General features: G+C 69.3%; 63 protein-coding genes and 1 pseudogene (1 of these 64 cut by a window edge). 46 read left to right on the forward strand and 18 right to left on the reverse strand.

Features of this window, described 5'->3' with window-relative positions:
* Window positions 1-62: 62 nt before the first annotated feature.
* Both ACO0E0_RS14555 and ACO0E0_RS14560 read right to left on the reverse strand, forming a co-directional pair.
* Entirely contained in the window at window positions 63-425 is a 363-nt protein-coding gene (locus ACO0E0_RS14555) for a hypothetical protein (protein WP_422872166.1), read from the reverse strand.
* Window positions 422-1,417 carry an SDR family oxidoreductase gene (locus ACO0E0_RS14560; protein ID WP_422872167.1) on the reverse strand — a complete coding sequence of 332 codons (996 nt, stop codon included), beginning with the start codon at window positions 1,415-1,417 and terminating at the stop codon, window positions 422-424. Before ACO0E0_RS14560 ends, ACO0E0_RS14555 begins: the two co-directional genes overlap by 4 nt.
* 101 nt (window positions 1,418-1,518) lie before the next feature.
* Between ACO0E0_RS14560 and ACO0E0_RS14565 the strand changes: the two genes are divergently transcribed.
* The 3 genes from ACO0E0_RS14565 to ACO0E0_RS14575 all read left to right on the forward strand — a co-directional run bounded on the left by ACO0E0_RS14565 (window position 1,519) and on the right by ACO0E0_RS14575 (window position 5,159).
* A complete protein-coding gene (locus ACO0E0_RS14565) occupies window positions 1,519-2,772 on the forward strand; it encodes a phosphatidylserine decarboxylase family protein (RefSeq protein WP_422872168.1) in 1,254 nt (417 codons plus the stop codon).
* A gap of 206 nt (window positions 2,773-2,978) precedes the next feature.
* Window positions 2,979-3,620: a response regulator transcription factor gene (locus ACO0E0_RS14570; RefSeq protein WP_422872169.1), complete on the forward strand. Its 642-nt coding sequence runs from the start codon at window positions 2,979-2,981 to the stop codon at window positions 3,618-3,620.
* A gap of 21 nt (window positions 3,621-3,641) precedes the next feature.
* Window positions 3,642-5,159 (forward strand): FAD-binding oxidoreductase, encoded by a 1,518-nt coding sequence (locus ACO0E0_RS14575; RefSeq protein WP_422872170.1) that lies wholly within the window; start codon window positions 3,642-3,644, stop codon window positions 5,157-5,159.
* A 35-nt stretch (window positions 5,160-5,194) separates the two neighbouring features.
* Here ACO0E0_RS14575 and ACO0E0_RS14580 read toward each other — a convergent pair whose 3' ends face one another.
* Window positions 5,195-6,268: a threonine aldolase family protein gene (locus ACO0E0_RS14580; protein WP_422872171.1), complete on the reverse strand. Its 1,074-nt coding sequence runs from the start codon at window positions 6,266-6,268 to the stop codon at window positions 5,195-5,197.
* A complete protein-coding gene (locus ACO0E0_RS14585; RefSeq protein ID WP_422872172.1) occupies window positions 6,265-7,755 on the reverse strand; it encodes a DUF6421 family protein in 1,491 nt (496 codons plus the stop codon). Before ACO0E0_RS14585 ends, ACO0E0_RS14580 begins: the two co-directional genes overlap by 4 nt.
* A 240-nt stretch (window positions 7,756-7,995) precedes the next feature.
* On the opposite strand from ACO0E0_RS14585, the gene tdh reads away from it, so the two are divergent.
* Window positions 7,996-9,048 carry an L-threonine 3-dehydrogenase gene (gene tdh / locus ACO0E0_RS14590; RefSeq protein ID WP_422872173.1) on the forward strand — a complete coding sequence of 351 codons (1,053 nt, stop codon included), beginning with the start codon at window positions 7,996-7,998 and terminating at the stop codon, window positions 9,046-9,048.
* Window positions 9,048-10,229: a glycine C-acetyltransferase gene (locus ACO0E0_RS14595; RefSeq protein ID WP_422872174.1), complete on the forward strand. Its 1,182-nt coding sequence runs from the start codon at window positions 9,048-9,050 to the stop codon at window positions 10,227-10,229. Before tdh ends, ACO0E0_RS14595 begins: the two co-directional genes overlap by 1 nt.
* A gap of 33 nt (window positions 10,230-10,262) precedes the next feature.
* Here the strand turns inward: ACO0E0_RS14595 and ACO0E0_RS14600 are convergent, their stop codons facing one another.
* The 3 genes from ACO0E0_RS14600 to ACO0E0_RS14610 form a co-directional block, all read right to left on the reverse strand.
* Window positions 10,263-10,859: a TetR/AcrR family transcriptional regulator gene (locus ACO0E0_RS14600; RefSeq protein WP_422872175.1), complete on the reverse strand. Its 597-nt coding sequence runs from the start codon at window positions 10,857-10,859 to the stop codon at window positions 10,263-10,265.
* A gap of 67 nt (window positions 10,860-10,926) precedes the next feature.
* Window positions 10,927-11,094, reverse strand: a complete 168-nt coding sequence (locus ACO0E0_RS14605) for a hypothetical protein (protein WP_422872176.1) — start codon at window positions 11,092-11,094, stop codon at window positions 10,927-10,929.
* An 81-nt stretch (window positions 11,095-11,175) separates the two neighbouring features.
* Window positions 11,176-11,391, reverse strand: a complete 216-nt coding sequence (locus ACO0E0_RS14610) for a hypothetical protein (protein WP_422872177.1) — start codon at window positions 11,389-11,391, stop codon at window positions 11,176-11,178.
* A gap of 186 nt (window positions 11,392-11,577) precedes the next feature.
* Here ACO0E0_RS14610 and ACO0E0_RS14615 point away from each other — a divergent pair, with 186 nt between their 5' ends.
* The 8 genes from ACO0E0_RS14615 to ACO0E0_RS14650 all read left to right on the forward strand — a co-directional run bounded on the left by ACO0E0_RS14615 (window position 11,578) and on the right by ACO0E0_RS14650 (window position 19,132).
* Window positions 11,578-12,531: a helix-turn-helix transcriptional regulator gene (locus ACO0E0_RS14615; protein WP_422872178.1), complete on the forward strand. Its 954-nt coding sequence runs from the start codon at window positions 11,578-11,580 to the stop codon at window positions 12,529-12,531.
* Between the two features lie 105 nt (window positions 12,532-12,636).
* Window positions 12,637-13,230, forward strand: coding sequence for a DUF1349 domain-containing protein (locus ACO0E0_RS14620; RefSeq protein WP_422872179.1), 594 nt, complete (start codon window positions 12,637-12,639; stop codon window positions 13,228-13,230).
* An 85-nt stretch (window positions 13,231-13,315) separates the two neighbouring features.
* Entirely contained in the window at window positions 13,316-13,954 is a 639-nt protein-coding gene (locus ACO0E0_RS14625) for a TetR/AcrR family transcriptional regulator (RefSeq protein WP_422872180.1), read from the forward strand.
* 173 nt (window positions 13,955-14,127) lie between these two features.
* Window positions 14,128-14,634, forward strand: coding sequence for a GNAT family N-acetyltransferase (locus tag ACO0E0_RS14630; protein ID WP_422872181.1), 507 nt, complete (start codon window positions 14,128-14,130; stop codon window positions 14,632-14,634).
* Between the two features lie 237 nt (window positions 14,635-14,871).
* Window positions 14,872-15,591 (forward strand): GntR family transcriptional regulator, encoded by a 720-nt coding sequence (locus ACO0E0_RS14635; protein ID WP_422872182.1) that lies wholly within the window; start codon window positions 14,872-14,874, stop codon window positions 15,589-15,591.
* Window positions 15,588-16,604 (forward strand): ADP-ribosylglycohydrolase family protein, encoded by a 1,017-nt coding sequence (locus tag ACO0E0_RS14640; protein ID WP_422872183.1) that lies wholly within the window; start codon window positions 15,588-15,590, stop codon window positions 16,602-16,604. The genes ACO0E0_RS14635 and ACO0E0_RS14640 overlap by 4 nt, the downstream gene beginning before the upstream one ends.
* A gap of 57 nt (window positions 16,605-16,661) precedes the next feature.
* Window positions 16,662-18,179: a purine-cytosine permease family protein gene (locus tag ACO0E0_RS14645; RefSeq protein ID WP_422872184.1), complete on the forward strand. Its 1,518-nt coding sequence runs from the start codon at window positions 16,662-16,664 to the stop codon at window positions 18,177-18,179.
* The gene (locus ACO0E0_RS14650) at window positions 18,179-19,132 is read left to right on the forward strand and encodes a PfkB family carbohydrate kinase (protein WP_422872185.1); all 954 of its coding nucleotides are present in this window, start codon (window positions 18,179-18,181) and stop codon (window positions 19,130-19,132) included. The genes ACO0E0_RS14645 and ACO0E0_RS14650 overlap by 1 nt, the downstream gene beginning before the upstream one ends.
* A 73-nt stretch (window positions 19,133-19,205) precedes the next feature.
* Here ACO0E0_RS14650 and ACO0E0_RS14655 read toward each other — a convergent pair whose 3' ends face one another.
* Both ACO0E0_RS14655 and ACO0E0_RS14660 read right to left on the reverse strand, forming a co-directional pair.
* On the reverse strand, window positions 19,206-20,201 hold the full coding sequence (locus ACO0E0_RS14655) for a nucleoside hydrolase (protein WP_422872186.1): 996 nt from the start codon (window positions 20,199-20,201) through the stop codon (window positions 19,206-19,208).
* Window positions 20,202-20,334: 133 nt separating this feature from the next.
* Window positions 20,335-21,189 carry an SDR family oxidoreductase gene (locus tag ACO0E0_RS14660; protein ID WP_422872187.1) on the reverse strand — a complete coding sequence of 285 codons (855 nt, stop codon included), beginning with the start codon at window positions 21,187-21,189 and terminating at the stop codon, window positions 20,335-20,337.
* 101 nt (window positions 21,190-21,290) lie between these two features.
* Here ACO0E0_RS14660 and ACO0E0_RS14665 point away from each other — a divergent pair, with 101 nt between their 5' ends.
* From ACO0E0_RS14665 to ACO0E0_RS14685, 5 genes are all read left to right on the forward strand, one after another.
* The gene (locus tag ACO0E0_RS14665) at window positions 21,291-22,025 is read left to right on the forward strand and encodes a TetR/AcrR family transcriptional regulator (protein WP_422872188.1); all 735 of its coding nucleotides are present in this window, start codon (window positions 21,291-21,293) and stop codon (window positions 22,023-22,025) included.
* A 104-nt stretch (window positions 22,026-22,129) separates the two neighbouring features.
* Entirely contained in the window at window positions 22,130-22,585 is a 456-nt protein-coding gene (locus ACO0E0_RS14670) for an NUDIX domain-containing protein (RefSeq protein WP_422872189.1), read from the forward strand.
* Between the two features lie 94 nt (window positions 22,586-22,679).
* Window positions 22,680-23,294, forward strand: a complete 615-nt coding sequence (locus tag ACO0E0_RS14675) for a BLUF domain-containing protein (protein ID WP_422872190.1) — start codon at window positions 22,680-22,682, stop codon at window positions 23,292-23,294.
* Between the two features lie 54 nt (window positions 23,295-23,348).
* Window positions 23,349-24,194 carry a formate/nitrite transporter family protein gene (locus tag ACO0E0_RS14680; RefSeq protein ID WP_422872191.1) on the forward strand — a complete coding sequence of 282 codons (846 nt, stop codon included), beginning with the start codon at window positions 23,349-23,351 and terminating at the stop codon, window positions 24,192-24,194.
* 20 nt (window positions 24,195-24,214) lie between these two features.
* Window positions 24,215-24,979 (forward strand): SDR family oxidoreductase, encoded by a 765-nt coding sequence (locus tag ACO0E0_RS14685; protein ID WP_422872192.1) that lies wholly within the window; start codon window positions 24,215-24,217, stop codon window positions 24,977-24,979.
* A gap of 47 nt (window positions 24,980-25,026) precedes the next feature.
* Here the strand turns inward: ACO0E0_RS14685 and ACO0E0_RS14690 are convergent, their stop codons facing one another.
* Window positions 25,027-25,656, reverse strand: a complete 630-nt coding sequence (locus tag ACO0E0_RS14690; protein ID WP_422872193.1) for a TetR/AcrR family transcriptional regulator — start codon at window positions 25,654-25,656, stop codon at window positions 25,027-25,029.
* On the opposite strand from ACO0E0_RS14690, the gene ACO0E0_RS14695 reads away from it, so the two are divergent.
* Together ACO0E0_RS14695 and ACO0E0_RS14700 are read left to right on the forward strand one after the other, a co-directional pair.
* On the forward strand, window positions 25,547-26,179 hold the full coding sequence (locus tag ACO0E0_RS14695; RefSeq protein ID WP_422872194.1) for an SDR family oxidoreductase: 633 nt from the start codon (window positions 25,547-25,549) through the stop codon (window positions 26,177-26,179). The two genes, ACO0E0_RS14690 and ACO0E0_RS14695, sit on opposite strands and share 110 nt — an antisense overlap.
* A gap of 116 nt (window positions 26,180-26,295) precedes the next feature.
* The gene (locus ACO0E0_RS14700) at window positions 26,296-26,811 is read left to right on the forward strand and encodes an AAA family ATPase (RefSeq protein WP_422872195.1); all 516 of its coding nucleotides are present in this window, start codon (window positions 26,296-26,298) and stop codon (window positions 26,809-26,811) included.
* Between the two features lie 68 nt (window positions 26,812-26,879).
* Here ACO0E0_RS14700 and ACO0E0_RS14705 read toward each other — a convergent pair whose 3' ends face one another.
* A complete protein-coding gene (locus ACO0E0_RS14705; protein WP_422872196.1) occupies window positions 26,880-27,437 on the reverse strand; it encodes a hypothetical protein in 558 nt (185 codons plus the stop codon).
* 208 nt (window positions 27,438-27,645) lie between these two features.
* Between ACO0E0_RS14705 and ACO0E0_RS14710 the strand changes: the two genes are divergently transcribed.
* On the forward strand, window positions 27,646-28,305 hold the full coding sequence (locus tag ACO0E0_RS14710; RefSeq protein ID WP_422872197.1) for a TetR/AcrR family transcriptional regulator: 660 nt from the start codon (window positions 27,646-27,648) through the stop codon (window positions 28,303-28,305).
* Window positions 28,306-29,288: 983 nt separating this feature from the next.
* Window positions 29,289-29,825: a hypothetical protein gene (locus tag ACO0E0_RS14715; protein WP_422872198.1), complete on the forward strand. Its 537-nt coding sequence runs from the start codon at window positions 29,289-29,291 to the stop codon at window positions 29,823-29,825.
* A 134-nt stretch (window positions 29,826-29,959) separates the two neighbouring features.
* Here the strand turns inward: ACO0E0_RS14715 and ACO0E0_RS14720 are convergent, their stop codons facing one another.
* Both ACO0E0_RS14720 and ACO0E0_RS14725 read right to left on the reverse strand, forming a co-directional pair.
* A complete protein-coding gene (locus ACO0E0_RS14720) occupies window positions 29,960-30,424 on the reverse strand; it encodes a DUF402 domain-containing protein (RefSeq protein WP_479723451.1) in 465 nt (154 codons plus the stop codon).
* Between the two features lie 151 nt (window positions 30,425-30,575).
* Window positions 30,576-30,794 carry a hypothetical protein gene (locus tag ACO0E0_RS14725; RefSeq protein WP_422872200.1) on the reverse strand — a complete coding sequence of 73 codons (219 nt, stop codon included), beginning with the start codon at window positions 30,792-30,794 and terminating at the stop codon, window positions 30,576-30,578.
* Window positions 30,795-31,255: 461 nt separating this feature from the next.
* On the opposite strand from ACO0E0_RS14725, the gene ACO0E0_RS14730 reads away from it, so the two are divergent.
* From ACO0E0_RS14730 to ACO0E0_RS14785, 12 genes are all read left to right on the forward strand, one after another.
* The gene (locus ACO0E0_RS14730; protein ID WP_422872201.1) at window positions 31,256-31,762 is read left to right on the forward strand and encodes a universal stress protein; all 507 of its coding nucleotides are present in this window, start codon (window positions 31,256-31,258) and stop codon (window positions 31,760-31,762) included.
* Window positions 31,759-32,505 (forward strand): 2,3-bisphosphoglycerate-dependent phosphoglycerate mutase, encoded by a 747-nt coding sequence (locus ACO0E0_RS14735; RefSeq protein WP_422872202.1) that lies wholly within the window; start codon window positions 31,759-31,761, stop codon window positions 32,503-32,505. The genes ACO0E0_RS14730 and ACO0E0_RS14735 overlap by 4 nt, the downstream gene beginning before the upstream one ends.
* Entirely contained in the window at window positions 32,502-33,005 is a 504-nt protein-coding gene (locus ACO0E0_RS14740) for a fluoride efflux transporter FluC (RefSeq protein WP_422872203.1), read from the forward strand. Before ACO0E0_RS14735 ends, ACO0E0_RS14740 begins: the two co-directional genes overlap by 4 nt.
* Window positions 33,002-33,373, forward strand: a complete 372-nt coding sequence (locus tag ACO0E0_RS14745; RefSeq protein ID WP_422872204.1) for a fluoride efflux transporter FluC — start codon at window positions 33,002-33,004, stop codon at window positions 33,371-33,373. Before ACO0E0_RS14740 ends, ACO0E0_RS14745 begins: the two co-directional genes overlap by 4 nt.
* 47 nt (window positions 33,374-33,420) lie before the next feature.
* Window positions 33,421-33,906, forward strand: coding sequence for an inorganic diphosphatase (locus tag ACO0E0_RS14750; protein ID WP_422872205.1), 486 nt, complete (start codon window positions 33,421-33,423; stop codon window positions 33,904-33,906).
* Window positions 33,907-34,049: 143 nt separating this feature from the next.
* Window positions 34,050-35,393, forward strand: a complete 1,344-nt coding sequence (gene eno, locus ACO0E0_RS14755; protein WP_422872206.1) for a phosphopyruvate hydratase — start codon at window positions 34,050-34,052, stop codon at window positions 35,391-35,393.
* 6 nt (window positions 35,394-35,399) lie between these two features.
* Entirely contained in the window at window positions 35,400-35,678 is a 279-nt protein-coding gene (locus tag ACO0E0_RS14760) for a hypothetical protein (protein WP_422872207.1), read from the forward strand.
* 156 nt (window positions 35,679-35,834) lie between these two features.
* Window positions 35,835-36,581, forward strand: coding sequence for an ABC transporter permease (locus ACO0E0_RS14765; protein ID WP_422872208.1), 747 nt, complete (start codon window positions 35,835-35,837; stop codon window positions 36,579-36,581).
* A 172-nt stretch (window positions 36,582-36,753) separates the two neighbouring features.
* Window positions 36,754-36,996 (forward strand): hypothetical protein, encoded by a 243-nt coding sequence (locus ACO0E0_RS14770; RefSeq protein WP_422872209.1) that lies wholly within the window; start codon window positions 36,754-36,756, stop codon window positions 36,994-36,996.
* A 61-nt stretch (window positions 36,997-37,057) separates the two neighbouring features.
* A complete protein-coding gene (gene ctaD / locus ACO0E0_RS14775) occupies window positions 37,058-38,815 on the forward strand; it encodes an aa3-type cytochrome oxidase subunit I (protein ID WP_422872210.1) in 1,758 nt (585 codons plus the stop codon).
* 83 nt (window positions 38,816-38,898) lie between these two features.
* Window positions 38,899-39,135 (forward strand): hypothetical protein, encoded by a 237-nt coding sequence (locus ACO0E0_RS14780; protein WP_422872211.1) that lies wholly within the window; start codon window positions 38,899-38,901, stop codon window positions 39,133-39,135.
* Between the two features lie 33 nt (window positions 39,136-39,168).
* Window positions 39,169-39,651 (forward strand): hypothetical protein, encoded by a 483-nt coding sequence (locus ACO0E0_RS14785; protein WP_422872212.1) that lies wholly within the window; start codon window positions 39,169-39,171, stop codon window positions 39,649-39,651.
* 48 nt (window positions 39,652-39,699) lie between these two features.
* Here the strand turns inward: ACO0E0_RS14785 and ACO0E0_RS14790 are convergent, their stop codons facing one another.
* Entirely contained in the window at window positions 39,700-40,575 is an 876-nt protein-coding gene (locus ACO0E0_RS14790) for a LysR family transcriptional regulator (protein WP_422872213.1), read from the reverse strand.
* Between the two features lie 97 nt (window positions 40,576-40,672).
* Between ACO0E0_RS14790 and ACO0E0_RS14795 the strand changes: the two genes are divergently transcribed.
* The 5 genes from ACO0E0_RS14795 (at window position 40,673) to ACO0E0_RS14815 (ending at window position 45,930) form a co-directional block, all read left to right on the forward strand.
* Window positions 40,673-41,836 carry a TDT family transporter gene (locus ACO0E0_RS14795; RefSeq protein ID WP_422872214.1) on the forward strand — a complete coding sequence of 388 codons (1,164 nt, stop codon included), beginning with the start codon at window positions 40,673-40,675 and terminating at the stop codon, window positions 41,834-41,836.
* 131 nt (window positions 41,837-41,967) lie between these two features.
* Entirely contained in the window at window positions 41,968-42,465 is a 498-nt protein-coding gene (locus ACO0E0_RS14800; RefSeq protein WP_422872215.1) for a uracil-DNA glycosylase family protein, read from the forward strand.
* The gene (locus ACO0E0_RS14805) at window positions 42,462-43,559 is read left to right on the forward strand and encodes a thiamine pyrophosphate-dependent enzyme (protein WP_422872216.1); all 1,098 of its coding nucleotides are present in this window, start codon (window positions 42,462-42,464) and stop codon (window positions 43,557-43,559) included. The genes ACO0E0_RS14800 and ACO0E0_RS14805 overlap by 4 nt, the downstream gene beginning before the upstream one ends.
* On the forward strand, window positions 43,556-44,572 hold the full coding sequence (locus ACO0E0_RS14810) for an alpha-ketoacid dehydrogenase subunit beta (protein ID WP_422872217.1): 1,017 nt from the start codon (window positions 43,556-43,558) through the stop codon (window positions 44,570-44,572). The genes ACO0E0_RS14805 and ACO0E0_RS14810 overlap by 4 nt, the downstream gene beginning before the upstream one ends.
* Complete coding sequence (locus tag ACO0E0_RS14815) at window positions 44,569-45,930, forward strand: dihydrolipoamide acetyltransferase family protein (protein WP_422872218.1); 1,362 nt, start codon at window positions 44,569-44,571, stop codon at window positions 45,928-45,930. Before ACO0E0_RS14810 ends, ACO0E0_RS14815 begins: the two co-directional genes overlap by 4 nt.
* 35 nt (window positions 45,931-45,965) lie before the next feature.
* On the opposite strand, the gene ACO0E0_RS14820 is transcribed toward ACO0E0_RS14815, so the two are convergent.
* The gene (locus tag ACO0E0_RS14820; RefSeq protein WP_422872219.1) at window positions 45,966-46,694 is read right to left on the reverse strand and encodes a potassium channel family protein; all 729 of its coding nucleotides are present in this window, start codon (window positions 46,692-46,694) and stop codon (window positions 45,966-45,968) included.
* Window positions 46,695-46,772: 78 nt separating this feature from the next.
* Here ACO0E0_RS14820 and ACO0E0_RS14825 point away from each other — a divergent pair, with 78 nt between their 5' ends.
* Window positions 46,773-48,290, forward strand: coding sequence for a catalase (locus tag ACO0E0_RS14825; protein ID WP_422872220.1), 1,518 nt, complete (start codon window positions 46,773-46,775; stop codon window positions 48,288-48,290).
* 77 nt (window positions 48,291-48,367) lie between these two features.
* Here ACO0E0_RS14825 and ACO0E0_RS14830 read toward each other — a convergent pair whose 3' ends face one another.
* Together ACO0E0_RS14830 and ACO0E0_RS14835 are read right to left on the reverse strand one after the other, a co-directional pair.
* Window positions 48,368-48,727, reverse strand: coding sequence for a DsrE family protein (locus ACO0E0_RS14830; protein WP_422872221.1), 360 nt, complete (start codon window positions 48,725-48,727; stop codon window positions 48,368-48,370).
* Window positions 48,724-49,020 (reverse strand): rhodanese-like domain-containing protein, encoded by a 297-nt coding sequence (locus tag ACO0E0_RS14835; RefSeq protein ID WP_422872222.1) that lies wholly within the window; start codon window positions 49,018-49,020, stop codon window positions 48,724-48,726. The genes ACO0E0_RS14830 and ACO0E0_RS14835 overlap by 4 nt, the downstream gene beginning before the upstream one ends.
* A 349-nt stretch (window positions 49,021-49,369) precedes the next feature.
* Here ACO0E0_RS14835 and ACO0E0_RS14840 point away from each other — a divergent pair, with 349 nt between their 5' ends.
* The 5 genes and pseudogenes from ACO0E0_RS14840 to ACO0E0_RS14860 all read left to right on the forward strand — a co-directional run bounded on the left by ACO0E0_RS14840 (window position 49,370) and on the right by ACO0E0_RS14860 (window position 53,005).
* Entirely contained in the window at window positions 49,370-49,972 is a 603-nt protein-coding gene (locus tag ACO0E0_RS14840; RefSeq protein ID WP_002857200.1) for a recombinase family protein, read from the forward strand.
* Window positions 49,973-49,978: 6 nt separating this feature from the next.
* Window positions 49,979-50,089, forward strand: a pseudogene (locus ACO0E0_RS14845) (hypothetical protein); the annotation flags it as partial.
* A 237-nt stretch (window positions 50,090-50,326) separates the two neighbouring features.
* Window positions 50,327-51,373, forward strand: coding sequence for a Mu transposase C-terminal domain-containing protein (locus tag ACO0E0_RS14850; protein WP_422872231.1), 1,047 nt, complete (start codon window positions 50,327-50,329; stop codon window positions 51,371-51,373).
* Window positions 51,370-52,182, forward strand: a complete 813-nt coding sequence (locus ACO0E0_RS14855) for an AAA family ATPase (protein ID WP_002857202.1) — start codon at window positions 51,370-51,372, stop codon at window positions 52,180-52,182. Before ACO0E0_RS14850 ends, ACO0E0_RS14855 begins: the two co-directional genes overlap by 4 nt.
* A gap of 379 nt (window positions 52,183-52,561) precedes the next feature.
* The gene (locus ACO0E0_RS14860; RefSeq protein ID WP_422872223.1) at window positions 52,562-53,005 is read left to right on the forward strand and encodes a hypothetical protein; all 444 of its coding nucleotides are present in this window, start codon (window positions 52,562-52,564) and stop codon (window positions 53,003-53,005) included.
* 26 nt (window positions 53,006-53,031) lie between these two features.
* Here ACO0E0_RS14860 and ACO0E0_RS14865 read toward each other — a convergent pair whose 3' ends face one another.
* Window positions 53,032-53,271, reverse strand: coding sequence for a hypothetical protein (locus tag ACO0E0_RS14865; RefSeq protein ID WP_182517004.1), 240 nt, complete (start codon window positions 53,269-53,271; stop codon window positions 53,032-53,034).
* 152 nt (window positions 53,272-53,423) lie between these two features.
* On the opposite strand from ACO0E0_RS14865, the gene ACO0E0_RS14870 reads away from it, so the two are divergent.
* Window positions 53,424-54,454, forward strand: the 5' portion of a protein-coding gene (locus tag ACO0E0_RS14870; RefSeq protein ID WP_422872224.1) for a permease. The gene runs 154 nt beyond the window's last position; the window shows 1,031 of its 1,185 coding nt (coding positions 1-1,031); the start codon lies at window positions 53,424-53,426; the stop codon falls past the right edge of the window.

The raw sequence follows: 54,454 nt of genomic DNA on the forward strand, positions 1-54,454 counted from the left end.
CCGGGACTGGAGGCGCGGGGCGGGCGCGCCCCGTGCCTCCCGTCCGGGGCCTGCGAACGCGCTCAGCGACGCCGCACGTGCAGACCGTGCGCGCGGTGCGCGGCGCGCGCGAGCAGCACCTCCGCGGTCGCGAAGGCGGCGGCGACGCAGAGCTGGCGCACCACGAACCCGCGACGAGGCCAGCCGACGACGACCAGCGGGATCATCGACGCAGCATGGGCGATGTCGACCGCGGCGCCGAGCCGGTGCGCGTCGGGCCCACTGCTCCGTGCCGTGAGTGCCGCCTGGAGCAGTTGTCGCACGCCGAGGACGCGGTCGAACACCACGGTCGCCCGCGAGGACCGACCCGGGGCCACGACACCGCGCGCACCGAGCACCGCTCGGCAGACCTCGACGACCACGGCGCCGCCAGCTCCCCCGTTCACCGGCGGCGCAGCACCGACGTCGCGACCACCGCAGCGAGACCGGCCGTGGCGGCGAGGAGACCGTTGCCGAGACGACGGTGCTCGACCCACCAGGTCTGGGGCGACCACGCGTGCGCCGAGTCGTCGAAGATGCCGTGCGCACCGTGGTCGCCCGGTACGGGTTCGTACAGGTTGGCCGGCAGCATCGGCTCGTGCTTGTCCTCGGCCTGCTGCCCGGACACCAGCGTCTTCGCGGCGTACCAGTCGGCGAACCACGCCCAGGTGCGGTTGCCGACGATCGTGTACACCGTCGACTCCCCCACCCAGGTGCGGCGACGGGGCCGTTCGGCGACGGTGGCGATGGCGCGCGCACCGACCTCCGGCTGGTAGATCGGTGCGACGGGCTGCGGGTGGTGCGGGAGCTTCGACTTCACCCAGTTGAACTGGATCGTGTTGAGCGCCGGCATGTCGACGCGGGACACCTTGACGTTCGAGCCGTCGTGGATGAGCTCGCTGACGATCGACTCGGTGAACCCGACGATCGCGTGCTTCGACGCGCAGTACGCCGACTGGAGCGGGATGCCGCGGAACCCCAGGGCCGATCCGACCTGGATCACGTGCCCACGGTCCCGGGGCACCATCCGCCGGAGCGCGGCACGGGTCCCGTTCACGCACCCGAAGTAGGTCACCTGGACGGCGCGGGCGAAGTCCTCGGACGACGTGTCGAGGAACCGACCGAACACCCCGACCATGACGTCGTTCACCCACAGGTCGATCGGCCCGAGCTCCTGCTCGACACGGTCGGCGGCAGCCTCGACCTGCTGTTCGTCGGACACGTCCGCGATGAGTGCGAGCCCACGTCGACCGGCCTGCTCGACCTCCGCGACGGCGGCGTGCACGCCCTCCTCGCCGCGGGCGAGGACCGCGACGTCCCACCCGCGCGCGGCGAGCTCGCGGACCGTCGCCCGTCCCAGTCCGGCTGAGCCTCCGGTCACCACTGCTACTCGTGTCACGTCTGTTCCTCTCGGTCGTTGTGTTCAGCGTCCTCCGTCCGGAGCGCCGCTTCCTCGGAATGTGCGGCGAGGTGTCCCGACCCGGCCGGTACCGTCGGCGCATGACTGACGACCGTGGCGGGGACTTCCGCCGACAGGGTGGGTGGCTGCCGACGCAGGACGAGCTCGAACGCTGGATCGAGGGGCGGCGGGACAGCCTCCCCGAGCACGGGGACCGCGAGCTGCGCCCGTCGGTCCGGGCCTTCGCGGACATCGTCGACCACGACCCGGTGCTCCGGATGCTGGCCGTGCGGATGATCGACGAGGTCCCGCCGAGCAAGCCGTACCGCAAGCAGCACGTCGGCTCGTTCGACGAGCTCGTCCGCCTCGTCGACGACGTCGTGCGGAGTGCCCCGGCGTTCGGCGAGGGGAGCATGGTGTCGACGCCCCTCGCGGCGGTCCTGGACTGGACCATGGCGACCCCGAGCGGGTTCGCGTTCTACCGGGACCCGCGGGTGAACCGCGCGATGGGGGCGGTCCTCGACGAGTGGCGCGAGTTCCTCGACGGGCCGGGGTCGCTCGAGGTGCTGCACGATGGCCCGGACGGCTGGATGTCGCCCGAGGCGCGGCGTGTGGTCGGGATCGACGACTTCGAGCACGACCCGGACGCGGAGCACTGGGGGTTCTCGTCGTGGAACGACTTCTTCACCCGGGCGTTCCGTCCCGGTGCCCGGCCGGTCGAGGCTCCGGACGACGACGACGTGGTCACGAGCGCCTGCGAGTCGACGCCGTACCGGATCGCGCGCGACGTCCAGCGGCACGACGAGTTCTGGATCAAGTCGCAGCCGTACTCGCTCGAGGACATGTTGGCCCACGACGACAGCGTCGAGCAGTTCGTCGGCGGCACGGTGTACCAGGCGTTCCTGAGCGCCACGAACTACCACCGGTGGCACAGCCCCGTGCGCGGGACGGTCCGACGGGCGTTCGTGCAGTCCGGCACGTACTTCTCCGAGGCCGACTCCGAGGGCTCCGCGGCGCGTCAGCCACCGGAGTCGCAGGGGTACCTGGCGCACGTCGCCGCGCGCGCCATCGTCGTCATCGATGCCGACAACCCGGCGCTCGGCACCGTCGGGTTCGTCGCGGTGGGCATGATCGACGTCTCGTCCTGCGTCATCCGCGACGGCCTCGAGGGCATGCACGTCGACAAGGGCGAGGAACTCGGCGAGTTCCGGTTCGGCGGGTCGACGCACTGCCTGGTGTTCGAGCCCGGAGCCGTCGACGCGTTCGACGTCGACGCGATCCCGGCCGGGTCGTCGTCGTCGCTCGTCCGTCTCGGGCGCCGGATCGCCACGGCGCGCCACGACCGGCACGAGTAGGGGACGGGCCGCGCAGTACAAGGAGGGACGGGCCGGTCTCGCGCGGCAGGGGCGACGTCCGGCGTCATGGACGTCCGTGAGCGGTGCTGCTCCCAGGAGATGCTCCGGACACGAGGGCGTCCCGATCCGTAGCGTCGTGTCTCGAACGGACCACCCCGGTCCGGGCGGCGTGTCACCCCCGGGGTGCTTCCGGAAGGAGATCGCCCATGGCACGTCGAGTCCGAGTCGCCCTCGTCAACGACTACGAGCTCGTCCTCCGTGGACTGGCGGAGATGCTCCAACCCTTCACCGATCGCATCGAGATCGTCCAGCTCGACGCGCGTACCCGGGTCACCGACGACGTCGACGTCGCGTTGTACGACACGTTCGCGCAACCCGAGCCCGACGACGAGGACGTCTCGCGCCTGTCCGCGAACCCCCGGATCCGCACCGTGGCGGTCTTCACCTGGAAGATGGACCAGGACCTGATGGACGCGGCGGTCCGGCGCGGGGCGACGGGGTACTTCGCGAAGAGCCTCTCGGGAGCAGAGCTCGCCGACCGACTCCTGCGCGTCGCGGTCGGCGAGACCGTCGTCGACCCGCCGCAGCGGAAGGTACGGACGTCGGACGGGGTCGACTGGCCGGGCCGGACCATCGGCATCTCCGACCGGCAGTCCGAGATCCTGGCCCTCATCACCCAGGGGAAGCGCAACACCGAGATCGCCGAGCTCACCCATCTCAGCCTCAACACCGTGAAGTCGCACATCCGCACGCTCTACAGCAAGATCGGCGCGGGCAACCGGGTCGACGCGGTCCTGTGGGGCACCGAGCACGGCTTCCGCCCCGACCACCGCAGCATCGAACGATGACCCCGGAGTAGACAGGACCGCGTGGAACGGGATCACGACAGTCTGACGCGCCGGTCGCTCCTCGCCGGCGGGGTCGGCGCGACGGTCGTCGGCGCGCTCCTGGCCTGCAGCGACGCCGCGTCGGGACGACCGACCCCGTCGGCGTCCGGCACCGCGGGCCCCGCGTCGTGGTCCGCGCTCGCCGCCGCGACCAGGGGCGCACTCCTCCGCCCCGCGGCCTCCGGGTGGGATGCGGCACGGGTCCTGCGGAACCCGCGGTTCGACGACGCCGACCCCCGTGGGATCCTGCAGGTGGCCGACACCGACGACGTCGTGGCCGGTCTCGCCTTCGCACGGAACACCGACACCCCGGTCGCGCTCCGGTCCGGCGGCCATTCCTACACGGGGTGGTCCGCCGGCGGCGCCCCGGGCACCGGCGTCCCGCGGTCCCTCGTGATCAGCACCGCCGCACTCGACACCGTCACGCTCGGCGCGGACGGCTCGACGGTCACGATCGGTCCGGGTGCGCACCTGCTCGACGTGTACGAGCGGCTCGCCGCCGCCGGTCGGGCCATCGGCGCGGGGTCCTGTGCCACCGTCGGCATCGGCGGGCTGACGCTCGGCGGCGGCGTCGGCGTGCTGGTCCGCTCGTTCGGGCTGACCTGCGACCAGCTCACCGGTGTCACCCTGGTCACCGCCGACGGCACGGTGCACGAGGCCTCGGCGCAGCAGGACGCCGACCTGTTCTGGGCCTGTCGCGGTGGCGGCGGCGGGAGCGTCGGGGTCGTGACGTCGATGACCTTCCGGACGCAGGCGGCCCCGGACGTGCTCGTCTTCGCGCTCACGTTCCCCTGGAGCGCGGCGGCCGACGTCGTCGCCGCATGGCAGCGCTGGGCGCCGACCGCGGACGCGCACCTCTGGTCGTCGCTCAAACTGCTCGCCGGGTCGCAGCACGGGTCCGGTCCGGTCGTCGTCGTGTCCGGGACGTGGACCGGCACGAAGAGCGGTGCGGACGCGTCCGTCGACGGCTTCATCGCGGACGTCGGCACGCAGCCGTCGTCCCACGTCGCGACCGAGTCGAGCTACGCCGATGCCATGCGCGCCGAGGCGGGGACCGGTGCGCGCGTGTCGGAGTCCGCCACCTCGTCGATCGGTACGCAGCGGCTCACCGCGTCGCAGATCGGCACGCTGCTCGCCCAGGTGGAACGGGCCGGCGCGGTCGACGGGCTCGTCGAGGGCGGGGTCTCCCTCGACGCCCTCGGCGGTGCCGTCGGGCAGGTGGGTGCGTCCGACAGCGCGTTCCCGTGGCGGTCGGCGCTCTGGACCGCGCAGTACACCGCGACCTTCGCGGACGGCGCCGACCCGTCGCCCTTCGACGCGTCCGTGCGGGGGTTCCGCGCGGCGATGCGACCGGCCTGGGGGGACGCCGCGTACGCGAACTACTGCGACGCGGCCATCACCGACCCGTCCGCGTACTTCGGCGACAACACGGCGCGGCTGCGCCGGATCGTCCGGGCGGTCGACCCGGACGGCCGGTTCGCGCAGCCGCACTGGCTCTGACGACCACGAGCGAACGGGCCGCCCCGCGCGCCCGGTCAGACCGCGTCGAGCTCGACCCGCAGCGCCGCGACGAAGTCGTCGATGTCCTGCTCCGACGTGTCGAACGAGCACATCCAGCGCACCTCGTTCCGGCTCGCGTCCCAGTCGTAGAACCGGAAGTGCTGCCGCAGTCGGTCGGCGACGCCCGCCGGCAGCGTCGCGAAGACGCCGTTCGCCTGGGTCTCCTGGCTGAACCCGACGCCCGGCATGCTGCCGTCGGCGATGCCGGCCTCGATGACCGCGCGGAGCTTGGCGGCCATGGCGTTCGCGTGCCCCGCGGACCGCAGGTAGAGGTCGTCGGTGAGCAGCGCGATGAGCTGTGCCGAGACGAACCGCATCTTGCTCGAGAGCTGCATGTTCATCTTGCGGAGGTAGTGCAGGCCCTCGGATGCCCCCGGGTCGAGGACCACGATCGCCTCGCCGTAGAGCATGCCGTTCTTCGTGCCGCCGAAGCTCAGGACGTCGACCCCGGCGTCCGTGGTGAAGTCCCGGAGCGGGACCCCGAGCGAGGCGGCCGCGTTCGAGATGCGCGCCCCGTCCATGTGCAGCTTCATGCCGAGCGGGTGGACGTGGTCCGCGATCGCCCGGACCTCGTCCACCGTGTAGGCGGTCCCGAGCTCCGACGTCTGCGTGATCGACACCGCGAGCGGCTGCGGGCGGTGCTCGTCACCCCAGCCCCAGGCCTCGCGGTCGATGAGCTCGGGGGTGAGCTTGCCGTCCGGCGCCTCCACCGTGAGCAGCTTGATCCCCCCGACCCGTTCGGGAGCGCCGGCCTCGTCCGTGTGGATGTGCGCCGTCGCGGTGCACACGACGGCACCCCACCGCGGCAGCATCGACTGCAGGCTGACGACGTTCGCCCCGGTGCCGTTGAACACCGGGAACGCCTGCGCCTGCTCGCCGAAGTGCGCGGTGAAGACCTCCTGCAGACGCGCCGTGTAGACGTCCTCGCCGTAGGCGATCTGGTGGCCGTCGTTCGCGGCGGCGATCGCGGCGAGGATCTCGGGGTGGATGCCCGCGTAGTTGTCCGAGGCGAAGCCCCGCAGGTCCAGGTCGTGGAGTCGGAGGGTCACCGGACCATCCTAGGTTCCGCGTCGGCGCTGCCGTCGGACGGGCCGGCCGCGTCGGACGTGCCCGTGATCCCGGCCGTCGACGCGATCACGGCCGCCATCTTCTTGTTCAGCGCCTCGTAGAACATCGACAGCGGGAACTCGTCGTCGAGGACCGCGTCCGTGTAGCCCTTCGGCGGCCCGGCCAGCGTCTCGTCGGGCAGCCCGCGAGCCCACCGGGAGGCCGGGTGCGGCGTGAGCGTGCGGGTGAGCATCGCGTAGGCGGCGAGCCAGTGCGCCGCCTTCGGCCGGTCGATCGAGCGCCAGTACAGCTCGTTGATCTCGTCGCTCAGCGCGACGACGACGTCCGGCATCGCGGCCCAGTCGATCGTGAGCTGCGTGTCGGTCCAGTGCAGGACGCTGTGCTGGTGCATCCACGCGAACAGCAGCTGGCCGCCGAGTCCGTCGTAGTTCCGGACGCGGCTGCCGGTGATCGCGAAGCGGAAGACCCGGTCGAACACGACGGCGTACTGCACGAGCCGGGCGTGGTCGCGGATGTCGCGCTGCGCGTCGGAGAGCTCCGCGTCGGGCATCGCCGACAGCGTGCGCTCGAGCCGGACCGACTCGCGGAACGCCGTCAGGTCGCAGCGCAGCTCCTCGAGCGAGTACAGGAAGAACGGCATCCGCTGCTTGATCATGAACGGGTCGAACGGCAGGTCGCCGCGCATGTGGGAGCGGTCGTGGATGATGTCCCACATCACGAACACGCGCTCGGTGAGCTCCTGGTCGTCGAGCATCGCCGCGGCGTCGTCGGGCAGCTCGAGCTTGGTGATCGCCGCTGCGGCGCGGACGACGCGACGGTAGCGGGCCGCCTCGCGGTCCTGGAAGATCGCGCCCCAGGTGAACGTCGGGATCTCCCGCATCGCGACGGTCTCCGGGAACAGCACCGCGGAGTTCGTGTCGTACCCGGGGGTGAAGTCGACGAACCGCAGCGCGACGAACAGCTTGTTCCCGTGGTCGCCGGCCTCGAGCGCGGCGATGAACTCCGGCCAGATGACCTCGACGAGCACGGCCTCGACGAGCCGCGACGAGCTGCCGTTCTGCGTGTACATGGGGAACAGGACCAGGTGGCCGAGTCCGTCGACGCGGTGCTGCTGCGGCTGGAACGCGACCAGTGCGTCGAGGAAGTCGGGCACGCCGAAGCCCTGGGCCTCCCACCGCGCGAGGTCGCGCTGGACGGCGGTCAGGTACGCCGCGTCGTGTGGGAAGGACGGTGCCAGTTCGGCGACGGCCGGGAGGATCGTGGCGACGAGCCCGGACGCGGTCGCGTGGTCGGCGGGGTCGGGGACCGAGCCGTCGGCCGTCTGCAGTGCCTGCAGACCGACGACGGCGTCCTTGAGCCGGAGCCACGCGGGGTGGCCGGCGACGTCGCGCACGGTGCGGCGGTCCTCCACGACCTCGGGCTCTCCGACGATGGCGTCCTGCGTGTGGTCCTGGACGAACTGTGACATGTCGAAACTCCCGTCATGGGGTCGGCCGCGACGTCGCGGCGGGATCGTCCGCGGAGGGCGGAGCGTTCGTTCGAGCCTAGGGAAGATCGGTGGACGCAATGTTGCCCATCTCCGGCGGAATCCTGCGCCGTTCCGGGGTTCGCGCAACGCATCGAGGGCGTCGCGCACGGCTTCGACCGTCGCGGCACCGGGAGCTAGGATCGGTGGCATGGCGAAGGCGCAGGTCTGCGACACACGGTCGTGAGAGCACTGTTCAAGGCGGACGCGGCACCGGGACTGGTCATGGTCGATCGGCCGGAGCCGGTCCCCGCGGACGACGAGGTCAAGATCCGTGTGCTCCGGACCGGGATCTGCGGCACCGACCTGCACATCCGACGCTGGGACGACTGGGCCGCCTCGGCGGTCGCCGCCCCGCTCGTCCCCGGCCACGAGTTCTTCGGCGAGGTCGTCGAGGTCGGCTCGGCGGTCCGGGACGTCGCCGTCGGCGACCTCGTGTCCGGCGAGGGCCACATCGTGTGCGGCACGTGTCGGAACTGTCGCGCCGGGCGCCGCCAGATGTGCATCCGCACCAAGGGGCTCGGCGTGCAGCGCGACGGGGCGTTCGCCGAGTTCCTGACGCTCCCGGGCACGAACGTCTGGGTGCACCACGAGTCGATCGAGCCCGACGTCGGCGCGCTGTTCGACCCGCTCGGCAACGCAGTGCACACCGCCCTGGCGTTCCCGGTGATCGGCGAGGACGTCGTCGTCGCCGGCTGCGGGCCGATCGGGCTCATGGCGATCGCGGTCGCCCGGCACGCCGGTGCCCGGTTCGTCGTCGGCACGGACGTCAGCCCGAACCGGTTGTCGATGGCGCTCGGGATGGGTGCCGACCTCGGCGTCGACGTCCGCGGCGACGGCGCATCGGCGATCCGCGACGCACAGGAGCGCCTCGGCATGCGCGAGGGCTTCGACGTCGGCTTCGAGATGTCCGGCGCTCCGACCGCGCTGCCGTCGATGGTCGCGAACATGAACCACGGCGGACGGATCGCGATGCTCGGCCTGCCGTCCGGTCCGATCGCGGTCGACTGGGGCACGGTCGTGACGCACATGCTCACGGTGAAGGGCATCTACGGCCGCGAGATGTTCGAGACCTGGCAGGCCATGGGCACGATGCTGCAGACGAGCCAGGTGCTGCGCGACCGCATCGGGTCGATCGTGTCGGCCCGGTTCCCCGTGCGGGACTGGGTGCGGGCGTTCGACGTCGCGGCGAGCGCCGACGGCGGCAAGGTCATCATCGACTGGACGGAGATCTGATGTACGGCACCGCACTGCGCGAGCACCTGTCGACGGAGCTGGCCGACATCGAGGAGGCGGGGCTCACGAAACGCGAGCGGGGCATCACGACCCCGCAGCGCGCCGAGATCGATGCCGACGGGCGGGAACTGCTGAACTTCTGCGCGAACAACTACCTGGGCCTCGCCGACTCGCAGACCCTGGTCGACGCGGCCAAGGACGCCCTCGACCGCTGGGGGTACGGGATGGCGAGCGTCCGGTTCATCTGCGGGACGCAGGACCTGCACCTCGACCTCGAACGCCGGGTGTCGTCGTTCCTCGGGACCGAGGCGACGATCCTGTACTCGTCGTGCTTCGACGCGAACGGCGGTCTGTTCGAGGTGCTGCTCGGCGCTGACGACGCGATCGTCTCCGACGAACTGAACCACGCGTCGATCATCGACGGCATCCGGCTCAGCAAGGCCCAGCGGTACCGCTACCGGAACCGCGACATGCAGGACCTCGAAGCGCAGCTCGTCGCCGCACAGGACGCACGCTTCCGGGCGATCGTCACCGACGGCGTGTTCTCGATGGACGGTTCCATCGCACCCCTCCGCGAGATCTGCGACCTGGCCGACCGGTACGACGCGCTCGTCATCGTCGACGACTCGCACGCGGTCGGGTTCCTCGGCGAGCACGGCCGCGGCACCCCCGAGCACTGCGGCGTCGCGGACCGCGTCGACGTCTCCACCGGCACGTTCGGCAAGGCGCTCGGCGGGGCGTCGGGTGGGTACGTCGCCGCCCGGCAGGAGATCGTCGACCTGCTCCGGCAGCGCTCCCGGCCCTACCTGTTCTCGAACTCCCTGGCACCGGTGATCGTCGCCGGCACGGTCGCTGCACTCGACCTCATCGAGCACTCGGACGACGCGCGACGGCAGCTCACCGGGAACGCCGCCCTGTTCCGGGAGCTCATGACCGACGCCGGCTTCGACCTGCTGCCGGGTGCGCACCCGATCGTCCCGGTGATGTTCCACGACGCGGCACTGACCGCCCGGATCGCGACGGCGATGCAGGACCGCGGGATCTACGTGACGGCCTTCAGCTACCCCGTCGTGCCGAAGGGCCGGGCGCGCATCCGCGTCCAGCTCTCCGCGGCGCACACCGGGGAGCAGATCCGACGCTGCGTTGCGGCGTTCGTGGAGTCGCGCTCCGCGGTGGGCTGATGATGCCGGGCCGAGGGGCGCCCGGACACCGGGTCAGAACGCGGGGCGGGTGTCGTACACGGACATGAGCATGGCTGCGGTGAGCCGTGCGGCCCGTGCGGGTTGTGCCGTCTGCTGCACGGCCGACTCGACCCGCGCGCCCTCGATGAGCAATGACAGTCCCTGCGCGATGTGGGCGGGCATCCCGCCGCGCTCGCACACCAGGGTCAGGTGTCGTTCGACGTCGTCGAAGTGCTGCCGGGCGAGCTCGGCGATCGCGGCGTCCTGCCGGCCCAGTTCCGCGTGGCCGTTGATGAACGCGCAGCCCCGCCAGCCCTCGTCGGCGAAGCACTGCTCGAGGTAGCCGAAGATCGCGAGGACCTCGTCGCGGGGGTCGTCGGAGACGGCGGTGATGCGGTCGAGCGCCCGCCGCCACGATCCGTGCCACCGCTGCAGGACCGCGATCACCAGCGCCCGCTTGTCGGCGTAGGCCCTGGAGAGCTCGTCGAGCGTCAGTCCGGCGCGGTCCGCGATCTGCGGCATCGTGACCGGGCCGACACCGTGTTCGGTGAAGAGCGCGTCTGCGGCTCCGGACGCGGCGCGTTGCGGAGCCGTCTCCCGGGTGGTGGGCGTGAGCGTGAGCTGTGTCATGTCCTGGTGCTGTCGGTGCTTCCTGCGCCGGTCGAGGTCGATCGGCGTCGGGCGGGGGCGACGGAGGTCAGGCCACCGCGAAGAAGTCAGCGTACGACGGTTCGGCCGGGACGTGCGCGACGGCGCCGACGCGCTCGTTGACCATCGCCTCGAGCGCGGCCGGCGGGATGAGGCCGCGGCGACGCCACTCGATCGGGTCCTGGCGGAGCTCGGCGAGGTTGTGGAGGTTACTCATGGGGGCGGTCCTGTTCGGAGAGGAGTGCGGTCATGTCGATCGACTGCGTGGTGACGTCGTCGAAGGTGAGCACGGGGGTGTTCATGCGGTGAGGGCGAGGACGACCGCGGCGGAGGCGGCGACGGTGACCCCGAGGATCCCGGTGCTGAGTGCCGCGACCTGCAGCGCGTGCTGGCGGTGGGCTTCGCGGATCTCGCTGAACAGGCTGTGCTGCGCTTCGCGGCGCCACCGCAGCGAGACCGCGTCGTGCGCAACGGTCGGTGCGGCCTGGAACTCGGTTGCGGAGATCGTGCTCACGGGGTGTCCTTCGTCTTGGTGGCTCCGGACGATGGACGTCGGGGCCGATGTCATGACCGTACGGCGGGAGCGAGCCGGGGACGGTGCCGGTGCGGAGGGTCGTCGCTTCGCGGATGTCCGGGTGGCGCCACGGTGTCGATGAGTGGACATCACCCCGGCCGCTCCGACACAATGACCGCGAGCCCCATGACCGACACCCCGCCGATCCGCGTGCACGAAGACGCCCAGAGCACCGACCTCGACGTCGCTCGTGACGTCCTCGCGGCGGCGTACGCCGGCATCGAGTGGCGCGCTGACCAGACGCAGCTGCCGTTCGCGTTCCGGTACACGGCCGTCGGTGATGCGGCGATGACGCTGCGTACGGTCCGCTTCGACGGGCACATCGACGGGGTGATGACGCCGTCGCAGGACTTCGTCGTGCAGTGGACCACCCGCGGGACCGCGACCATCGGCACGGGCGACGACCAGATCCGGATGGAACCGGGACTTCCCCAGCTCTGGCCCCAGCAGGGTGCGGCGTTCTCGTACGACGACTACGACCAGCGGACCGTGCAGATCAACCGCTCGGCACTCGAGGAGGTCGCCGGCGAGCGCGGCACCGTCGCCACCCCGCTGCGGCTGGACCACACCGTCCGACCCGACGACCGGGCGCTCCAGGTGTGGCGGAGCAGCGTGCAGCTGATCTCGCACACCGTGTTGGACCGGCACTCGTCACCGCTCCTCCAGGCCGAGATGGGCCGGCTCGGCGCGCTGGCGCTCCTGGAGCTGTACCCGGTGGTGTCCGCGTCGTTGCCGGGCGAGCTCCTCCTGCCGAGGAACGCGCACATCCGGCAGGCAGTCGAGTACGTGCACGAGCACGCGCACCTGCCGATCACGAGTTCGGACATCGCCCAGGTCGCGAACCTCAGCCTCCGGGCGCTCCAGCACGCGTTCCAACGGTCGTTCGCGATGAGCCCGAACGCCTACATCCGGCAGGTGCGGCTCGACCGGGTCCGCGACGCGCTCGTGGCCGGTGATCCCCGGACGACGAACATCGCCGACGTCGCCCGCCACTGGGGGTTCGCGCACGCCGGCCGGTTCTCGAGTGCGTACCTCGAGCGACACGGCGAGTACCCGCGGGAGACGCTCCGCCGGAGCTGACCGCTGCCGGGCCCGGCCGACACCGGTCGGGAGGCGCGGTGCCGGACAGCGGTCGGGCCTCCCGTCCGGCAGACGGAACCGTGGTGCGTCTGCCAGGCTGACGCCATGGGACGTCGAGTCGAGTGGGCCGAGGGCACGTGGACGCACGCACCGGTCGCGACCGTGGAGCACGACGGCGACCTCGACGTCACGGCGGCGTCCGGCAGCGATGCCTGGCGCCTGACGTCCTACGGGTTCGTCCACGATTCCGAACACGCCCTGACGGCACCGTTCGAGGACGGCTCCGCGGTCGAGGTCGAGTTCACCGCCGGGCTGACGGAGCAGTTCGACCAGGCCGGCGTCTTCGTCCGGGCCGGCGCCGACCACTGGGTGAAGACCGGCGTCGAGTTCGCCGACGGGGTCCCGCAGGTCGGCGCGGTCGTGACGGCACCGCAGTCGGACTGGTCGGTCGCGCCGTGTCCGGACTGGGCGGGACAGCGTGTCCGCGTGCGGGTCAGCTGGGCGGACGGTGCGCTCACGATGCGTGCCGGCCTGGCGAACGGGCCGCTCCAGCTCGTCCGCGTGGCACCGTTCCTCCCGCGCTCGGCGGTGACCGCCGGGCCGTTCGTGTGCGCACCGACCCGCGCCGGGCTGACGGTCCGGTTCCACGCGTGGACGGTCGGACCCGCGGATCTGGCGCTCCACGGCGACGGCGACTGACCCCGGTCGGCCCGACCATCCGGGATGCGCACTGTCCCCCGTTCTGGACCTGGACGAACGGAACGGTGTCCGGTGTGGTTGAGCCGTGACGACACACAACCCCACGGGCACCCTCGACGCCAGCGTCTTCGCGCGGGCCGCGATCATCCGGGCGTCGATCCGGATGTTCCGCGCACACGCGTTCCACGAAGCGACCTTCGAGCTCTTGGCGGCGACCGCGGACCTCCCGGTCGAGGACGTCCGCCGTCAGTTCCCGTCCTGGGACGGACTCGTGCTCGCGACGATCGACCGGTGGAACGAGGAACGGATGGCGTCGATCCTCCCGCTCCTCGGTGCCTACGGCACCGTCCGGTTCCTCCGCGGGATCGTCGCGGCCAACGTCGCCGACCCGGCACTCATGCGGATGCTCTCCGCCACCGTCAACATCGCCGCGACACCGGACCACCCGATGGCGCCGCACCTGCGGGGACGGTGGTACCAGTTCCAGCTCATGGTGCAGAAAGGCCTCGAGCAGGACATCATCGAGGGTCGCGAGCCCCCGACGATGCAGCCGCCCCGCGGAGCCGAACAGCTCATCGCCCTCTACGAGGGACTCCAGTTGCAGTCGATGGTCCGGCCGGAGATGGACCTCATGGACGCGTACGACCGCGCGGTGACCCGGCTCCGCGAAGGGTGGAAGCAGGCGTACATCCGGCCCGTCTGGGAGCTCGACCTGACGAGCTGACCGTGCGCGGTCACGGGGGCGGAGGAACGTCGGCGATCCGGAACGGGGTACATCGAAATCCTGCGAGGTCCCCCAAAAGACCGACATGATCGATCCCGAGGGTGTTGTCTTGTCCTCAGCAGATCCCCTGCTGACACGGACCGGGGCGACGACCCCGAGGAGATGGAACGCACATGACCGGCACCCCGCGGGCAACCACCGTCGACCGACCGACCTCGGGGCCGAAGCACTGTCTGACCGTGGACGAGGAACCCTTCGGTTCGGACGACGCGGTCCGGCTCCGGACCGTCGCACGACTCGAGCGCGCGCAGCTCGGTGCCGAACGCGTCGCGATCGATCCGCAGGACGCCCCGGCGCGGATCGCTTCCCACCTGATCGTCCGTGACCGGTCCGGAGCACCGATCGGGTGCGCCGCACTCGTGGCCGTGGACGACGGCGTGTTCGAGATCCACCGCTTCTACGTGCGGTTCGACTCGCGCGGACTCGGGGCCGGCAAGGTCCTGCTCGAGGCGCTCGAACAGCGTGCGATCGCACTCGGCGGCGGTGCGACGGTCATCGAGACCACGCCGTCGCTCCCCGACACGGTCTCGTTCCTGACGCGGAGCGGCTACCGTCAGATCGCTCTGTGGGGTCCGTACGTCGGACGCCCGACTTCGATCTGCTTCTCGAAGGTCTTGTGACCGGATCCCCGCACGGCGGAGGATGCGAAAAGCGCACCGACCTCGTGGCCCGGTCGTCCCGCGGGTAATTTGTGGTCTGTTCCAGGTCGTCAGACCTGGCCGGCTTCCCCGTTGCCGGCGGCGCGCACAGTTCTGTGTAGTCGAACGCAAGCGCCCTCCGAGGACCCGAACCAGGAGGGCGCTTGCTGCGCCGTCCTGTCTCGAATGGACAGGTACTGGACATGTATGATCGTCGCCATGCCTGTCTCATCGAAGCGACGCCGAGTCGCCGACGCCCTCCGCGACGCGATCGCGACAGGCCGTCTCGTCCCTGGTGAGCGCCTGCCCGGGGAACACGAGCTCGCCGAGCGGTTCGCGGTCAGCCGGGGCACGGTCCGTGCGGCCCTCGCCGACCTGGCGGACGAGGAGTACATCGCCACGCACGGTGGTGTCGGTTCCGTCGTCACGTTCGTCGGCGCCGCCCTCGACCCGCGGGGTGGCTGGGCACGGTCGATCGCCGCGACCGGGGTCGAGGTCGCCACGCGGGTGCTGCGCATCGAACGCATCGAGGACGTCGACCTCGCTGAACGGGTCGGTGCCGACTCCGCGGCGTTCATCGCGGTCGACCGGGTGCGGCACGTGGTCGGTGGCGTGTCGGTGTCCCTCGAACGGAGCCGGGTCCCCCGCACCGGGGCGCTCGACCGCGCCGTCGAGGACGGACTCGTCGACGGATCCCTGAGCGCCACCCTCACCGCGGCGGGCCTCGTCCCCGCCACCGCCGAGCAGTGGATCGACATCGCACCCCTGACCGCGGAGGACGCCGTCGTCCTGGGACACCCGGAGGGCACCCCGTTCCTGCACAGCCAGCGGATCTCCCGGACCGTTCACAACGGCTTCGTCGAGCAGGTCGACAGCCTCCTGGCCCCGGACCGGTTCCGGTTGCACATGCGGTTCGGGACGACGGAGCGGACACGATGACCACCACCGACGCCCTCCGTCGCGCCCGGGCCCTCGCGTCCATGCACGGTCTCGCGATCGGCGACGCGCTCGGCATGCCGACCCAGTCGATGTCGCTCGCCCAGATCCGAGCGGACCACGGCGTGGTCACCGACTTCGTCGACGCCGGACCACACCAGCGGATCGCCGCCGGGATGCGCGCCGGCAGCGTCACGGACGACACCGAACAGGCGATCCTCGTCGGTGAGCTCCTCGTCGAGGGCGGCGGCCGGCTCGACCCGGTCCGCTTCGCCGAGGCGATCATCGACTGGGAGCGTGCGATGGCGGCGAAGGGATCGCTCGACCTCCTCGGCCCGAGCACCAAGACCGCCGTCGAACGCATCCTCGCCGGCGTCCCCGCCGACCAGGCCGGATCGACCGGGACCACGAACGGCGCAGCGATGCGGATCGCCCCCATCGGGATCGCCACCCCGGCGACGGACCTCAGCGCGCTCGTCGACGCCGTCCGGGACGCCTCGCGGGTCACCCACGACACCGGCCTCGGCATCGCGGGTGCGAGCGCCGTCGCCGCCGCGGTCAGCGTCGGGATCGACGGCGCCACCCGGTCCGCGGCGATCGACGCCGCCGTCGGAGCGGCCCGGATCGGAGCGACCCGGGGGCACTGGGTCGCCGGTGCCGACATCGCGGAGAAGACCGCCTGGGCGCGGACCTGGCTGCCGACGGTGCCGGCCGACGAGCGGATCGACGCGGTGTCGCGACTCGTCGGCACCTCCGTCGCCTCGCAGGAGTCCGTCGTCGCGGCGCTCACCCTCGTGTCGCTCGACCTCGAGCCGTGGGAGACCCTCGGGATCGCGGCGAGCATCGGCGGCGACACCGACACCATCGCCGCGATGGCCGGAGCCGTGCTCGGCGCCGTCCACGGCCCGGAGGCCTGGCCGGACCGTGCCGTCCGGACCGTGGTCGACGTCAACGGCCTCGACCTGCCCCCGCTCGTCGACGGCCTGCTCGCGATCCGGACCGCCGCGACCGCCTGACCACCCGCCACCGCACTGCACCCCGCACGACCGCCACTTCCGAGGACGCAAGAGGACATGACCACGACACCCGACCCCACCGCCGCGCCCACCTGGAGCGACGGCACCCTCACCACGATCGAACAGCGGGGCATCGAGCCCGTCCCGACCGACGAGCGCACTGGCCGTCCGGGCGCGCTGTTCTGGGTGTGGTTCGCCGCGAACATCTCGATCCTCGGGCTGCCCCTCGGTGCGACGCTCGTGGCGTTCCAGAAGCTCACCATCTGGCAGGCGCTCCTCGTCGCGGTGATGGGTGCCGCGGGCTCGTTCGCCGTCGTCGGCGTCATCTCGATCGCCGGACGCCGCGGCGGCGCCCCCGGCCTGACACTCTCCCGCGCCGTGTTCGGCGTCCGGGGCAACGTCGGCCCGACCCTCGTCTCCCTGCTGTCCCGACTCGGCTGGGAGACCGTGAACACGACGACCGCCGCGTTCGTGCTGCTGTCCCTGTCCACCATCGTGTTCGGCACCGACGGCGACGCCAAGCACACCCCGGCCCTGACGGTCGTCGCGATCCTGGTGTTCATCCTGTGCACCGTCCTCGTCTCCGGGCTGGGGCACGCGGCGATCGTCGCGATCCAGCGCTGGGCGACCTGGGTCTTCGGCGCGCTGAACGTGTTCGTCGCGGTCTTCCTGGTGCTCCGCGTCGACTGGGACACCGTGACGAGCGCCCCCGCCGGCCCGGTCAGCGCGATGGTGATCGGCATCGGCACGATCGCGGCCGGCACCGGCATCGGCTGGGCGACCGCGGGTGCCGACATCGCCCGGTACAGCAAGGTCTCCGTCCGCGCGAGCCGACTCGTCCTTGCGAGTGCGGTCGGTGCCGGGACCCCGCTGGTGGTCCTCGTCGGCCTCGGGGCGCTCGTCTCCGCCGGCGACCCGACACTCGCCACCGCCGGCGACCCCGTCGCCGCGATCCGCGACCTCCTGCCGAGCTGGATGGCCGTGCCCTACCTCATCGCCGCGTTCGGGGGCCTGCTGCTCTCGAACCACCTGTCGGTGTACTCGGCGAGCCTCACCACCCTGACGCTCGGCGTCAAGGTGCCGCGCGTGTGGGCGGTCGGCGTCGACGTCGTGATCACGTTCCTCGGCGCGATGTTCTTCATGCTCGTCGCGGACGGCTTCTACGCCCCGTTCATCACGTTCATCTCCATCCTCGCCGTGCCGATCACCGCGTGGCTCGGGGTGTTCATCGCCGACATGCTCCGCCGGCGCTGGTACGACCCGATCGGTCTCCTCGACCTCCGCCGCGGCTCCGTGTACTGGTACCGCGGCGGGATCGCCTGGCGGGCCGTCGGCGCATGGGCGGTCGCGATCGTGGTCGGGTTCCTGTTCACGGTCGTTCGGCTCGGCGACGCGGCCCCCGTGTTCGTCGGACCGCTCTCCGACAGCTGGATCGGCGCGAACGGTCTCGGGTGGGTGATCACCTTCGTGGTCGCAGCCGGTGCGTACCTGTCGTTCGGTGGCGCGCGCGGTGCTCTGACCGAACCGTCCGCCGCAGCCACCGCGCCTCTGACCGAGTCGGCGACGGCGCGCTGATGCCCCGGCTCGTGTCCGTCGGGAACGTAATCGTCGACATCGTGATGCGCGTCGGTGCCATCCCCGAACCCGGCGGCGACGTCATCGCCGACCGGTCCGAGATCACCGCCGGCGGCGGCCTCAACACGATGGTCGCCGCACGGCGGGACGGACTCGACGTCGTCTTCGCCGGGCAGTACGGCACCGGCCCGTTCGGCGACGTCGTCCGGTCCGCACTCGTCGCGAGCGGTGTGGAGGTGGTGCAACCGGGTCTGCCGGACCTCGACAGCGGGTACTGCGTCGCGCTCGTGGACGCCACCACCGAGCGCACCTTCGTCACGAGCGTCGGCGCCGAGGGTCGGCTCGGTCCCGAGGACCTCGACCGCGTCGCGGTCCGTGCCGACGACATCGTCTTCGTCTCGGGCTACGGGCTCGCACACCCCGCCAACGGCGACGCCATCGTCGCGTGGTTGGGCGGCCTGCCGGACGAGGTCCGCGTCGTCCTCGACCCGTCGCCGCTGGTGGACACCCTGCGGCCCGACGTGCTCGCCGCCGTCCTGACGCGCTCCGACGTCGTCAGCACGAACAGCCGTGAGGCGCGCCTGATGGCACCGGACTCGTCGCACCTCGGTGACGCCGCCGAGCGCATCGCCGCCGAGACCCGAGGAGCGGCTGTCGTCCGCGACGGCGCGAGCGGCTGCTGGGTGGCAGCGGCCGGGCGCGCCGCCGAGCTCGTCGCCGGCTTCGCCGTGACCGCCGTCGACACGAACGGCGCCGGGGACGCCCACGACGGCGTGCTCATCGCCGCGCTGTCCCGGGGCGACGACCTGGTCGCCGCGGCACGCCGGGCGAACGCGGCCGCCGCGATCGCCGTGACCCGCGACGGCCCGGCCACCGCGCCGACCGCCGCCGAGATCGACGACCTCCTGGACGGGTCCGGCGCACCGGCCGACCGCACCCGACTGCCGGACTGACGGACGGGAGGGACGGGAGGGACGGGACGGGCCCGCACCGCGCCTCCCGTCCCGACCCGGTCACCTGGTGCGGCTACGGCCGCGTCGCCTCCCCCGCGACGGGCAGCCCCGCGTCGGGCAGCCCCGCGACGTGCGCGGCGAGCAGGTCGGCGAATGGCCGGTCGACCGCGAGCACGACCGTGCCGGCCCGCCGCTCCGGCGTCGCACGGACCGGGAGCTCGACCTTCGTCACGCCGCGGTCCGGGCCGTCGCCGCCGATCACGTGCACCGGCAGGTGGAGCGACGCGGTGACCTCCAGGTCCCCCGTCATGACCGCCGCGGCGAGGGGGTCGTGCAGGATCGCGACGCGGTCCTGGTAGACGGTGGCGTAGAAGTCGGCGTACACGTCGAGCATGCGGCCGATGTGCTGGGCCGCCCCGGAGCCCGAGTCGGCGAGCGCGGTGATGTGCTCCTCGGTGAACCGGTGTCCCGTGGTCACGTCGAGCGGCACGGTGGTGACGTCCCACGGCGCCGCGTAGACCAGGTCGGCCGCTTCGGGGTCGTTGTGGATGTTCGCCTCGGCGAGCGGCGAGACGTTCCCCCGGACGAGGAACGCGCCGCCCATCACGGTGACGTCCTCGACCCGGGACGGGAGTGTCGGGTCGAGGCGCAAGGCGTGCGCGAGGTTCGTCAGCGGCCCGATCGCGAGCACCCGCAGTGCGCCGGCGTGCTCGTGCGAGAGCCGGACGAGCAGTTCCGCGGCGGACTCGTCCTCGACCTCGCGGTCGGTGGTCGGGAGTTCGACGTCCCCGATGCCGTTGCGGCCGTGCACGTGTGGTGCGCCGCCGTGGAACGGGCGGGACCAGAAGTCCGTCGGGCCGACCGCGACCGGCGTCCGGTCGTTCCCGAGGACGGCGAGGAGGTCGAGGGTGTTCCGGCCGGCGCGGGGGGCGTCGACGTTCCCGGACACGACCCCGACCCCGACGAGGTCGATGCCCGGACGGCCCGTCAGCCAGGCGAGGGCCAGCGCGTCGTCGATGCCGGTGTCGCAGTCGAGGAACACCGGGGTCGGGCGGGTGGGGTTGGTCATGCGGGGGTCCGTTCGGGGTGGCAGCCGGTCGACGTCGATCATGGCATCGTCGCACGCCGCCGGGGGTGCCGTCGTCGATGCCGAGCATCCGCTGCCGCCGGAACCCGGCGGCACTGCCTCCGAACGAACTGCCCTAGCGGCCGGGAGCGTCGAGCAGGTCCCGGACGGACCGCGGCTCGCGACCGAGCAGCTCGCCGAGGAGTGGGTCGGTGCCGGCGAAGAACCCGCCCGCAGCAGCGGCGTACATGTCGAGCATGAAGCGGGCCATGAACTCCTGCTGGCCCCCGCGGACCTGCTGCGCCACCCACTCGTCGGCACCGAGCACGACGGTCTCGACCGGCCGCCCGGCGACCTCGGACGCGATCGCGGCGACGTCGGCGAACGTCGGAGCAGCGTCGGCGGTCAGGGTCGTCGGGCCGTCGTACGCACCGTCGGACAGCAGGACGTGCGCGGCTGCCTCGGCGGAGTCCTCGCGGGCGGTCCAGGACACCGGCCCGTCGGTGGGCACCGCGATGACGCCGGTCTCCCGCCAGTTGCCGAGGAACCACACCAGGCTGTGCGCGTAGAACCCATTGCGGAGCGACGTCCACGCCAGACCTGAGTCGGCGAGCAGCTGCTCGGTCGCCGCGTGGTCACGCCCCGGACCGAACGGAGTGTCGAGGGCGGCCCCCTGGTGGCTGGTGTAGAGCACGCGGCCGACCCCGGCCTCGACCGCGGCGTCGATCGCGGCGCGGTGCAGCGCGACCGCATCCGCCGTCGGGTCGCTCGCCGACACGAGCAGCAGTTGGTCGGCGCCGTCGAACGCTGCGGGCAGCGAGGCCGGGTCGGCGTAGTCGCCCTTGCGGACCGCGACACCCTGCTCGGCGAACCGGGACGCCTTGGCCGTGTCGCGGACGACGACCGCGATGTCCGATGCCGGGATGCGCTCGAGCAGGTGGTCGACGGTGCCGCCGTTGAGGGCACCAGTGGCGCCGGTGACGATGATCATGAGACAGCCTTTCGGAAGACCACCGACCGTGTTATCGGTGGAACCATGATCATGGTAACGTCGGAATACCATTGATAGCAAGCGCTTGGTATCGTCGTTCCATGACCGAGACGACCACTCCCGTCGACACGCGGACCCGCATCGTCGAGGCCGCGGCCCGCCTGCTCCGGGAGGACGGTCCGGCAGCGGTCACCACACGCGGTGTCGCGCAGGGGGCCGGTGTCCAGGCGCCGGCGATCTACCGACTGTTCGGCGACAAGGACGGGCTGCTCGAAGCGGTCGCCGAACACGTGATGTCGACGTTCGTCGCCGCCAAGGCCGCGGTCGTCGAGGCGGCCACGGCCGACGGTGTCGATCCGGTCGAGGAGCTCCGTGACAGCTGGCGACACCAGGTCGACTTCGGACTGGACAACCCGGCACTGTTCCGGCTGCTCAGCGACCCGTCCCGGGTCGCGAGTTCACCGGCGGCACGACTCGGCAAGCAGGTGCTCCAGGCCCGCGTCCGTCGTGTCGCAGCGGCCGGGCGGCTCCGTGTCCCCGAGGACCGCGCGGTCGGACTCATCCAGGCCTCGGGGACGGGCGTCGTCACCACGATGCTCGCGACGCCGTCGGAGGACCGTGATCCAGGGCTCGTGGACGCTGTGCTCGGCGGCGTCCTGACGCAGATCCTGACCGATGCGCCGGCGAGCGCCGCGGAGGCGGGCCACCTCGGGACCGTCGTCGCCTTCCGTGCGGTCGCGGACGAGCTCGTCGGGCTGAGCGACCCGGAACGCCGGCTGCTCGCCGAGTGGCTCGACCGTGTCATCGCGGGACCGAACGCACGACAGGTTCCCTGAGCGGGATCGGTCGTCCGCCTCCGGACTGGAGGCGCGGGTCGGGCCCGCACCGTTCCTCCCGTCCGTCCGCGGTCCGTCGGTCGTCGGGTCGTACGCTTGCACCCATGCCGCTCGAGGTCGACAAGGTGGTCTGCTACGTGGTCCATGACGGACACCTCCTCGTGTTCACGCACGACGAGATCCCGCTCACCCGGACTGGCGTGCAGGTTCCCGCCGGCACCGTCGAGCTCGGCGAGACACCCGCCGACGCGGCGGAACGCGAGCTCGTCGAGGAGACGGGGCGCCCCGGTCGGGTGGTGCGCTCGCTCGGAGTCGAGCGGTACGACCTCCGACCGACGCGGGACGAGATCGCCGTGCGGAGCTTTTTCGTCCTGTCGATGGAGCAGGCGGACGTCTCGGAACGATGGCGAGCGGGTGAGCAGTCTCCGTCGGCAGGGGGCGAAGTCGTCAGCTGGACGTGTTGGTGGATGCCACTGGAGGACTCGCACGTGCTCGCCGCCGGGCTCGGGGCGAGGATCGGTGCGGCGACCGCGGCTGCGCGGCCCGCGAACCGCCGCTGACCGCCGACCACCGCCCCAGCGTACGATCGGACCTTCTGGGCCTCCAGCTCACTGACGCACCCTGCAGATCCGCACCCGAGGAGTCCCGTCCGCGATGTTCACCACGGTCTACGTCAGCACGCTCCGGGAGGAACTCACCGGCGAGCCGCTCCGCCGCCTGCTCGAGGACAGCCGCCGCAGGAACGCGGCGAACGGCATCACCGGCATGCTGACGGTGCGAGGCCGCCGCGTGATCCAGCTGCTCGAGGGCGAGCGGGCATCGGTCCGTGAACTGTACGCACGCATCGCCGTCGATCCCCGGCACGACGACGTCGTCACCGTGTGGGACAGCAGCAACGCCGAGCGCCGGTTCCCCGACTGGTCGATGGCGTTCGACGACCTCGAGGAGGACGCCGACAAGGCCCTCGAGCAGACCTGGCCCGAGCCGTCGTCGGCGGACCTGTCGCCGGACCGGCCGGGTGGGGACGACACGGACTACATCGCGCGACGGGCCACGGCACTCCGGCGCGCCATGGCCAGCGGGGACCGTCTCGTGACGAGCCTCGCCGTGATCCTGCACGGACACCGGCCCCAGGCCGTCCTGACCGCGTCCGGGACGAAGCGCGTGCAGTGTTCCGAGTGCCGGGTCACCCAGGCCGAACCTGCCGACCAGTACCCCTGCAACACCGCTCGGAACGCGATCTGGGCACTGGAGTCCACGCAGCCGTAGCACCGCACGCATGTCGCGCGGACGATCGGACCAACGACGGCTACCGTCGGCCTGGTGACCGACGACCGACGCCGAGAACTCGGCGACAGCGATGCGCCTGTCGAGGACGAGATCCACGAGTCGTTCAACGCCGTGGTGGAGGAGGGCGCCGAGCGCCTGCAGCGCACCACGCGGGTCGTGCTCACCACCGGGTTCGCGGGTGGACTCGAGATCGGCATCGGCGTGATGGGATACCTCGCGGTCCTCCACGCAACCGGCGACCACCTGCTCGCGGGACTCGCGTTCGGCATCGGACTGGTCGCGCTCTACCTGGCGCACAGCGAGCTGTTCACCGAGAACTTCCTGCTGCCGATCACGGCGCTGATCGCGCGCGAGGGCACGGTCGGACAGCTCGTCCGGCTCTGGGTCGGGACGCTCGTCAGCAACCTCGCCGGCGGGTGGGTGTTCATGTGGATCGTCGTGCAGGCGTTCCCGCAGTGGCACGCCGAGCTCGAGGAGTCGGCCCTGCACTACGTGCAGACGCCCTTCGGACTCCAGGCCGCCGCGCTGGCCGTCCTCGGCGGCAGCACGATCACCCTCGTCACCCGCATGCAGCAGGGCACGGACTCCGACCCGGCGAAGATCGTCGCCGCGATGATCGGCGGGTTCCTGCTCTCCGGGCTGCAGCTCTTCCACTCGATCCTCGACTCGTTGCTCGTCTTCGGCGCGATCCAGGCCGGCGCCCCGATCACCCTCGGGCAGTGGCTCGGGTGGTTCGGGTACACGCTCGTGTTCAACGTGCTCGGGGGCGTGGTGCTCGTCACGGCCCTCCGCCTCGTGCGCTCGGCCGACCTCCTGCACGGACGGCGGCGGTCACCGGCGGAGGACCGTGCGGAGCCATCCGGAGAACCCGCGTCGTGACGAAGCGGTAGCGTGCGCCTGTGACCGACACCACCGAACCTCGCCCGGATCAGCAGATCGCCGTCGTCACGGGCGGTGGCAGCGGCATCGGCCGGGCCGCCGCGCTCGCCCTCGCCGACGACGGCTGGACGGTCGTGATCGCCGGGCGCCGGAGCGCCACGCTCGACGAGGTCGCCGCCGTCTCGACCGACATCGTCCCGATCGTGGCCGACGTCGCCGTCGAGTCCGACGTGCGAGCCCTGTTCGACCAGACCGTGGCGCGGTTCGGCCGGGTCGACCTGCTGTTCAACAACGCCGGCATCGGGGCGCCGCCCACGCAGTTCGACGACATCGCACTCGAGACCTGGGACACCGTGATGGCGACGACGCTCACCGGCTCGTTCCTCTGTGCGCGCGAGGCCTTCCGGGTGATGCGGTCGCAGCGCCCGCAGGGTGGCCGGATCATCAACAACGGCTCGATCTCGGCGCACGCACCGCGTCCGCTGTCGGCGCCGTACACGGTGGCGAAGCACGCGGTCCTCGGGCTCACGAAGCAGATCCAGCTCGACGGTCGTCCGTTCGGCATCGCCTGCGGTCAGATCGACGTCGGCAACGCGGCCACCGCGATGGGTGCGGGTGCCGCCGACGGGACCCTGCAGGCGGACGGCGCGGTCCGGCCCGAAGCGACCATGGACGTCGCGGAGACCGGCCGTGCCGTCCGGTACATGGCCGGCCTGCCCTTCGGGGTCAACGTCCCGAACCTGACGATCATGCCGACCACCATGCCGTTCGTCGGGCGGGGGTGACCGCGACGCCGTCCGAGCCACCGCACGGCGCACGATCCTCCCGCTGACTAGCTCCGGGGTGCTCGGACTCGGAGTCCGCTGACGACCAGGTCGAGCAGGTGCGGGACGCGGTCGGTCGCCGATGGCCCGAGCACCCAGAGGAACGCGACCAGCGTGAGGAGGTCCGGCGCCGAGACGTCCGATCGGAGCACCCCGGCGCGCGCCCCGGCGCCGAGCGGTGTCCCGATGGCGTCGACGATCTCGTCGTACTGCTCGTCGTGCAACTGCTGCCGGGTGGCGGCGTCGAGGACCTCCGACAGCGCGTGCTTCTGCGAGCCGACGGCAGCGGGTTCGTCGAGCCATGACCGGAGCGCGAGTTCCTGTGCCGGCCGAGCCGCCCACGAGCGCGCCGACGCGACCAGTCCCTGGAAGTCGTCGCGGTAGACCTCGGCGAGCAGCGCCTCCCGGGTGGGGAAATGACGATAGATGGTGCCCTGGCCGACGCCCGCGAGTCGCGCGATTGCCTGCATGGTCGTCGCGGCGTCCGTCCGCAGCGCGTCCCGCGCGACGTCGACCAGTCGAGCGCGGTTGCGCTCGGCGTCGGCACGGCGCAGTGGTTGCGAAACGGACATCACCGACACCGGCGGCGCGGCGATCGCCGTCGAGACCGACGTCCGCAGCCGGGAGGCCCTGACCACGTTGGTCGCGTCGGCCCGGTCGCGCTTCGGTTACCTCGACGTGCTCCACCAGAACGCCGGCAGCATGGCCGTGTCGCCGTTCGACGCCCTCGACGTCGACGGATGGCAGCAGATGGTCGACGTGAACCTGGTGGGCGTCCTCAACGGGATCGCCGCCGCGCTGCCGGTGTTCCGCGAGCAGGGCTCCGGGCACTTCGTGCACACCGCGTCGACCGCGGCGCACCGCATCGTCCCCGCCCAGGGGGTATACGCGGCGACGAAGACGGCCGTCCGTGTGCTCAGCGAGGCGCTCCGCCAGGAGGCCGGGCCCGATCTGCGCGTCACCGTCGTCTCCCCCGGGTTCACGGCCATCGAGGGCGTCACGAAGACCGACGACCCGGAGCAACGCGCGGCACTCGAGGCCCGACGCGACGCGATCGCGATGCCGGCCGAGGCCGTCGCCGCAGCCGTGGCGTACGCGATCGCGCAGCCGGCGGGCGTCGACGTCGGTGAGGTGGTCGTCCGGCCGACGGCGCAGGACTGATCAGGCCGGCGTGTTCTGCACTGCGGACGACCACTGTCCGCGCGGCGATCGTCGTCGGAGACCGATCGGAGGGCCAGGACCGGCGGCCGAGTGTGCTGGGCGGCTACGGTGCCTCCATGGGCAGGTGCAACTACCTCGTCGAGGGTGTCTCCGGATCGGGCAAGACGGCGGTGTGTCACGAGCTCCGCCGCCGAGGGTTCTCCGCCGTCGACGGGGACCGTGAACTGGCGTACCAAGGAGATCCCGGGACCGGCGAGCCCGTCACCGGCATCACCGGACTCGCGGTCCATGACCACCACATCTGGGACGTTCGTCGGGTCCGCGCCATCGCCGCGGACCGCTCCGATCCGGCCACGTTCTTCTGCGGCGGATCCCGCAACGCCCGGTCGTTCCTCGATGTGTTCGACACGGTGTTCGTGCTCACGGTCGACCTCCACACGCTCGAACAGCGACTCGACGCTCGAGGCGAGGACGAATGGGCCGGAGCAGGTCGCGTCGACGAACGCGCACTCGTCCGTCGGCTCCACGCCGCAGGGACGGACACCCCGGACGGCGTGCGGCTCGACGCGACGCTGCCCCTCGCCACCGTCGTCGACGACCTGCTCCGCGCGTGCGGCCTCCCCCAGCGCTGACGTCCTGCGGCGCGTTGCTCACCCCGCAGGTCGGTCAGCGTCCCGACCCTGGGCGGACGGTCGTCTCCTCAGCGGTCCTCCAGGTCACCGCGCACCGGCAGAGCGCGTCCGTTCAGCGTGATCGTTCCCCGTCGCCGACGTCGGGCGCGGAGGACGACGAGCAACAGCAACAGCAGCAGGAACCCGCCCGCGGTGCCGGCCAGGAAGGCCGTGCCGACCCAGACCGTGACGAACGTCCGATCGCCGAACAACGCGTCGAGCAGGAGACCAGCACCGACCGCGAACCCGGTCAACAGTGCCGCGCAGACCGGTTCGAGCCATCGTCGTGACAGCAGTGCTGCGCGGTCGATCGGCAGCCCCTGATCGAGCCGGGTCCGTGCGGCTTTCTGGCGATCGCGGACGGCGATCCCGATCGTCGGGCCCCAGAACGCGACCATCGCTGCGCTGCCGTCGGGGTTGAGCAGGCCCAGAGCAATGATCGTGACGACTGCGCCAGCGACGTACCACCACGGGAAGACGCGACGAAGTGGTACCGCCCAGCGTCCGTCCGGACCGGTGCCGTCGTTCTTCTGCCCGCTCTTCGGTTCGGTGACGCCGATGAAGTCGAGCACGCGCCGGACGGTCATGGGCTGAGCATACGTCGACGCCGGTCGACCCATGGGTCCTGCGCGGGGGACATGCACAACACCTCGGATCGGCTCGTCCCGCCCCGCGTCATGAGGGAGAGCGCCTGCTTCGGGTTCGGGTCTCGAAGCAGGCGCTCTCGGTGCCGCGTGACCAGGCTACTCCTAAGTGGAGGGATACCTCCATATAGGAACGGGTTAGGTTGCTGTCATGCCCGAGACCCACCACCCGCGCGCCGAACGCGTCGAGGTGCGGCGCAGCCGCGAGGCGATCCTCGCCGCGGCGGAGGCCCACTACGCCGTCAAGGACACCGACCCGACGATGGTGCAGCTGGCCCAGCTCGCCGGCGTCGGGATCGCCACGCTCTACCGCCGGTACGCGAGCGTCGACGACGTCATCCGGGAGCTCCACGCCAGGCTCCTGACGCACTTCGCCCGCATCGAGGACCTCGTCGCAGCGAGGCCGACCGCCTGGGACGCCGTCGTCGCCCTGGTGATGGGGATCATCGACGTCCTGCAGGAGCACCCCGCGATCCCGCGCCTCAACCGGAAGATGGTCGCGCTCGACGACAGCGACCAGTTCACCTCGCGATGGAACGACCGGCTCGACGCGCTGATCCATGCCGCTCAGGCCGAAGGGACACTCCGAACCGACGTCACCGCGAACGACGTGACCTTCGCCGCGTTCCGCATCGGCAGCTACTCGAACCTCCCGCCCGACGACGCCGGCCGGATCATCGGCCGGCAGGTCGGCATCGTGCTCGACGGGCTCCGCGCCGACGGCACGCGCAACCCGCTGCCCGGCGAGCCCATCACCATGGGCGAGCTCCAGGGCATCTTCCGGCACGAGGTCGACCACCCGGTCGAGTGATGGGCGCGCAGACGGGCTGGGGAAACGGGCGGGAGGCGCGGTGCCAGCCCGCACCGTCCCTCTCCCCACCGACACGGCCCGCCCGCCGCTGGCGCGCCGGTCGGGAACCGGCGGCGTGGGCCCAGGCCGTCCTCCGGTCGGGTCGACCGCGCACTCGTCGCGCGTGTCAGCAGCCCGAGCGTGTCCACCACCCGGTTCGAGGATTGTCGTACCAGGCGACCACTCCGACGCCAGCGGCCCCGATGAGGACGAGAAGACCCAGAACGGCGCCATGTCGCTCCTGGGTGGCACAAACGGATCGGCGCGTTCCTCGGGCCGTTCGCCGCAGCCGGCGTGATCGCCGTCTGGGACCCGTCTGCTGCGTACATCCTCGCGCTCGTGGCGATCCTCGGCGCCGGCGCGATCGCTGCGACGGCGAAGGACCCGGGAACTCGCGGCAGGACATCCGCGCGGCAAGATCGTGCTGCATCCCTGACTGGCGAGCGCCGACACTGCAGTGTTGTTGATGACTGAGAACTGGGTCGTCTTGCGTGTTCCCCCATGGCTGTTGATGAGAACTCCTGTGGAATCATCCGCGCGCGATCCTACCGATGATCGCAGCCTGGAATGACGGCTGGTCGCGCGTTGACGACTCTCGGATCCGACGCGTGCAGAGTCGTGAGAACCGTGAACGATTCGAAGCAGCGGTGCGAATCGGGCAGGCGTTGACGATCGCCCTCAGTCGTGCGACGAGATCGGCATGCGGATCATCCAGCAGGCGAGCGTAGCTAGGTAAGTCAGTCCGCTGGCCGATCACTTACGGTCACCGCTCGCCTGGCGTCGGGGCGCCAGGCATCGGTTCACCTTCGCGGACCCGAAGTGGGGTGGAGCGGGATGAACCGGCGACGGACGGGCAATGGGACCATCGACACCGGGAAGGGAGGCTCATCGTGAATGCGCGAGTACGGCAGTCGAGCCGCGGGGTTCGAGTGGTCACGATCTGTGTGCAGCTCCTCTTCATCGGGTCGATTCTCCTCGGCATGACGACGCCACCGGACGAGCAGTCGGCGTCTGATCGTGCGCTGATCCCCGCCGCGTGGATCGTGCTGGGCGGACTCGTCCTCCTGAGCATCCGAACGCTGTTCATCGGCATATACCTGGCTCCAGGCGCGGTCGTCGTGCGGAGCTGGCTCCGTACCTACCGAATCCCGCTGACTGAGGACACGCGATTCGGACTCGAGGCGTGGAGCGACTGGCTCCTGTCGAAGGGACAACCGGTCGGGAACTCCCAGATGATCGCGATCATGGGGACGTCGCCCCGCTCGTTTCCGGCAACCGGGGTGCGACGGAGCCGCGCTGTCGTGCAACGCGATCTGTTGAACGCCTTTGCCGGATTGGAGGACGTGACCGAAGAGACCGCCCGCGATTGGGCACGGGGTGCATCGTGGCGCATCCAGCGGGATCGATCGAAGCTGCGACAGGCAGAACGACAGCGTCGCGGGGGCCGGCACTCCGACCCGTCCGGCGCGCCGAGCCGCTAGCACTGCTCCGGGCAGTGCTCCCCGAACTGAGCGCGTCGCTGGCTGACGGTGTCTTGGACTGCAGATACCCGTCTTGCTCGGCGATCGGCTACCGGGCGCAGTTTGCTACTGACAGCCGGCCTGGACAAACAGTCTCAGCTCCGCGAGCGTGGGCCCGCACTCGCGTCGAGGTACTCGAGACCTTCCGCCATCAAAACCCCGGTGTGGAACTGGATGCGCAGCGATTCGACAGCGAGCAACGCTGCCCCACGTTCGGTGTCGGAGATCAGGCCCGCCGCACATGCGACGGCGAACTCGTCTTCGTCATCGACAATGAAGGACCCGTCGCGTTGGAGCAGCGGATCAAGCTCGGCGCGGGACTTCCTCGGCGGCGTAGCGATGTCGACGTGCACGACGTACTCGGAGCCGAGCACCCAGTGCGCGACGAACCACGCCGCGTGAGGAAGCAGGACGATCAAAGGCCGTCCTCGCCCCTGGACATCCTGGGCGATCTCGGACGTCGAAGTCAGGCCGTCGCGATCAACCCCAGTGTGGGTACCTCCTGCGGGAGTGAAGACCCACGTTCCGCGCTCGTCCTCAGGACCAGGTAACCACGCCACGACCGCACACCCGCCGGACGCTTCCGCTTCACGATGGTCACGACGCTGAGAACCTCAGCGGGAGCAGCCATCGGGCCCCGATAGAGGCCCAGGGCATTCCTCGCCGGTATCCGATGAGTCAGCGGGACGCATGGATGGCACGACGATCTGGTCAGCGGCGGCGTGGCTCAGGGTGGTAATAGACGGTCATCGCCAGGTCGTCCTCTCCCTCAGTCACGCTGCTGGTGAACGTCACGTCCTCGATTGACACGTCGCCGAGGTTGTCGATGGTCTCCGCGACCCGTCGCAGCAAGGCAGCAACGTCGCCTTGCCCATCGCCTGCTGGGTTGCTCTGCGAGAAGTGATTGATCGTCCAGTCCGTGCGCTCCACATCCCCGACCGTACCGAAGTCCTCGAGGGCGACGGCGACGGAGACGGCGACGGAGACGGCGAGGGCGCCAGTCCGATGGCCGATCCCCTACGAGCGTCGAGTCCGATCGGTCATCGACGCGCGGCACCAGCGAAGCGGATACGTCCGCTGTACCTCCAATGACGTGTCCGAATGCCGATCGGCTATCGGGACGCCGCTTGACCCCTTGATTTCGGGGTATGGGTGTGAGCAGCTCCGCTCAGTGTCGCCCTTCAAGCTTCTCTCCCTGTCGTCCCGCGTCACGAAGCGGACCGGTTCTCGAGGTGCGGAAGATCGTCGGTGCGGGCATGGGGTGGTGGGTGCATACTGGTGGTGTCTTCGGACCCGGCAGTGGGGCTTGCCGGACCCAACCTCGACACTCGTCGACAACAGTCCCTATCTCAGCTGGTTGCGCTTCTGTGCGCCTGAGGTAGGGAGATGTCATGGTCGAGTCGAGCACTGCCGGTGTTGTCGTGGTCGGTGTGCAGTCCGGGCAGGGGCACGACGTCGTCGGTGTCGCGGCTGCCGTCGCTGAACGCTTCAGCGCCCGCCTGGTGTGTGTGGTCGTCGATCCGGCGCTGCTGTCAGCGGGGGTGCGTGCGGACGGGTCGGAGATCATCGAACCGATCGACCCGGACACGGCGGACAGCGACCCGCAGCAGCTCCCCGACGAAGACATGCGGGTCATCAGAGATCTTGCTGCGGCGCGATCGGTCGACGTGGACTTCGTCTCCCGCGTCGGGGACCCGAGTCACGCACTCGCTGCGGTGGCTGAGGAACGTGACGCGGTGATGATCGTCGTCGGATCCCAGGCTGGCCGACGCCGGATGGCGGAACTGCTCACCGGGTCCGTCGCCGCGCACCTGACCCATCAGCAGCACCGGCCGGTGCTGGTCGTCCCGCATGACCCGGTTGGTGTCACCGTCCTCCGACCGTCGGATGCCCCGTGACGGGCACGCTGACGCTCCTGCGGCATGGGGAGAGCACCGCGAACGAAGCCGGCACCTTCACCGGTCTCCTCGACGTCCCGCTCACACCCCACGGACGACGGCAAGCGTCCGCGGCGGGGCAGCTCCTTCGGTCGAACCACATCACGCCGGACGTCGTGGTCACCTCCACACTGCACCGTGCCGTCCGCACCGCCGAACTGGTCTGCGACGCCCTCGGGACACAGCTGCCCACGGAAGCGGTGTGGCAGCTCAACGAACGCAACTACGGCGCCCTGACCGGGATGACGAAGACCGACGCCCGTCGGATGCTCGGTGACGACGAGTACATGCGGCTCCGCCGGTCCCGTACCGGCACACCGCCACCGATGTCGCTGCACCTGTGGGAGGAACTGCGGTCAAGTTCCGCGCTGCGCGGCCTGCCCGACGGCGCCCTCCGACGCACCGAGGCACTCTCGGACGTCATCGAGCGGGTCCGTCCCGTGCTGCACGACCGGCTCCTGCCGATGGTGCGGTCAGGGCGGAGCGTCCTCGTCGTCGCGCACGGGAACTCGCTCCGCGCACTCTGCGCATGCATCGACGACCTCACCGACCCGGAGCTCGAGCAGCTCAACGTGCCGACCGGGCAACCCGTGCAGTACCACCTCGCTGCCGCGGGTGCTCTCGTCCCGCGTGGTGGGGCGTTCCTGGATCCGGTAGCAGCACAGCACGCCGCGGCGCTGGTCGCGGCAGAAGGCGGAACATGACCACCCGAACGGACACCCCGATGCCCGATGACCAGCTCCCCTCCGACCCGGACGTCGACGTCTCCGACCCCGCAACGACCATGCGGCCGGTGCATCTGCGGTGGCGGTACGTCGGCCTCGTCGCCGTCGGTGGGGCCGCTGGTACTGCCCTCCGCGACGTCATCAGCAGCCTGCTCCCTGCCGATGGCGGGGTGAGTTGGTCGATCTTCTGGATCAACATCACCGGGGCGCTGGCCCTCGGTGTGCTGTTGGAAGCGCTCGCGCACCGCGGGCCCGATGCCGGCCGCCGACGCGTGCTGCGGCTGCTCCTCGGGACAGGGGTCCTCGGCGGGTTCACCACCTACAGCACCCTCGCCGAGTCCACTGCCGCCCTGTTCCTGAACGGGCACGGCCTCGCTGGCACCGGGTACGCGCTCCTGACCGTCTTGTCCGGCGCGATCGCGACCGCGGTCGGTCTCGTCGTCGCCGGCTGGTTCCGACCCCGAACGGAGGAAGCATGAACGCCGCCCTCATCGTCGTCGTCGCCCTCGGTGGCGGTGCCGGCGCTGCCGGCCGGTTCCTCCTCGACGGGGTGATCAACACCGGCCGGGAGTTCCGGCTCCCCGTCGGCACGCTGACGATCAACATCACCGGGTCGCTGCTGCTGGGACTCATCGTCGGCGCCGCCACCCACCTCGGCGCGGTACCGGTCGCGGTCCTCGGCACCGGGGTGATGGGCGGCTACACCACGTTCAGCACCGCCAGCTTCGAAACCGTCCGCCTCGCCCGCAGCGGCCGGATCACCGCCGCCGCCGTCAACGGTCTCGGAATGCTCGTCGTCTCCCTCGCCGCCGCGACCGCCGGCATCCTCCTCGGCGGCACCCTGTGACCACCCCGCCCACTGACCACACACCCGCTCCAGAACCGGAGGTACCCATGCTGTTCGACGTCACGATCGAGATTCCCCGCGGCAGCGGCAACAAGTACGAAGTCGACCACACCACCGGCCGGATCCGGCTCGATCGGGCGGTGTTCACCAGCATGGTGTTCCCCCAGGACTACGGCTCCATCGACAACACCCTCGGCGATGACGGCGACCCCCTCGACGCCCTCGTGCTCCTGCCCCGTCCCACGTTCCCCGGCGTCGTCATCACGGTCCGGCCGATCGGGATACTGCGCATGGCCGATGAGAACGGCGGCGACGACAAGATCCTCACCGTCCCCGCCGGCGACGACCGCTTCGCGCAGCTGCAGGACATCACCGATGTGCCGGAACACACGCTGGCGGAGATCGAACACTTCTTCGCCCACTACAAGGAAATCGAGCACGGCAAGCACGTCACCACCAACGGGTGGGCCGACCGGGCCGCTGCCGAAGCCGTCATCCGCACCGCACAGGAAGCCCACACCCGACACCCGTGACCCCACGGGTCCACAGACTGCCGCGGGGAGGCACTGGCGCCGAGTGATCGCCAGCAGGTCGTCCCTCCGCCTCCCCGCGGCTCCCCCTTCCAACCACACCCCAGCTCGACGCATGACCCGAACCGAACCGAAGGAGCGTCACCATGAACGACTACATCAGCGGCATCCACCACCACGGAGCACATCAGGGCGAGTACGTCACCCACCACGACCACCCCGTCACCATCGACGCCGTCCACGGCGCCCGCATCCTCGACTCCCGCGGCTACCCGACCGTCCGCGTGTCCCTCGAGCTCGACGACGGCAGCACCGTCACCGGCGACGCCCCCGCGGGTGCGTCCACCGGCGCCCACGAAGCCGTCGAGCTCCGCGATGGCGGGACCGCGTTCGGCGGCCGCGACGTCACCCAGGCGCTCCACCTGATCGACACCGACATCACGGGCCTGCTCACTGGCCGGTCGTGGTCGGCGATCGGGCAGATCGACGCCGCCCTCGCCGAACTCGACGGCACCACCGGGTACCGCCGGCTCGGCGCGAACAGCGTTGTCGCCACCTCGATCGCCGCATCCAGGGCCCTCGCCCATGCCGCGGACCTCCCGCTCTGGCAGTGGATCGCTGAGATCACCGGCTCGACGCCGCGGATGCCGGTCCCGCACTTCAACGTCCTCAACGGCGGCGCGCACGCAGCGAACGAGCTGGACTTCCAGGAGTTCATGATCGCTCCCGTCAACGCAGGCTCGATGGCAGACGCCGTCCGAATCGGCGCAGACGTGTACCACGCTCTCGCGGCGCTGGTTCGGGACCGGTTCGGCAGCCTCGGCCTCGGCGACGAGGGCGGTTTCGCACCGTCGATCGCTGCGCCCGAGGAAGCGCTCGACCTGCTCGTCGACGCGATCCGTACCGCCGGCTATGAGCCGGGAGTCGACCAGGTGGCGATCGCCCTCGATCCGGCCGCGAACGAGTTCCACCAGGGCGTGGGCTCGTATCGGATGATCGACGACAGCCTCGACCGGGACGGGCTGGTCGACTACTACCGGCAGCTGGTCGACACGTATCCGATCCGGAGCATCGAAGACGGGTTCGCTGAGGACGACCATGAGGGCTTCCGCCGCATGCAAGCGGCGCTCGGAGACCGGATCCAGATCGTCGGCGATGACCTCTACGTCACCGACCCACAGCGCATCCGGGAGGGCGGCGAGCAGCAGCTGACGAATGCGGCACTGATCAAGCCGAACCAGATCGGCACCGTCTCCCAGACCCTCGGCGCGATTGCCACCGCTGCCAGCGTCGGGATGGGCAGCATGGTGTCGCACCGTTCTGGGGAGACCACGGACACGTTCATCGCGGACCTCGTCGTCGGGACCGGCACCGGGCAGATCAAGTCCGGCGCACCCGCCCGCGGGGAACGGGTCGCGAAGTACAACCGGCTCACTGAGATCGCCGAGCAGCAACCGAATCTGCCCTACGGACTGGACGGGCAGCGGTGAATAGCGATGCAGCGCATCGTGAAGTGGTCTCCGGTGGAAACGCAGCAGTACGGGTGGGCCCGAAGCGCACCCGGAGATGACTGGATGGGATCCGATGTCGACGCGCATCACGTTGAGTGGTTCGACGTTGACGTGGACCATCTTGTGCGGGTCCCGGCATTGCAGCAGGCGCTCACTCGTGATGGTCAGATCGGTACGATCCGGGAGATGACGCACGAGATGCGTGATGGGCAACGCATCTTCATCTTTCTCGTCGACTTCGGCAGACAGGGCGGTGACCGATAATCAGCCTGCTCCCGGCTGCCCGAACCAGCGACACCACAGGCGGGCGGTCCTGCGCGAGGGCAATGGGACATGCGCCTTGGTCGGACACCGTTGTCTTCACGATCTGGGTACGCCTGCAGCGGGCGGCGTGGCGTTGCCGGTGGAAGGAGCGAAGTGATGGATCCCGGTGAAGCCGTCCGCACGATCGTCGGCGTCGTCGCGCTCGTCGGCGTTGCGGGAGCGGTGTTGCTGGCAGTGCGTGCACCTGCACCGTGGGCTCCAGCATTCGCAGTTGGGCGGGGGGTGCTGCAGTTGGCTGCGATCAGTGTGCTGCTGACAGGGATTATCCGCTCGCCGGCGCTGATCACCGTTGCGCTTCTGGTGATGTTCACGGTCGCGGCCATCACCTCGGCTCGACGGCTCGGCACGCTCCGCGGACGCATCATCCCAGTGGCGACGTGCATGGCTGCAGGGATCACGGTCGCCGGCGTGGTCGTCTTCGGAACGGGCGCCATCGCGTTCACCCCGCGATACGTCCTCGCGATCGGCGGGATCGTGATCGGGAACACCATGACGATCTCGACCTTGTCCGGACGGCGATTCGTCGAGCTCGTCGATGACCGATGGGATGAAGTCGAAGGGTGGCTTGCGCTCGGAGCGAATCCACGGCAGGCCACCGTCGACCTGGTCCGCCGGGCGATCGGCGCAGCATTGGTGCCAACAGTGGACCAGACGAAAACGACGGGGCTGGTCACCCTTCCCGGAGCGTTCGTCGGCGCGATCTTCGGTGGTGTTTCGCCTATCGAGGCCGGACGGTTCCAGATCGTCGTCCTCGCCGCCATCATCGGTGCTGGCAGCATCGTCGCCACCGCACTCACCGCCTGGCTCGCTCCCGTTGCAACCCGCCCCGCACGGCCACGCTGACACGTGCCCCGTGCCCCGTGCCGGTGATGTTCGGTGGCTCGCAGGTCGCCTGCCGCGTGTCGCAACCACCGCCCCACACAACACGACGTTGTGTGGTCACAACCGAATCTCCGTTGCCAGCGGCTAAGCGGCGAGGAAGATCGGCAGGAACGCTTCCACGAACAGGAGAGGCATGCTGATGCGCCCCGATCATCGTTCGGGTAGACCGTTCACCGAAACGGCTCGCAGCCGGTATGGCGCCGCGACGGATGCTTTCGACGTGCACGCCCGGGCGGTCGCCGACGTCGTCGCCGAAGCTGAGCAGGTGGTGCAGTCACATGCCGCGGCCCGGTTGCGTCGCCGCCAGCACGCTCTCGCCGCTGGGCTCATGCTCGGCTCCGGTGCGTGCCTGATCGCTGCCGTCCTTCTCGTGTGAGCTCACCGAGCCGCCAGGATTCGCCCGACCACTCCCTGCACTGCATGTCGAAAGGCAGCTGATGACCGCCACAACTCCCCGCACAACCAGCACTGGAGTACCGGTGTTCGACGCGCCTCGCACTGGCGCGAAGGGCAACATCGTGGTCCGGTGGATCACGTCCACCGACCATAAGGTCATCGGCTACCTGTACATGATGACCTCGTTCACGTTCTTCCTGCTCGCCGGGGTCATGGCGCTGGTGATCCGCGCGCAACTGTTCGAACCGGGCCTGCATGTCGTGGCGACGAAGGAGCAGTACAACCAGCTGTTCACGATGCACGGCACGATCATGCTGCTGCTGTTCGCGACGCCGCTGTTCTCCGCGTTCGCGAACGCGATCATGCCGCTGCAGATCGGCGCCCCAGACGTCGCGTTCCCACGCCTGAACGCGTTTTCGTACTGGATCTACCTGTTCGGCGGGCTCATCACTGTCGGCGGGTTCCTCACTCCACAGGGCGCAGCATCATTCGGGTGGACGGCGTACGCGCCACTGTCGGACACGACCTTCACTCCGGGACTCGGCGGAACGCTGTGGGTCTTCGGGCTCATCCTCGTCGGCTTCGCATCGATCCTCGGCTCGGTCAACTTCATCACCACGATCATCTGCATGCGCGCCCCCGGTATGACGATGTTCCGCATGTCGATCTTCAGCTGGACGGTCCTGGTGACCTCGCTGCTGGTTCTGATCGCGTTCCCGGTACTCGCGGCGGCGCTATTCGGCCTGGGCCTGGATCGTGTGTTCGACGCGCAGATCTTCAATCCCGCGAATGGCGGGGCGCTGCTGTGGCAGCACATGTTCTGGTTCTTCGGCCACCCGGAGGTGTACATCATCGCGTTGCCGTTCTTCGGCATCATCTCCGAGATCATGCCCGTGTTCAGCCGGAAGCCGATCTTCGGGTACAAGACCCTCATCTACGCGACGATCGCGATCGGGGCGCTGTCGGTGACGGTGTGGGCGCACCACATGTACGTCACCGGAAGTGTCCTCCTGCCGTTCTTCTCGCTGATGACGATGCTGATCGCGGTGCCCACGGGGGTGAAGATCTTCAACTGGATCGGCACCATGTGGCGCGGCTCCGTCACGTTCGAGACCCCGATGCTGTGGGCTGTCGGGTTCCTGATCACGTTCACCTTCGGTGGACTCACGGGCGTGATCTTGTCGTCACCGCCGCTGGATTTCCATCTCTCCGACAGCTACTTCGTCGTCGCGCACTTCCACTACGTCGTGTTCGGCACGGTCGTGTTCGCGATGTTCGGCGGCTTCTACTTCTGGTGGCCGAAGTGGACCGGGAAGATGCTCAACGAACGGCTCGGGAAGGTGCATTTCTGGTTGTTGTTCCTCGGGTTCCACACCACGTTCCTCGTGCAGCACTGGCTCGGGGTGATCGGTATGCCGCGTCGCTACGCGACGTACCTGCCGCAGGACGGGTTCACCTGGTTGAACCAGGTCTCCACGATCGGATCGGTGCTGCTCGGGATCTCGTTCCTGCCGTTCCTGTTCAACATCTACATCACCGCCCGCAACGCACCCAAGGTGCGCGTCAACGACCCCTGGGGGTACGGACGCTCTCTGGAGTGGGCAACGCAGTGTCCCGTACCGCGACACAACTTCACCTCAATCCCGCGGATCCGTTCCGAGTCGCCAGCGTTCGACTTGAACCATCCCGAGGCGGGCATCCCCGTCGGCCGTGGCCCCTTCACCGACGCACCCGACGGTCCCGTCGTGCACGGCAACGCGGTCAAGCAGGTCGGCGATGAGAACGGGCAGGCGTTCTGATGCGGCCGACGGGCAGGCTCGAGCGTGCAGTCCACGTGCGGAGAACGGATCGTGGCGCTGAACGGGCGCCGACGCCGATGCGCGTGGAGGAAGCCGCACGGATCTCCGCCAACGCCCGGAACGGGATGCTGGACCTGTCCGACCCGGATATCCGTCGGCTGGTGGGTGATGCACACCAGATCACGGTGCGCGCCCGTCTGTGGGGAGACCAACCCGAGCGGCAATCCCGTCGGCAGAAGCGGCTGCTGCTCACCGGTGTCGCAGTCGTCGTCACGGTCGCAGTTGCCGCGCTGTTCGTGCCGCTGCTGCACACTCTCTGACCTGTCGCAGAACGTCCCACGCAAGGAGGAAGCATGTCCGGACCCGTGATCGACGGTGTCTACCGTGCGGCGGTGGATCAGTGGCACGCGCAATACAGCGGCCGTCGGACGATCATCGCGATCGACGGGGACTCTGTGGCTGCAGTGCACACGGTAGCTGCCGGGATCCGCGAAGCCGTCATCGACGCCGGCTACACGGTGCAAGACGAGTCCGTCACATCGGTCATCACCGCGATGGGGGCACGTGCGGACGTGGCCATCCCGTTCCGGAGTGATCCTGCCGGAGCGGACGTGCTCATCGTGACCGGCTGGGGACTGCTGCAGGTACCCGCCCGGGGACTGTGGGACTGGACGATCTGGGCCAGCACCGGAGTCGTCCGCGCACCGGTCCGCGGTAGTGGTGCTGCACGAGCGTTCGCGGAACGGGACGAACCACGGTCCGCCGCGAACGCGATCATCGATGTCTCCAACCCGGACGCTCCGTTCCGTGAATGGAACGACACCTGCACCGTCTGACGACACGAAGACAGGTGCAACGGCTGGCTCGGCGCTAAAGACGCGCGCCTACTCGGGGTGGGTCGCTGTGTGCAGGAACGCAGCGGTCGCGGCGGAGGGCGGAGTCGACCAGATCGCGGTGAACCGTCGAAGCGGTGGCGGCCCGTCGACCGGAACCCGCACCAGCACACCAGCGTCCACATCCGCACGCACCGATCGGACACTCATCACTGCCGGCGCCACTCCGGAACGGACGTTGGCGCGGATCACGGCCGTGGTGTCCAGCTGCGCTGCCGGTTCTGCCATCGTCAGCGCTTGCTCACCCAACCACGCTTCCACGACGGCGCGAGTTCCTGACCCCTGCTCCCGCACCAGCAGCGGCGTCGAGGCGACAGTCGCTGCAGTGATCGATGCCGCTGCCGCCCACGGATGCTCTGGCGCAACAACGACCGTCAGTTCATCATCAGCGACGGGTACCGCGTGCAGATCCACGGGGACATGCGGCCCCTCGACGAACCCGATGTCCGCCGCGCCGGTCCGGACGTGCCCGATCACGTCGGTGCTGTTACCCGCGAGGAGCCGCACACTGATCTCCGGCGCCGTGCGGCGGGAGCGCAACAACCACTCCGGGAGCATCAGCTCCGCGATCGTCTGCGACGCGGCCACCGTGATCGTGCCCGACGGAAGCCGTAACGCGTGCACCCCAGCCTCGAGCCGCGCGGCAGCATCCAGCACCGGCCTCGCCAGCTCCATCATCGTCACCCCCGCATCGGTCAACCGGGACCCAGACGACGAGCGGATCACCAGCTGCACCCCAACCAGCCGCTCCGCAGCAGCGATCCGTGCCGAAACCGCCTGCTGCGTGATCCCCAACTGCCCGGCAGCCATCGACAGTGACCCAGATTCCGCCACCCGTTGCAGCACGTCCAACGTATCGAGGTCCATCAGACGGTCCGTCACACGACGTTTCACAAGTACGCATTGTGCCACCCCGAAAGAGATGAGGGTTCCGATCCGCGCGTCGGGAGGGGATGCTGCGTACATGGCCACCCAGATCGCACCGGCACACAGCAGCACCGGGCAGCACAGCGCCCCCCAGCGCCGCGCCTTCCTCCAAGAGCTCGAGCACCCCGGACACATTGTGTCGAACCTGACCCCGAACTGGTTCGCGTCGATCATGGGCACCGGGATCGTCGCCGTCGCAGCCGCATCACTCCCGCTGCAGTTCCCGGGGCTCCGCACTGCGGCGACGGTCGTCTGGGCGATCGCGGCGGTCCTGCTCGTCGCCCTCACCATCGCGACGGTCCTGCACTGGGTCCGATACCGCAGCACAGCAGCGAAGCACCACCTCAACCCGGTGATTTCCCACTTCTACGGCGCACCGCCCATGGCGTTCCTCACCGTCGGCGCCGGCACGATCCTCCTCGGCAAGGACTGGATCGGCCTCCCCGCCGCCGTCACCGTCGACTGGGTCCTCTGGACCATCGGCACCATCGGCGGCCTGCTCACCGCGGTCCTGGTGCCGTACCTGGCGTTCACCCGCCACGAGAACACGCCCGAATCCGCGTTCGGCGGCTGGCTGATGCCGATCGTCCCGCCGATGGTGTCCGCCTCGACCGGTGCGCTCCTCCTGCCGTATGCCCCCGCCGGGCAGGCACGGGAGACCCTGCTGTGGTCCTGCTACGGCTTCTTCGGCCTCAGCCTCATCACGTCCCTGGTCGTGATCACGCTGATCTGGAACCGTCTCGCGCAACACAAGGTCGGTGCCGCCGGTATGGTGCCGACCCTGTGGATCGTCCTCGGACCGGTCGGACAGTCCATCACCGCGGTAAACCTCCTCGCATCGAACGCCCCCGCCGTCGTCGACGCGTCGACCGCCCACGCACTGCTGGTCGTGGCGCTGGTGTACGGGTTCGCGATGCTCGGCTTCGCGCTGCTGTGGACCGTCATCGCCCTCGCCATCACCATCCGCACCGCCCGAGAACACCTGCCGTTCAGCCTGACCTGGTGGTCATTCACGTTCCCCGTCGGCACCTGCGTCACCGGCCTCAACGGCCTGACCCTGCACTCCGGACTCACCGTCGTCGCCGTGCTCGCCGTCGTCTACTACGCCGGCCTCGTCGCCGCGTGGATCACCGTCGCCGTCCGCACCTTCCACGGCTCCGTCATCCGCGGCACACTCCTCGCACCACCACAGCCAGCCTGATGTCTCCGTCACCACGAGATACTGCTGCCGTTGTTCGCGAAGGCGGTCGGACGTTCGCACCGGCGGATGTCCGCTCGCTGAACGGGTTGGCGGAGCGGTGGCGGCTCGCACCGGATGGGTCCAGGCGATTCGTGCCGGGCTTCGATGCCAACTCCGGTGGCGCCGGATCCCAGGTCCTGGTGCTGATGGAATCACCCGGTCCCGCCACGATCGCCGGCGGAACAGGTGCGATTTGCAGCGAGGACAATCCGGGGCCGACGGCGGCTGCGTTCAGGCGGGCGCGCGCGGAGTCGGGGCTGCCGCGGACGGCGTACCTGCGGTGGAACATCGTGCCGTGGGAACTCGCGAGAAGGCCCACGCGAGCAGATCTGGTGGAGAGCATCCCCGCGCTCTCGACGCTCCTTGCCTCACTTCCGCAACTGGCCGCGATCGTCACCTTCGGAGCCATGGCGCTGGACGGCGTGATGCGGTATCTCACCACGACGGATGCTCCCACGGTGCTGCCGGTGATCGGCGCCCCGCACCCCTCACCGGCCAACGGTCGGCACCGGGCCGAACAACACCTCCGCGCCGTGAACGCGTTGCGGGTCGGATGGGCAATTGCGCAAAGGAGCACCACCTCCCCATGACACCCCACACCACGCCAGCGACGACGCCGATGGTCATCAACTTCCCTGAGGAACAGCAAGCCGAGCTGCTGGCCCTGATGCTCCGGGTGCGGCGGTTCGAGGAACGCGCCGCCCGCGCGTACACGCAGGCCCTGATTGGCGGGTACTGCCACCTGAACCTCGGCGAGGAGGCCGCCGTCGCCGGGATCACCACCGCGATGCAGCCGACGGATTACCTGTTCACCAACTACCGGGAGCACGGGTACGCGATCGGCCGTGGTATCGACCCGAACCGGGTGATGGCGGAACTGTACGGCCGCGTCGACGGTGTCTCGAGCGGCTGGGGCGGCTCCATGCACATGTTCGACCTCACCGCGAGGCTCCTCGGCGGCTACGGAATCGTCGGCGGGCAGATCCCGCTCGCCACCGGAGCAGCCCTCGCGATCGACTACCGCGGCGGCGACGAGGTCGTGGTGTGCACGCTCGGAGACGGGACGACGAACATCGGCGCGTTCCACGAGTCGTTGAACCTCGCCGCGCTGTGGCATCTGCCGATCGTGTACGTCATCATCAACAACCAGCTCGGAATGGGCACGACCGTTGAACACGCCTCTGCGGAACCGGAACTGTTCAAGCGCGCTGCCTCCTACCGGATGGCCGCCGAACGCGCCGACGGGCTGCACCCGGTCACCGTGCAGCAGGCGATGACCCGCGCACTCGAGTCAGCGCGCCAACATGAGCCGTTCCTGCTGGAACTCACTACCGAACGCCTCAAGGGCCATTCGGTGGTGGACCCGGCGAAGTACCGCACCGACAGCGAGACACAGGCGCTCCGCGAGCACGACCCGGTCGCCGCCTACCAGGCTGCGTTGATCTCCGCAGGGATCATCGACGACGATGCCGCCGCCGCCATGGACGCCTCCGCCATCGCCGCCGCCACGGCGGCAGCGGACTACGCGGCGAACAGCGCCCACCCGGACCCCAGCACCCTGTTCGACTACACCTACGCAACACCGGTCCCGAACGACACCCGCCGGCTTCCCGCGCAGCCGCTGTTCCCGCCGCCGACCGGCGCAACCCGTCCCACGACGACGAGCCAGGAGCGCACCCGATGACCGTGATGAGCTACCGGGACGCGCTCCGGATGACGCTGCGTGAGGAACTCCTCGCGGACGAGAACGTGCTCCTGCTCGGTGAAGAGATCGGCGTGTTCGAAGGGTCGTACAAGATCACCCAGGGCTTGCTCGAGGAATTCGGGCCCCGCCGTGTCCGCGACACTCCGATCGCGGAAGAGGGGTTCACCGGTGCCGCGATCGGTGCCGCGATGCTCGGACTGCGACCCGTGGTGGAGATCATGACCATCAACTTCTCCCTCCTCGCACTCGATCAGATCGTCAACCACGCCGCGAAGATCTACGGCATGTTCGGCGGGCAAAGCCGCGTACCGCTGGTAATCCGCACGCCGGGTGGCGGCGGTCAACAGCTCGGTGCGACGCACTCGCAGAACGTGGAGCTGTACTACGCGTTCGTACCCGGGATGAAGGTCGTCGCACCGTCCACACCGGCGGACGCACGTGCGCTCCTGCGTGCGTCGATCCGGGACGACGACCCGGTGCTGTTCCTGGAGAACCTCGCCCTCTACAACATCAAGGACGACGTGCCCGATGATGTCGCCGACATCGAGATCGGCCGGGCCGCGGTCAGCCGTACCGGGTCCGACATCACGATCATCGGCTACTCCCGCACCGCGCATCTGGCCCGGCAAGCAGCAACACGGCTCGCCGAGGACGGCATCGACGCTGAAGTCATCGACCTGCGAAGCCTCCGCCCACTCGACCGCGAGACCGTGATCCGTTCCGTGCGGAAGACCCACGCCGCGGTCGTGCTCGAGGACGACTGGCTCACCTACGGCATCGGCGCGGAGCTTGCCGCGTCGATCTCCGACGGCGCCTTCGACGACCTCGACGCCCCGGTCCGCCGCGTCGCGATGGCCGAAGTTCCCCTGCCATACGCCAAGCCCCTCGAAACGGTGGCGCTTCCCGCGCTCGAGGACGCGATCACCGCCGTCCACGAAACCCTCCACGCGGTCAGCTGGCGCGCCCCCGACCGGAACGGAACGTCCCGATGATCCAGATCACCATGCCGCGGCTGTCGGACACCATGGAAGAAGGTGCCATCTCCGCCTGGCACAAGCACCCCGGCGACACCGTCGAAGTCGGTGATCTCCTCGTCGAGATCGAAACCGACAAAGCCACCATGGAATACGAAGCCTACGACGCCGGTACCTTGACGGAGATCCTCGTTCCCGAAGGAGAGAACGTTGCGATCGGGACTCCCATCGCGACGCTCGACGACGGCTCCGACACTGCGCTCAGCCCGGCTGGCCACCAGCGTGTGGACCCGCCGGCCGATGAGCACACATCACCGTCAACTCCCACAGACGTCCCCGCTCCCGCGATCAACACAGCACCCGAACCCGACCACCCCGCACGCGCATCGGAAGATCCCTCCGTGGAGCCGGATCCGCGTCAACGCTCGGAAGGCGTATCCACGCCGGCGGAGCACATCGCGTTCGCGTCCCCACTGGCACGCAAACTCGCTCGCGAACACCACGTCGACATCACCACCGTTCACGGGTCGGGGCCCGGCGGCCGCCTTGTCAGAGCTGATGTCGAAGCCATCATCGACGCGGACCAGAGTGCTGCAGCTCCGACGCACGATGCCCCGTCAACGACAACCCGCCCCGTGCCGGACAGCATCCCCACGTACCTTCAGCAAGACACCGACGCGGACGTGACGACGCCGATGACCGGGGCGCGGAAGGTGATCGCTCGCCGGCTCGCCGAGAGCGCCCGTACCATCCCCCACTTCACCGTCACCGCCGTCGCCGACGCCGACGCGCTCATCGATCTGCGCACCACGGTGAACGCATCACGGATCAGACAAGACGCCCCGAAGCTCAGCCTCAACGACTTCATCGTCAAGGCCGCCGCCCTCGCTCTGGCCGCGCACCCGGCCGTCAATGTTTCGTACCAAGACGACCCGGATCCTGCGGTCACGCAGCACACTGCAGTGAACGTCGGAATCGCGATGGCCGCGCCTGCCGGGCTCGTCGTTCCGGTCGTGACACATGCCGACACCAGGAGCCTCGGCAGCATCAGTGCCGCCAGCCGATCATTCAGCGCCCGTGCGGCGGATCGGAAACTGCAGCCCGCCGACATGGCCGGCGGCACGTTCACCGTCAGTAACCTCGGCATGTTCGGTGCGGAGTCCTTCACCGCCATCATCAACCCGCCCGAAAGCGCAATCCTCGCCGTTGGAGCAGCGACGGCGGACGCTGCCGTCCTCGATGGCAACATCGTGGTCCGCCACAGGATCCGGTTCACGCTCTCCGCAGACCACCGCGTCATCGACGGCGCCCTCGCCGCCCAGTACCTGCAGACCCTCACCCGGCTGCTCGAAGACCCGATCTCGCTCCTGGTATGACCAGGTGCTCCACAACAGCCCACAACGTCGGAGGATCATCCTCCCGACGGCGGCTGGCGGTGCTGCAGCTCCTCACGCAACGACCGGATCTCCGCAGTCAAGTCACGCAGTTCCCGCCGCGTCGCGGTCTGTGCTTCCTCGTCACGTCGACCGACCTGATCGATGATCCAGCTCGCGATCGTGGCAGTGACCACACCCAGCAAAGCGATACCGCTGATCATCACGCCGGCGGCGATCAACCGACCAGCTTCGGTCACCGGGGTCAGGTCCCCGTACCCGACGGTCGTGATGGTGACCAACGCCCACCACAGGGCATCTCCGAACGACACGATCGTCGCGCCTTCGGCATGCCGCTCGACGTCGAGGATCGCCAGCGCCGCCACGAACACCAGCAACGCTGTGGTGACGACCACGTACACGATCACCCGGCCACGAACAGCAGCTCCGGTGCTGCGCTGCAGCACTCGGAACAGCTGCACGAGCCGCAACAGCCGAAGGGGCCGCAAGAACGGCAACGCCAGCGCTGCCAAGTCCACCAGATGGTGCACGAACCACTGACCGCGATGACGGGCCAAAACGAGCATGACGACGTAATCGACCACGAACATCGCCCAGGTCACGTTGATCACAACGTCACATGTGAACGCGCTACGGCCGTGCTGGTCGGCGAGGACCTCCACCGCGTACGCCGCAAGGAACGCTCCCGCGGCCAACGCCAGCGGCCATCGCATCACCCGTTCCCACCGCTGCTGTGTCCACCTCACAGGTAGACGGTATTGCCCATCGAACGCTTCGCGCTTCAGTAATTCCCTACCAAGAGAACCGAACCAGAACGGGAAAACATGTCAGACCCGACCACCACCAACTCCGGAGCCCCTGTCGCCAGCGACGAGCTGTCCCTGACGCAAGGCACGCAGGGCGCGATCGTGCTGCACGACCACTACTTGATCGAGAAGATGGCGCAGTTCAACCGGGAGCGAGTCCCGGAACGCGTCGTTCACGCCAAGGGCGCAGGCGCCTTCGGTGTCTTCGAGGTAACAGACGACGTCAGCGACCTCACCCGAGCAGACTTCCTCCAGCCCGGCCGACGCACCGAGGTCCTCGCCCGGTTCTCGCACGTCGCCATCGAGACCGGCGGCGCGGACACGTTCCGAGACCTGCGCGGGTTCGCGTTGAAGTTCTACACCGCCGAAGGCAACTACGACCTCGTCGGCAACAACACCCCGATCTTCTGGGTGCGGGACCCGATGAAATTTCAAGACTTCATCCGGTCCCAGAAGCGCATGCCGGACACGAACCTGCGCGACAACAACATGCAGTGGGACTTCTGGACTCGCTCACCGGAGTCCGCACACCAGGTCGCATGGCTCTTCGGTGACCGGGGCCTGCCCAGAAGCTACCGGCAGATGAACGGGTACGGGTCGCACACGTTCCAGTGGATCAACGCCGACGGCGAAGCAGTGTGGATCAAGTACCACCTGCACGCAGACCAGGGCACGGACCATCTGACGCAAGACGAGGGGACCCGGCTCGCCGGTGAATCGCCCGACTTCTACCAGCAGGACCTGTTCGGGGCGATCGCGCGCGGCGACCACCCGTCATGGACGGTATCGGTGCAGGTCATGCCGCTCGACGACGCCGACGACTACCGGTTCAACCCATTCGATCTGACCAAGGTGTGGCCGAAGTCCGACTACCCCCTCCGGCCGGTGGGCCGGCTGACCCTGAACCGGAACCCGGAGAACTTCTTCGCCCAGATCGAGCAGGCCTCGTTCGAACCCTCGAATCTGGTCGCGGGGATCGCTCCGAGCCCGGACAAGATGCTGCTCGCCCGCATCTTCAGCTACGCGGACGCGCACCGCTACCGGATCGGCGCGAACTACCAGCAGCTGCCCGTGAACGCACCGGTCGCGCCCGTTCACAGCTACAGCAAGGACGGCGCAATGCGGATCTCCTACCCGGACCCCGCGCAGCCCGTGTACGCACCCAACTCCTACGACGGGCCTGCAGCCGACCCGGCCAAGGCCGACGATGGGACCGGGTACACAGCATCCGGCGACACCGTCCGCGCACCGTACGTCGCCCATACCGACGACGACGACTACGTCCAGGGCCACAATCTGATCCGCAACGTCATGGACGACCCGCAACGCGACCGTCTCGTCGCGAACGTCGTCGGGCACCTGTTGAATGGCGTCAAGGATCCGGTCCTGTCCCGCGCGTTCGCCATGTTCGACCGACTGGACACCGAGACCGGGACCCGCATCCGCGACCAGTACTGGCAGCAAGAAGCCGAAGCAGCACCCACCACCGGGCAGGGACCGACCACGAACGGAGACCTCGCCGAGAAGACCATCTGACCCGCGGACAGATCAATCACTGCGACTTCGGCGGGCGCTCGTTCCGTGCGCCCGCCGAAGGGTCAGCGCCGAACGTCTTACAGACGCACGTACGCCGCGCCCTGCCATTGCTGATCGACGATGAACGCCACCGCGGATGGCGTCACGACGACGCCGTCGAGCAGCAACAACGGGTCGATGTCGGCGCCCTCCAAGCTGTTGCCGCAGGCGAATACCTCCACGTCGGAGAACCTCATCGTCGTCAGCACGTCCTCGACGTGGCCGCCATCCGTGGTCAGGCCCGCTACGGCGCCGCCCTGCACGACGAGGCGCACCGTCGTGCCCGACTCGAGTGCCTGCACTGCGTTCCGCGCGACCCGCAGTGCGGCATCGAGCGCCTCGGCCGTCGGAGCGAACGCATGCAGAACCACTTCCCTCCCCTCGACGCCGTCGTTCATCGCTGCACCGCATGACCAGCGGACAGCCACGCCGACGTGCCGCCGACGACGTTGACCGCGTCCACTCCCTCCGCACGAAGCACGTCCGTCGCTTTCGCGCTGCGTCCACCGGACTGGCAGATCACGTGCACCGGCCCAGCATCCGCAAACGTCGCGGCGCTCTCCAGCACCGTCCCGAGTGGGACGTTGGTCGCGCCGGGCACATGGCCGCCAGCGAACTCATGGGGCTCCCGAACATCGATCACCGTCCTCGCGGACAGCCGCTCGAGTTCGTCGACGGTGATCTCCGGCATGGCCATCCCAATTCCTTTCCAACTTTCGGGACACGATCCTCCCGAAATCTCTCACGAGCGTCGCAAACCCGACCGCGACGCTCGCGACGTTACGCGTCCGCTCTTGAAGTAAGCACGACAGCGTGAAGGCACGCAGCCGGTCTCTTGCGCCGATGCCGAGCCTCCGTGAATTGATTATCCCTCACAACCTATCGAACGTAGAGATGTCGCACAATCGAACGACTCCGCTACAACTGCCCGTGCCGACGGTTCGGCAGCGTGTGAGGCGGCGTGTCTTGTAACGGAACCCAATCCCGGAATCTACGTGCCGCCACTACCCCTCCTGGTCGAGTTTCGCTACGTTCTCTCCATGGGTCACCTCCTCGGGTACGCGCGCGTGTCCACCACCGACCAGGACGCGTCGCTACAGATCGACGCGCTGGGCGCCGCCGGCTGCTACCGCGTGTTCGTCGACACCATGTCCGGGTCGCTGCAACACCGGCCCGAGCTCGACAAGCTCCTCGACCAGCTCCGCCCCGGCGACACTCTCGTCGTCTGGCGACTCGACCGGCTCGGTCGATCCATCCGGCACCTCATCGACCAGCTGCACGCACTCGCCGAACGCGGCATCGGGTTCCGGTCGCTGCAGGAGACCATTGACACCACCTCACCCGGTGGCCGGCTTGTGTTCCACGTCTTCGCTGCGCTGGCGGAGTTCGAACGGGACCTCATCAAGGAACGCACCAACGCCGGCCTCGCCGCCGCCCGAGCCCGCGGCAGAACCGGCGGCCGACCATCTCGGCTCTCCGCGGACCAGGTGCGCACCGCACGCCGGCTCTACGAACAGCAGGACATGACCGTCGCGCAGATCGGCGATGTCCTCGGCGTCAGCCGCACCACCATCTACCGGACGCTCGCGAAGCACGCCGAACCCGTCGCCCGCCGACGCGCAAAGCCCTCACCGACGATGTAGCCGGTCATGGACGCGAGCGAGCGGTGGCGAATCCTTCGACTGAACGTCGAGGACGCAATCCCGCTTGCCACTCTGGCCCGCAGCACGGGCGTCACCGAGCGCACCCTGCAACGCTGGCTCGCCCGCTACCGGACAGGCGGATACGCCGCCCTCGCCGACGACGCTCGCGCCGACCATGGCGTCCGACGCACAGCACCGGAACTCGTCCGCCTGGTCGAAGGGCTTGCGCTCACCAAGCCGCGGCCGTCGATCGCCACCATTCACCGTCAGGTTGGCGTCCACTGCGCTGAACGGGGACTGCCGTCGCCGTCGTACTCCGCCGTGCGGTCGATCGTGAACGGGCTCGATCCCGGAATGGTGACGCTCGCACTCGAGGGGCCAGCGTCATACCGTGACAAACACGAGCTGCTGCTCCGACGTCGCGCGGACCGCCCGAACGCGATCTGGCAGGCGGACCACACGATGCTTGACCTGCTCATCGTCGGGCCCAACGGCAAGCCCGCACGGCCGTGGTTGACGGTGATCCTCGACGACTACTCCCGCGCGATCTGCGGGTACATGGTGTTCCTCGGTGCCCCGTCAGCGGCGAACACCGCGCTCGCGCTGCGCCAAGCGATCTGGCACAAGCCGGAACCGGACTGGCCCGTCTGCGGGATCCCGGACGTGCTCTACACGGACCACGGGTCCGACTTCACCAGCCATCGTCTCGGCGACACCGCCGCTGTGCTGCACCTCCGCATCATCCACTCGCAGGTCGCCCGGCCCCAGGGGCGCGGGAAGATCGAGCGGTTCTTCGGCACGATCAACACCGAACTGCTCCCAACGCTCCCCGGCCATTTCGCAGCCGGATCCTCGGCGCCGACGCCGGCGCTGGATCTCGGCGGCGTCGACAGTGCCATCAGCACGTTCATCCGCAGCTACAACGCCCGCACCCACCGCGAGCTCCGGACGAGCCCACTGCACGCGTGGATTGCAGACGGGTGGCTGCCACGGCTCCCGGAGTCCCTTGAACAGCTCGACGGGTTCCTGCTCACCGTCCCCACGACGCGGGTCGTGCAGCGCGATGGCATCCACTTCGAGGGCCTCCGCTACACCGCGGCCACTCTCGCGCCGTTCGTCGGTAGCACCGTGAGTGTCCGGTACGACCCACGCGACGTCACCGAGATCCGCGTCTTCCACCGCGACGTGTTCCTCTGCACCGCGATCAGCACCGAGCACCAGACCGAGACGATCAGCCTCAAGCAGATCCAAGCCGCCAGGAACGCTCACCGCCGGGCTTTACGCGGGCAGATCCACGAACGCATCGCGATCGTCAATCCCAAACTCGACGACACCACCACACCGGCAGCCGTCGAGACGGATCGGCCGCGACTGAAGACCTACGAGGAGGACCGGTCATGACGAGCCAGTTCATCGTCACCAAGGAGCACCGCCGGTTCGCAGAGTTTGCCGACGCGGTCCGGAAGCAGAACACCATCGGCGTCTGCTTCGGGCCCGCCGGCGTCGGCAAGACCCTCTCAGCGCGCCGCTACGCGCACTGGGACAGCATCGGCCCGTTCATCGCCAGGTGGGCCGCACGCAGTGAAGACGACACCAAGATCTATGCCGCGGCCCACCGCGCCCGGACCGTCTTCTACACGCCCGAGGTCTCCGCGACGATGCGCGCCCTGCAAGAGGACCTCCGGCACGACATGATCCGCACCGAACGCTGCATCGAGGAACACCTCGTCCTCCACGGCGGCCACGTCGACCACGCGCACGGCCCCAACCCGTCACTGCTCGAGCTGATCATCATCGATGAGTCCGAACGCCTCACCGGCAACGCCATCGAGTGGCTCCGCGACCAGTACGACCGAACAGGCATCGCGATGATCCTGATCGGCATGCCCGGCATCGAGAAGCAGTTCACTCACTACCCACAGCTCTACAGCCGACTCGGGTTCGCCCACCAGTACCGCCCCCTCGGCCACGACGAGCTGCTGTTCGTCCTCGAACGTCAATGGCGCAAGCTCGGCAAGACCCTCGACCCCGACGACTTCACTGACGCGCAAGCCATCGCCGCCGTCGAACGCATCACCCGCGGCAACTTCCGTCTCCTCGAACGTCTCCTCCCACAGATTCAACGTGTCCTGAAGATCAACGAGCTCGACGTCATCACCAACGACGTCGTCGAAGCCGCCCGCAGCACCCTCGTCATCGGCACCACCTAACCCGACACGGAACGCAACGAAAACCGCGACACAGAGCGAAGCTGCTCACATCCGGACGGGTTGCCAGCGTGGCCGTTCGCGCGCGAGGTTGGGAACGCCGAGCGTCCGGTTGACGACCGGCTAACGGACACGCCCACGTCGTGGCGGCGCGGAAGTGGCGGAGCGGCGGAGCGGCGGATCGGTGGTTGCGTGCACGGCCCGCGGAGAGGCGTCACTGCAACAGGGACTGCACAGCGTCCCACAGATCGAAGTGCTTGCCGCCCGCCGTACATGTGATCGACCTTCGCGGCTCCCCGAACGTAAAGGAACGACGTGACCTCGACGAGACGTTCTTCGCGAACGCATTGCGCTCAGCGCTTCGTGTTGAGAGTGTCACGGAGTGGACGATCGAATCACCGCTGCCGCGTTCCGTCGGGCCTTCCAGGAAGCCGATGACCTCGCGCCGTCGGTCCTGCCTGACGGGGAGGTCGTCAGTTCCTCCGACGCCGACATTGCTCCCCCGCGCGACGCTCTCAGGAGTGCTGCGTGGATCCGCACAGTCGAACCCGGAGCGAGCGGCGTGGGACAGACCCTTTCTGTATGGCCGAGTGACGGGGTGCAGGTGAACTTTTTCCTCGGTTGGGGCGCACCGATCGAGTTCGACTTCGACCTCCGGGAGATGGTCGAGGACGAGGCCGTCGACAGTCTCATCCGTCTTCTTCGGCTGGTGAGTTCGGTGGTCAGCAAGGACGTCATCATCCGTCCCGAGGGGCAGAACAATGCCCGTCCGGTCCTGCATATCGACGCCACCACCGGCGGCACATCGCTCAGCCCAAGGTCTTGAGCGAAGACCGTCCGCTCACCGATCGGCTACCGGGCCTCGCGGCGCTCCCTACGCGCGAGCTGCGTGAGATACAAGCGCGTCGAGTACCGGGCTGCTCTTCTAACCGAGCCGTAGCCGGTGAGCAACCCTCCCCCGGAGACGTTCACAGCTCGTCCTGTGAGCGTGTCGGTCACCTTCACCTGCCAGAACGGGCCGAACAGGTGTCGAGGTTGAACGTCGAATCGCTCGTCGACGTCGGGAAACTGAGCACCGCCACCGTTGACCATGGACTGAGTGTGACATCAAGCCCACCCCTTCTCGATAACCGATCGTCTATCGAGACAGTGGCCCGGGCTCATCATGTGTAACCTCACATGCTTGCTATGGCACCCAGTTCCTTGCGGCGGAGCAAGCTCGAACACCGATGGAGGAGGTAGTGGTGTTCGTGCTGCAGTCGATCGGTGACGCGCTGGCTGCGGCCGGCTCGATGGGGTGGGAGATTCTTTGGCCCCTCGTGCTCGGTTTCACCCTGTCTGGCATCATCCAGGCGGTCGTCCGCACGGATCAGATCACCAAGCTGATGCGCGACGACTCGCCACGCGCGATCAGCGTCGCGACCGGGCTCGGCGCCCTGTCATCGTCCTGCTCCTACGCCGCGGTCGCGCTCGCACGGGCCCTGTTCCGGAAGGGCGCGAGCCTGTCGTCCGCGATGGCTTTCGAGGTCGCGTCAACGAACCTCGTCGTCGAGCTCGGGCTGATCCTGGCGTTCGTGATGGGGTGGCAGTTCACCGTCGCCGAGTTTGTCGGCGGACCGATCATGATCATCCTCATCGCCCTCGGCTTCCGGCTCTGGATGCGCGGCAAGATCCTCGACGCCGCCCGCGAACAGGCCGACAAGGGCCTCGCCGGATCGATGGAGGGACACGCGGCCATGGACATGTCCGTGCAGGGCGACCAGGGGTTCTGGCGGCGACTGTTCTCGAAGCCCGGGCTGACGAGCGTGTCGCAGTACTTCGTCATGGACTGGGCGTCCGTCCTCCGCGACATCATCATCGGCCTGCTCATCGCCGGCGCGTTCGACGCGTGGGTCCCGAAAGCGTGGCTCCAAGCGGTGTTCCTCGAAGGGAACCCCACGCTGGCGTTCATCATCGACCCGATCATCGGACCACTGCTCGCGATGGTGAGCTTCGTCTGCTCCGTCGGGAACGTGCCCCTCGCCGCGGTGCTCTGGAACGGCGGGATCAGCTTCGGCGGCGTGATCAGCTTCATCTTCGCGGACCTGATCATCATCCCGATCATCGTCATCTACCGGAAGTACTACGGCTGGAAGGCAGCCCTCCGGATCACCGGGATCTTCTACGGGGCGATGGTCCTCGCCGGCTACGCCGTCGAACTGCTGTTCACCCCGCTGGGCCTGATCCCTACGAACCGGCATCTGAGCATCGTGGCGACCTCTATCAGCTGGAACTA

The organism is Curtobacterium phyllosphaerae, from assembly GCF_049341865.1.
Lineage (GTDB): Bacteria > Actinomycetota > Actinomycetes > Actinomycetales > Microbacteriaceae > Curtobacterium > Curtobacterium phyllosphaerae.

Bases quoted from the DNA above. Each gene is read 5' to 3' on its own strand.
- ACO0E0_RS14565 (WP_422872168.1), top strand. From the start codon at position 1,519: ATGACTGACGACCGTGGCGGGGACTTCCGCCGACAGGGTGGGTGGCTG.
- ACO0E0_RS14570 (WP_422872169.1), top strand. From the start codon at position 2,979: ATGGCACGTCGAGTCCGAGTCGCCCTCGTCAACGACTACGAGCTCGTC.
- ACO0E0_RS14585 (WP_422872172.1), bottom strand. From the start codon at position 7,755: ATGTCACAGTTCGTCCAGGACCACACGCAGGACGCCATCGTCGGAGAG.
- ACO0E0_RS14595 (WP_422872174.1), top strand. From the start codon at position 9,048: ATGTACGGCACCGCACTGCGCGAGCACCTGTCGACGGAGCTGGCCGAC.
- ACO0E0_RS14600 (WP_422872175.1), bottom strand. From the start codon at position 10,859: ATGACACAGCTCACGCTCACGCCCACCACCCGGGAGACGGCTCCGCAA.
- ACO0E0_RS14605 (WP_422872176.1), bottom strand. From the start codon at position 11,094: ATGAGTAACCTCCACAACCTCGCCGAGCTCCGCCAGGACCCGATCGAG.
- ACO0E0_RS14615 (WP_422872178.1), top strand. From the start codon at position 11,578: ATGACCGACACCCCGCCGATCCGCGTGCACGAAGACGCCCAGAGCACC.
- ACO0E0_RS14620 (WP_422872179.1), top strand. From the start codon at position 12,637: ATGGGACGTCGAGTCGAGTGGGCCGAGGGCACGTGGACGCACGCACCG.
- ACO0E0_RS14630 (WP_422872181.1), top strand. From the start codon at position 14,128: ATGACCGGCACCCCGCGGGCAACCACCGTCGACCGACCGACCTCGGGG.
- ACO0E0_RS14635 (WP_422872182.1), top strand. From the start codon at position 14,872: ATGCCTGTCTCATCGAAGCGACGCCGAGTCGCCGACGCCCTCCGCGAC.
- ACO0E0_RS14640 (WP_422872183.1), top strand. From the start codon at position 15,588: ATGACCACCACCGACGCCCTCCGTCGCGCCCGGGCCCTCGCGTCCATG.
- ACO0E0_RS14645 (WP_422872184.1), top strand. From the start codon at position 16,662: ATGACCACGACACCCGACCCCACCGCCGCGCCCACCTGGAGCGACGGC.
- ACO0E0_RS14650 (WP_422872185.1), top strand. From the start codon at position 18,179: ATGCCCCGGCTCGTGTCCGTCGGGAACGTAATCGTCGACATCGTGATG.
- ACO0E0_RS14655 (WP_422872186.1), bottom strand. From the start codon at position 20,201: ATGACCAACCCCACCCGCCCGACCCCGGTGTTCCTCGACTGCGACACC.
- ACO0E0_RS14660 (WP_422872187.1), bottom strand. From the start codon at position 21,189: ATGATCATCGTCACCGGCGCCACTGGTGCCCTCAACGGCGGCACCGTC.
- ACO0E0_RS14665 (WP_422872188.1), top strand. From the start codon at position 21,291: ATGACCGAGACGACCACTCCCGTCGACACGCGGACCCGCATCGTCGAG.
- ACO0E0_RS14670 (WP_422872189.1), top strand. From the start codon at position 22,130: ATGCCGCTCGAGGTCGACAAGGTGGTCTGCTACGTGGTCCATGACGGA.
- ACO0E0_RS14675 (WP_422872190.1), top strand. From the start codon at position 22,680: ATGTTCACCACGGTCTACGTCAGCACGCTCCGGGAGGAACTCACCGGC.
- ACO0E0_RS14700 (WP_422872195.1), top strand. From the start codon at position 26,296: ATGGGCAGGTGCAACTACCTCGTCGAGGGTGTCTCCGGATCGGGCAAG.
- ACO0E0_RS14705 (WP_422872196.1), bottom strand. From the start codon at position 27,437: ATGACCGTCCGGCGCGTGCTCGACTTCATCGGCGTCACCGAACCGAAG.
- ACO0E0_RS14710 (WP_422872197.1), top strand. From the start codon at position 27,646: ATGCCCGAGACCCACCACCCGCGCGCCGAACGCGTCGAGGTGCGGCGC.
- ACO0E0_RS14730 (WP_422872201.1), top strand. From the start codon at position 31,256: ATGGTCGAGTCGAGCACTGCCGGTGTTGTCGTGGTCGGTGTGCAGTCC.
- ACO0E0_RS14740 (WP_422872203.1), top strand. From the start codon at position 32,502: ATGACCACCCGAACGGACACCCCGATGCCCGATGACCAGCTCCCCTCC.
- ACO0E0_RS14745 (WP_422872204.1), top strand. From the start codon at position 33,002: ATGAACGCCGCCCTCATCGTCGTCGTCGCCCTCGGTGGCGGTGCCGGC.
- ACO0E0_RS14750 (WP_422872205.1), top strand. From the start codon at position 33,421: ATGCTGTTCGACGTCACGATCGAGATTCCCCGCGGCAGCGGCAACAAG.
- eno (WP_422872206.1), top strand. From the start codon at position 34,050: ATGAACGACTACATCAGCGGCATCCACCACCACGGAGCACATCAGGGC.
- ACO0E0_RS14760 (WP_422872207.1), top strand. From the start codon at position 35,400: ATGCAGCGCATCGTGAAGTGGTCTCCGGTGGAAACGCAGCAGTACGGG.
- ACO0E0_RS14765 (WP_422872208.1), top strand. From the start codon at position 35,835: ATGGATCCCGGTGAAGCCGTCCGCACGATCGTCGGCGTCGTCGCGCTC.
- ACO0E0_RS14770 (WP_422872209.1), top strand. From the start codon at position 36,754: ATGCTGATGCGCCCCGATCATCGTTCGGGTAGACCGTTCACCGAAACG.
- ctaD (WP_422872210.1), top strand. From the start codon at position 37,058: ATGACCGCCACAACTCCCCGCACAACCAGCACTGGAGTACCGGTGTTC.
- ACO0E0_RS14785 (WP_422872212.1), top strand. From the start codon at position 39,169: ATGTCCGGACCCGTGATCGACGGTGTCTACCGTGCGGCGGTGGATCAG.
- ACO0E0_RS14790 (WP_422872213.1), bottom strand. From the start codon at position 40,575: ATGGACCTCGATACGTTGGACGTGCTGCAACGGGTGGCGGAATCTGGG.
- ACO0E0_RS14795 (WP_422872214.1), top strand. From the start codon at position 40,673: ATGGCCACCCAGATCGCACCGGCACACAGCAGCACCGGGCAGCACAGC.
- ACO0E0_RS14805 (WP_422872216.1), top strand. From the start codon at position 42,462: ATGACACCCCACACCACGCCAGCGACGACGCCGATGGTCATCAACTTC.
- ACO0E0_RS14810 (WP_422872217.1), top strand. From the start codon at position 43,556: ATGACCGTGATGAGCTACCGGGACGCGCTCCGGATGACGCTGCGTGAG.
- ACO0E0_RS14815 (WP_422872218.1), top strand. From the start codon at position 44,569: ATGATCCAGATCACCATGCCGCGGCTGTCGGACACCATGGAAGAAGGT.
- ACO0E0_RS14825 (WP_422872220.1), top strand. From the start codon at position 46,773: ATGTCAGACCCGACCACCACCAACTCCGGAGCCCCTGTCGCCAGCGAC.
- ACO0E0_RS14830 (WP_422872221.1), bottom strand. From the start codon at position 48,727: ATGAACGACGGCGTCGAGGGGAGGGAAGTGGTTCTGCATGCGTTCGCT.
- ACO0E0_RS14835 (WP_422872222.1), bottom strand. From the start codon at position 49,020: ATGCCGGAGATCACCGTCGACGAACTCGAGCGGCTGTCCGCGAGGACG.
- ACO0E0_RS14840 (WP_002857200.1), top strand. From the start codon at position 49,370: ATGGGTCACCTCCTCGGGTACGCGCGCGTGTCCACCACCGACCAGGAC.
- ACO0E0_RS14850 (WP_422872231.1), top strand. From the start codon at position 50,327: ATGGTGACGCTCGCACTCGAGGGGCCAGCGTCATACCGTGACAAACAC.
- ACO0E0_RS14855 (WP_002857202.1), top strand. From the start codon at position 51,370: ATGACGAGCCAGTTCATCGTCACCAAGGAGCACCGCCGGTTCGCAGAG.
- ACO0E0_RS14865 (WP_182517004.1), bottom strand. From the start codon at position 53,271: ATGGTCAACGGTGGCGGTGCTCAGTTTCCCGACGTCGACGAGCGATTC.